General features: G+C 63.2%; 60 protein-coding genes (2 of these 60 running past the window's edge). 33 read left to right on the top strand and 27 right to left on the bottom strand.

Annotation, left to right across the window (positions count from 1 at the left end; all coding sequences use genetic code 11):
- Together ACR0AO_RS17455 and ACR0AO_RS17460 are read left to right on the top strand one after the other, a co-directional pair.
- On the top strand, positions 1-592 hold the 3' end of the coding sequence (locus ACR0AO_RS17455; protein WP_480606181.1) for an efflux RND transporter periplasmic adaptor subunit. Its footprint begins 863 nt before the window's first position; 592 of the gene's 1,455 nt are visible here — the last part of the coding sequence; its start codon lies off the left edge, out of view; the stop codon is at positions 590-592.
- 5 nt (positions 593-597) lie between these two features.
- Positions 598-3,999 (top strand): efflux RND transporter permease subunit, encoded by a 3,402-nt coding sequence (locus ACR0AO_RS17460; protein WP_480606183.1) that lies wholly within the window; start codon positions 598-600, stop codon positions 3,997-3,999.
- A gap of 10 nt (positions 4,000-4,009) precedes the next feature.
- Here the strand turns inward: ACR0AO_RS17460 and ACR0AO_RS17465 are convergent, their stop codons facing one another.
- Complete coding sequence (locus ACR0AO_RS17465) at positions 4,010-4,429, bottom strand: NUDIX hydrolase (RefSeq protein ID WP_480606186.1); 420 nt, start codon at positions 4,427-4,429, stop codon at positions 4,010-4,012.
- 3 nt (positions 4,430-4,432) lie between these two features.
- Positions 4,433-5,233, bottom strand: a complete 801-nt coding sequence (locus ACR0AO_RS17470; RefSeq protein ID WP_480606189.1) for a protein-disulfide reductase DsbD domain-containing protein — start codon at positions 5,231-5,233, stop codon at positions 4,433-4,435.
- A 157-nt stretch (positions 5,234-5,390) separates the two neighbouring features.
- On the opposite strand from ACR0AO_RS17470, the gene ACR0AO_RS17475 reads away from it, so the two are divergent.
- Positions 5,391-5,945, top strand: coding sequence for a YqgE/AlgH family protein (locus ACR0AO_RS17475; RefSeq protein WP_480606192.1), 555 nt, complete (start codon positions 5,391-5,393; stop codon positions 5,943-5,945).
- Here ACR0AO_RS17475 and ACR0AO_RS17480 read toward each other — a convergent pair whose 3' ends face one another.
- On the bottom strand, positions 5,946-6,896 hold the full coding sequence (locus ACR0AO_RS17480; RefSeq protein ID WP_480606195.1) for an L-threonylcarbamoyladenylate synthase: 951 nt from the start codon (positions 6,894-6,896) through the stop codon (positions 5,946-5,948).
- 136 nt (positions 6,897-7,032) lie between these two features.
- On the opposite strand from ACR0AO_RS17480, the gene ACR0AO_RS17485 reads away from it, so the two are divergent.
- The 7 genes from ACR0AO_RS17485 (at position 7,033) to ACR0AO_RS17515 (ending at position 13,528) form a co-directional block, all read left to right on the top strand.
- Positions 7,033-8,736 carry an acyl-CoA dehydrogenase gene (locus tag ACR0AO_RS17485; RefSeq protein ID WP_480606198.1) on the top strand — a complete coding sequence of 568 codons (1,704 nt, stop codon included), beginning with the start codon at positions 7,033-7,035 and terminating at the stop codon, positions 8,734-8,736.
- Positions 8,736-9,782: an MBL fold metallo-hydrolase gene (locus ACR0AO_RS17490; RefSeq protein WP_480606201.1), complete on the top strand. Its 1,047-nt coding sequence runs from the start codon at positions 8,736-8,738 to the stop codon at positions 9,780-9,782. Before ACR0AO_RS17485 ends, ACR0AO_RS17490 begins: the two co-directional genes overlap by 1 nt.
- A gap of 3 nt (positions 9,783-9,785) precedes the next feature.
- On the top strand, positions 9,786-10,238 hold the full coding sequence (locus tag ACR0AO_RS17495) for a DUF6173 family protein (protein ID WP_480606204.1): 453 nt from the start codon (positions 9,786-9,788) through the stop codon (positions 10,236-10,238).
- Positions 10,239-10,299: 61 nt separating this feature from the next.
- Positions 10,300-12,138, top strand: coding sequence for a glycerophosphodiester phosphodiesterase family protein (locus tag ACR0AO_RS17500; RefSeq protein WP_480606206.1), 1,839 nt, complete (start codon positions 10,300-10,302; stop codon positions 12,136-12,138).
- On the top strand, positions 12,125-12,685 hold the full coding sequence (locus ACR0AO_RS17505) for a hypothetical protein (RefSeq protein WP_480606209.1): 561 nt from the start codon (positions 12,125-12,127) through the stop codon (positions 12,683-12,685). Before ACR0AO_RS17500 ends, ACR0AO_RS17505 begins: the two co-directional genes overlap by 14 nt.
- Before the next feature lie 63 nt (positions 12,686-12,748).
- A complete protein-coding gene (locus tag ACR0AO_RS17510; RefSeq protein ID WP_480606212.1) occupies positions 12,749-12,883 on the top strand; it encodes an aa3-type cytochrome c oxidase subunit IV in 135 nt (44 codons plus the stop codon).
- 15 nt (positions 12,884-12,898) lie between these two features.
- Complete coding sequence (locus ACR0AO_RS17515; protein WP_480606214.1) at positions 12,899-13,528, top strand: hypothetical protein; 630 nt, start codon at positions 12,899-12,901, stop codon at positions 13,526-13,528.
- 3 nt (positions 13,529-13,531) lie between these two features.
- Here the strand turns inward: ACR0AO_RS17515 and ACR0AO_RS17520 are convergent, their stop codons facing one another.
- Positions 13,532-13,864 (bottom strand): AzlD domain-containing protein, encoded by a 333-nt coding sequence (locus tag ACR0AO_RS17520; protein ID WP_480606217.1) that lies wholly within the window; start codon positions 13,862-13,864, stop codon positions 13,532-13,534.
- Positions 13,861-14,577 (bottom strand): AzlC family ABC transporter permease, encoded by a 717-nt coding sequence (locus tag ACR0AO_RS17525; RefSeq protein ID WP_480606219.1) that lies wholly within the window; start codon positions 14,575-14,577, stop codon positions 13,861-13,863. The genes ACR0AO_RS17520 and ACR0AO_RS17525 overlap by 4 nt, the downstream gene beginning before the upstream one ends.
- 49 nt (positions 14,578-14,626) lie before the next feature.
- Between ACR0AO_RS17525 and ACR0AO_RS17530 the strand changes: the two genes are divergently transcribed.
- From ACR0AO_RS17530 to ACR0AO_RS17550, 5 genes are read left to right on the top strand one after another with little or no spacing between them, the layout of a single operon-like run.
- Positions 14,627-15,517: a formate dehydrogenase accessory sulfurtransferase FdhD gene (locus tag ACR0AO_RS17530; RefSeq protein ID WP_480606460.1), complete on the top strand. Its 891-nt coding sequence runs from the start codon at positions 14,627-14,629 to the stop codon at positions 15,515-15,517.
- A gap of 4 nt (positions 15,518-15,521) precedes the next feature.
- Positions 15,522-16,163, top strand: a complete 642-nt coding sequence (mobA, locus tag ACR0AO_RS17535) for a molybdenum cofactor guanylyltransferase MobA (protein ID WP_480606222.1) — start codon at positions 15,522-15,524, stop codon at positions 16,161-16,163.
- The gene (mobB, locus tag ACR0AO_RS17540; protein WP_480606224.1) at positions 16,160-16,651 is read left to right on the top strand and encodes a molybdopterin-guanine dinucleotide biosynthesis protein B; all 492 of its coding nucleotides are present in this window, start codon (positions 16,160-16,162) and stop codon (positions 16,649-16,651) included. The genes mobA and mobB overlap by 4 nt, the downstream gene beginning before the upstream one ends.
- Positions 16,652-16,671: 20 nt before the next feature.
- Complete coding sequence (locus ACR0AO_RS17545; RefSeq protein ID WP_480606227.1) at positions 16,672-18,717, top strand: molybdenum cofactor synthesis domain-containing protein; 2,046 nt, start codon at positions 16,672-16,674, stop codon at positions 18,715-18,717.
- A complete protein-coding gene (locus ACR0AO_RS17550) occupies positions 18,714-19,316 on the top strand; it encodes a GNAT family N-acetyltransferase (protein WP_480606229.1) in 603 nt (200 codons plus the stop codon). Before ACR0AO_RS17545 ends, ACR0AO_RS17550 begins: the two co-directional genes overlap by 4 nt.
- A gap of 9 nt (positions 19,317-19,325) precedes the next feature.
- Here ACR0AO_RS17550 and ACR0AO_RS17555 read toward each other — a convergent pair whose 3' ends face one another.
- From ACR0AO_RS17555 to ACR0AO_RS17565, 3 genes are all read right to left on the bottom strand, one after another.
- Complete coding sequence (locus ACR0AO_RS17555) at positions 19,326-20,330, bottom strand: hypothetical protein (RefSeq protein WP_480606232.1); 1,005 nt, start codon at positions 20,328-20,330, stop codon at positions 19,326-19,328.
- A 13-nt stretch (positions 20,331-20,343) separates the two neighbouring features.
- The gene (gene greA / locus ACR0AO_RS17560; protein WP_480606235.1) at positions 20,344-20,814 is read right to left on the bottom strand and encodes a transcription elongation factor GreA; all 471 of its coding nucleotides are present in this window, start codon (positions 20,812-20,814) and stop codon (positions 20,344-20,346) included.
- 132 nt (positions 20,815-20,946) lie between these two features.
- The gene (locus tag ACR0AO_RS17565; protein WP_480606236.1) at positions 20,947-21,327 is read right to left on the bottom strand and encodes a VOC family protein; all 381 of its coding nucleotides are present in this window, start codon (positions 21,325-21,327) and stop codon (positions 20,947-20,949) included.
- A 90-nt stretch (positions 21,328-21,417) separates the two neighbouring features.
- On the opposite strand from ACR0AO_RS17565, the gene soxR reads away from it, so the two are divergent.
- The 4 genes from soxR (at position 21,418) to ACR0AO_RS17585 (ending at position 26,286) form a co-directional block, all read left to right on the top strand.
- Positions 21,418-21,873, top strand: coding sequence for a redox-sensitive transcriptional activator SoxR (soxR, locus tag ACR0AO_RS17570; protein ID WP_480606238.1), 456 nt, complete (start codon positions 21,418-21,420; stop codon positions 21,871-21,873).
- Positions 21,874-22,009: 136 nt separating this feature from the next.
- Positions 22,010-23,656: an electron transfer flavoprotein-ubiquinone oxidoreductase gene (locus ACR0AO_RS17575; RefSeq protein WP_480606240.1), complete on the top strand. Its 1,647-nt coding sequence runs from the start codon at positions 22,010-22,012 to the stop codon at positions 23,654-23,656.
- A gap of 151 nt (positions 23,657-23,807) precedes the next feature.
- Positions 23,808-25,475, top strand: coding sequence for a tetratricopeptide repeat protein (locus ACR0AO_RS17580; protein ID WP_480606463.1), 1,668 nt, complete (start codon positions 23,808-23,810; stop codon positions 25,473-25,475).
- Complete coding sequence (locus tag ACR0AO_RS17585) at positions 25,465-26,286, top strand: 4-(cytidine 5'-diphospho)-2-C-methyl-D-erythritol kinase (RefSeq protein ID WP_480606242.1); 822 nt, start codon at positions 25,465-25,467, stop codon at positions 26,284-26,286. Before ACR0AO_RS17580 ends, ACR0AO_RS17585 begins: the two co-directional genes overlap by 11 nt.
- On the opposite strand, the gene ACR0AO_RS17590 is transcribed toward ACR0AO_RS17585, so the two are convergent.
- The gene (locus tag ACR0AO_RS17590; protein WP_480606244.1) at positions 26,279-27,277 is read right to left on the bottom strand and encodes a polyprenyl synthetase family protein; all 999 of its coding nucleotides are present in this window, start codon (positions 27,275-27,277) and stop codon (positions 26,279-26,281) included. The genes ACR0AO_RS17585 and ACR0AO_RS17590 overlap by 8 nt on opposite strands.
- Before the next feature lie 56 nt (positions 27,278-27,333).
- On the opposite strand from ACR0AO_RS17590, the gene ACR0AO_RS17595 reads away from it, so the two are divergent.
- The 3 genes from ACR0AO_RS17595 to ACR0AO_RS17605 all read left to right on the top strand — a co-directional run bounded on the left by ACR0AO_RS17595 (position 27,334) and on the right by ACR0AO_RS17605 (position 28,600).
- Positions 27,334-27,549, top strand: a complete 216-nt coding sequence (locus ACR0AO_RS17595) for a putative signal transducing protein (protein WP_480606247.1) — start codon at positions 27,334-27,336, stop codon at positions 27,547-27,549.
- On the top strand, positions 27,546-28,319 hold the full coding sequence (locus tag ACR0AO_RS17600; RefSeq protein WP_480606250.1) for a tRNA1(Val) (adenine(37)-N6)-methyltransferase: 774 nt from the start codon (positions 27,546-27,548) through the stop codon (positions 28,317-28,319). The genes ACR0AO_RS17595 and ACR0AO_RS17600 overlap by 4 nt, the downstream gene beginning before the upstream one ends.
- Before the next feature lie 116 nt (positions 28,320-28,435).
- Positions 28,436-28,600 (top strand): YdcH family protein, encoded by a 165-nt coding sequence (locus ACR0AO_RS17605; RefSeq protein ID WP_480606251.1) that lies wholly within the window; start codon positions 28,436-28,438, stop codon positions 28,598-28,600.
- Here the strand turns inward: ACR0AO_RS17605 and yddG are convergent.
- The 11 genes from yddG to ACR0AO_RS17660 all read right to left on the bottom strand — a co-directional run bounded on the left by yddG (position 28,597) and on the right by ACR0AO_RS17660 (position 37,022).
- Positions 28,597-29,463, bottom strand: coding sequence for an aromatic amino acid exporter YddG (gene yddG, locus ACR0AO_RS17610; RefSeq protein WP_480606254.1), 867 nt, complete (start codon positions 29,461-29,463; stop codon positions 28,597-28,599). The two genes, ACR0AO_RS17605 and yddG, sit on opposite strands and share 4 nt — an antisense overlap.
- Positions 29,460-30,407 (bottom strand): transcriptional regulator GcvA, encoded by a 948-nt coding sequence (locus ACR0AO_RS17615; protein ID WP_480606256.1) that lies wholly within the window; start codon positions 30,405-30,407, stop codon positions 29,460-29,462. The genes yddG and ACR0AO_RS17615 overlap by 4 nt, the downstream gene beginning before the upstream one ends.
- Positions 30,408-30,708: 301 nt before the next feature.
- A complete protein-coding gene (phbB, locus tag ACR0AO_RS17620; RefSeq protein ID WP_480606258.1) occupies positions 30,709-31,431 on the bottom strand; it encodes an acetoacetyl-CoA reductase in 723 nt (240 codons plus the stop codon).
- A gap of 183 nt (positions 31,432-31,614) precedes the next feature.
- Complete coding sequence (locus ACR0AO_RS17625) at positions 31,615-32,790, bottom strand: acetyl-CoA C-acetyltransferase (RefSeq protein WP_480606261.1); 1,176 nt, start codon at positions 32,788-32,790, stop codon at positions 31,615-31,617.
- A gap of 197 nt (positions 32,791-32,987) precedes the next feature.
- Positions 32,988-33,827 (bottom strand): EAL domain-containing protein, encoded by an 840-nt coding sequence (locus ACR0AO_RS17630; protein WP_480606265.1) that lies wholly within the window; start codon positions 33,825-33,827, stop codon positions 32,988-32,990.
- Between the two features lie 97 nt (positions 33,828-33,924).
- Positions 33,925-34,104 carry a hypothetical protein gene (locus ACR0AO_RS17635; RefSeq protein ID WP_480606267.1) on the bottom strand — a complete coding sequence of 60 codons (180 nt, stop codon included), beginning with the start codon at positions 34,102-34,104 and terminating at the stop codon, positions 33,925-33,927.
- Positions 34,105-34,193: 89 nt separating this feature from the next.
- Entirely contained in the window at positions 34,194-35,168 is a 975-nt protein-coding gene (locus ACR0AO_RS17640) for a sterol desaturase family protein (protein ID WP_480606270.1), read from the bottom strand.
- The gene (locus ACR0AO_RS17645; protein WP_480606272.1) at positions 35,165-35,551 is read right to left on the bottom strand and encodes a hypothetical protein; all 387 of its coding nucleotides are present in this window, start codon (positions 35,549-35,551) and stop codon (positions 35,165-35,167) included. The genes ACR0AO_RS17640 and ACR0AO_RS17645 overlap by 4 nt, the downstream gene beginning before the upstream one ends.
- 59 nt (positions 35,552-35,610) lie before the next feature.
- On the bottom strand, positions 35,611-35,940 hold the full coding sequence (locus ACR0AO_RS17650; RefSeq protein ID WP_480606275.1) for a hypothetical protein: 330 nt from the start codon (positions 35,938-35,940) through the stop codon (positions 35,611-35,613).
- 88 nt (positions 35,941-36,028) lie between these two features.
- Complete coding sequence (locus tag ACR0AO_RS17655) at positions 36,029-36,391, bottom strand: hypothetical protein (RefSeq protein ID WP_480606278.1); 363 nt, start codon at positions 36,389-36,391, stop codon at positions 36,029-36,031.
- A 64-nt stretch (positions 36,392-36,455) separates the two neighbouring features.
- Positions 36,456-37,022, bottom strand: coding sequence for a TlpA disulfide reductase family protein (locus ACR0AO_RS17660; RefSeq protein WP_480606281.1), 567 nt, complete (start codon positions 37,020-37,022; stop codon positions 36,456-36,458).
- A gap of 21 nt (positions 37,023-37,043) precedes the next feature.
- Between ACR0AO_RS17660 and argH the strand changes: the two genes are divergently transcribed.
- The 5 genes from argH (at position 37,044) to ACR0AO_RS17685 (ending at position 42,754) form a co-directional block, all read left to right on the top strand.
- Positions 37,044-38,435 carry an argininosuccinate lyase gene (gene argH / locus ACR0AO_RS17665; RefSeq protein ID WP_480606284.1) on the top strand — a complete coding sequence of 464 codons (1,392 nt, stop codon included), beginning with the start codon at positions 37,044-37,046 and terminating at the stop codon, positions 38,433-38,435.
- Positions 38,432-38,614, top strand: a complete 183-nt coding sequence (locus ACR0AO_RS17670) for a hypothetical protein (RefSeq protein WP_480606287.1) — start codon at positions 38,432-38,434, stop codon at positions 38,612-38,614. The genes argH and ACR0AO_RS17670 overlap by 4 nt, the downstream gene beginning before the upstream one ends.
- Positions 38,615-38,705: 91 nt before the next feature.
- Positions 38,706-38,864: a hypothetical protein gene (locus ACR0AO_RS17675; protein ID WP_480606290.1), complete on the top strand. Its 159-nt coding sequence runs from the start codon at positions 38,706-38,708 to the stop codon at positions 38,862-38,864.
- A 56-nt stretch (positions 38,865-38,920) separates the two neighbouring features.
- A complete protein-coding gene (gene lysA / locus ACR0AO_RS17680) occupies positions 38,921-40,186 on the top strand; it encodes a diaminopimelate decarboxylase (RefSeq protein ID WP_480606293.1) in 1,266 nt (421 codons plus the stop codon).
- 36 nt (positions 40,187-40,222) lie between these two features.
- The gene (locus ACR0AO_RS17685) at positions 40,223-42,754 is read left to right on the top strand and encodes a TIGR02302 family protein (protein ID WP_480606296.1); all 2,532 of its coding nucleotides are present in this window, start codon (positions 40,223-40,225) and stop codon (positions 42,752-42,754) included.
- A gap of 10 nt (positions 42,755-42,764) precedes the next feature.
- Here the strand turns inward: ACR0AO_RS17685 and ACR0AO_RS17690 are convergent, their stop codons facing one another.
- Complete coding sequence (locus ACR0AO_RS17690) at positions 42,765-43,535, bottom strand: zinc-ribbon domain-containing protein (protein WP_480606299.1); 771 nt, start codon at positions 43,533-43,535, stop codon at positions 42,765-42,767.
- A 184-nt stretch (positions 43,536-43,719) separates the two neighbouring features.
- Between ACR0AO_RS17690 and ACR0AO_RS17695 the strand changes: the two genes are divergently transcribed.
- The 4 genes from ACR0AO_RS17695 to ACR0AO_RS17710 are packed head-to-tail and all read left to right on the top strand — an operon-like array spanning position 43,720 to position 46,625.
- Positions 43,720-44,397, top strand: a complete 678-nt coding sequence (locus ACR0AO_RS17695) for a cell division ATP-binding protein FtsE (protein WP_480606301.1) — start codon at positions 43,720-43,722, stop codon at positions 44,395-44,397.
- 20 nt (positions 44,398-44,417) lie between these two features.
- Complete coding sequence (locus tag ACR0AO_RS17700; RefSeq protein ID WP_480606466.1) at positions 44,418-45,293, top strand: cell division protein FtsX; 876 nt, start codon at positions 44,418-44,420, stop codon at positions 45,291-45,293.
- Positions 45,293-46,033: a lysophospholipid acyltransferase family protein gene (locus ACR0AO_RS17705; protein WP_480606304.1), complete on the top strand. Its 741-nt coding sequence runs from the start codon at positions 45,293-45,295 to the stop codon at positions 46,031-46,033. Before ACR0AO_RS17700 ends, ACR0AO_RS17705 begins: the two co-directional genes overlap by 1 nt.
- Positions 46,020-46,625: a pyridoxamine 5'-phosphate oxidase family protein gene (locus ACR0AO_RS17710; RefSeq protein ID WP_480606307.1), complete on the top strand. Its 606-nt coding sequence runs from the start codon at positions 46,020-46,022 to the stop codon at positions 46,623-46,625. The genes ACR0AO_RS17705 and ACR0AO_RS17710 overlap by 14 nt, the downstream gene beginning before the upstream one ends.
- Before the next feature lie 26 nt (positions 46,626-46,651).
- On the opposite strand, the gene ACR0AO_RS17715 is transcribed toward ACR0AO_RS17710, so the two are convergent.
- Genes ACR0AO_RS17715 through cobD form a run of 3 tightly spaced genes read right to left on the bottom strand, consistent with a single transcriptional unit; the run spans position 46,652 to position 49,742 of the window.
- Entirely contained in the window at positions 46,652-47,821 is a 1,170-nt protein-coding gene (locus tag ACR0AO_RS17715) for a lytic murein transglycosylase (protein ID WP_480606310.1), read from the bottom strand.
- A 26-nt stretch (positions 47,822-47,847) separates the two neighbouring features.
- Entirely contained in the window at positions 47,848-48,768 is a 921-nt protein-coding gene (cbiB, locus tag ACR0AO_RS17720; RefSeq protein WP_480606313.1) for an adenosylcobinamide-phosphate synthase CbiB, read from the bottom strand.
- A complete protein-coding gene (gene cobD, locus ACR0AO_RS17725; RefSeq protein WP_480606316.1) occupies positions 48,765-49,742 on the bottom strand; it encodes a threonine-phosphate decarboxylase CobD in 978 nt (325 codons plus the stop codon). The genes cbiB and cobD overlap by 4 nt, the downstream gene beginning before the upstream one ends.
- Positions 49,743-49,938: 196 nt before the next feature.
- Between cobD and ACR0AO_RS17730 the strand changes: the two genes are divergently transcribed.
- The gene (locus ACR0AO_RS17730; protein ID WP_480606319.1) at positions 49,939-50,301 is read left to right on the top strand and encodes a response regulator transcription factor; all 363 of its coding nucleotides are present in this window, start codon (positions 49,939-49,941) and stop codon (positions 50,299-50,301) included.
- Here ACR0AO_RS17730 and ACR0AO_RS17735 read toward each other — a convergent pair.
- A complete protein-coding gene (locus tag ACR0AO_RS17735; RefSeq protein WP_480606322.1) occupies positions 50,283-51,272 on the bottom strand; it encodes a glutathione S-transferase family protein in 990 nt (329 codons plus the stop codon). The genes ACR0AO_RS17730 and ACR0AO_RS17735 overlap by 19 nt on opposite strands.
- A 214-nt stretch (positions 51,273-51,486) precedes the next feature.
- Here ACR0AO_RS17735 and ACR0AO_RS17740 point away from each other — a divergent pair, with 214 nt between their 5' ends.
- A complete protein-coding gene (locus ACR0AO_RS17740; protein ID WP_480606325.1) occupies positions 51,487-51,840 on the top strand; it encodes a hypothetical protein in 354 nt (117 codons plus the stop codon).
- Positions 51,841-51,843: 3 nt separating this feature from the next.
- Here the strand turns inward: ACR0AO_RS17740 and ACR0AO_RS17745 are convergent, their stop codons facing one another.
- Together ACR0AO_RS17745 and ACR0AO_RS17750 are read right to left on the bottom strand one after the other, a co-directional pair.
- The gene (locus tag ACR0AO_RS17745) at positions 51,844-52,374 is read right to left on the bottom strand and encodes a L,D-transpeptidase family protein (protein WP_480606326.1); all 531 of its coding nucleotides are present in this window, start codon (positions 52,372-52,374) and stop codon (positions 51,844-51,846) included.
- A gap of 2 nt (positions 52,375-52,376) precedes the next feature.
- Positions 52,377-53,516, bottom strand: partial view of a MalY/PatB family protein gene (locus ACR0AO_RS17750; protein ID WP_480606329.1) — the 3' portion only. Its footprint extends 33 nt past the window's final position; 1,140 of the gene's 1,173 nt are visible here — the last part of the coding sequence; its start codon lies off the right edge, out of view — the gene reads right to left on this strand; the stop codon is at positions 52,377-52,379.

A 53,516-nucleotide genomic window follows, 5' to 3' on the forward strand; every position in this document is an offset into this window, starting at 1 on the left:
CAACGCCCCCGTGACGGTCTCTTTGGAAGTGACCGGAACCGATCTGACGTCCGCGGGGTGGATCAGCCGCGACAGCGGCTCGGCCGGCGAGGGGCAAACAGGGCGCCTGATCTTTGCTCGCCTCGGTGCGGCTCCGGGCTTCAAGCCCGGGGATTTCGTGACGGTCTCGGTTCAGGAAAAACCGGTCGATCAGGTGGCCCGCCTGCCGGCCTCGGCGCTTGACGCGTCGGGCACCGTATTGGTTCTTGGCACCGACGAACGCCTTGAAGCGCTACCGGTGCAGCTCGTGCGCCGTCAGGGAGACGAGGTTCTCCTGCGCGGCGAGGGGCTGGAAGGGCGCGAGGTCGTCATCGGCAGAACGCCTCTGCTGGGAACCGGGGTGCGCGTGCGCCCTCTGCGGACCGAGGCCAGCACGGCACTCGATCCCGGTATGGTCGAGCTGACGGATGAGCGCCGCGCGTTTCTGGTCGCTGCGGTCCAGGCCAATGACGGCCTCACACCCGACGACAAGGCGCGCGTTCTGAGCCAGTTGGCAGAGGCCCGCGTGCCCGCGCAGCTGGTGCATCGCATCGAAGCCCGGTTTGGGGGGTAGGCGCGATGATCCGCGAAATCCCAAGCGCGGCCGGCGGACTTCTGAGCTATTTCACACGCCACCGCACGATTGCGAATCTGCTGTTGCTCGTCATGCTGGTGATGGGGGCGGCGGCGATCCCGAACATGCGGGCGCAGTTTTTCCCCGATGTCGTCACCGAGCGGGTCGATGTCACTGTCGAATGGGAAGGGGCCGGGCCCGAGGATGTCGACAATGCCATCGTGCAGGTACTGGAACCCGCCTTACTGGCGGTTGACGGGGTGCAAAGCTCGGAATCCAGATCGCGCGAGGGGGATGCGAGAATCCGGCTGGAATTCGAACCGGGTTGGGACATGTCCCGTGCCGTTGACGAGGTTCAGGCGGTCATCGACGGCGTGACCAACCTGCCGGAAGAGGCTGAAGAGCCCGGCGTCCGGCGCGGGGGATGGCGCGACAGGGTCACCGATGTCGTCATCACCGGGCCGGTCGAGACCGAACAGCTTGCCCTGTTCACCGACGAACTGATCACCCGGCTTTTCAATGCAGGCGTGACGCGGACCACGATCCGGGGGATCGCCGCGCCGCGTATCGTGGTCGAGGTGCCGACCGCGCAGCTGATCGCCAATGATGTCAGCATGGCCGGGATCGCTTCGGCCATCGCCGCCGAAGTCGATGCGAACCCCGCCGGAGACGTGAGCGGGGCCAACGCGCGCATCCGAACCGGCGTCGAAAAACGCACGCCCGAAGAGATCCGCGGCATTGCGCTGCGCACCTTTGCGGATGGCTCCACTCTGACGATCGAGGATGTCGCCACCGTGCGGGTCGAGGGCGTGACCCGCAACCGCAGCTACTATGTGGGCGAAAACCCCGCCATGTCGATCCGCGTGGACCGCTCCGATCGTGGCGATGCCATCGCGATTCAGCGCACCGTCGAAGATGTCGTGGCACAGTTGCAGGCCAGTCTTCCGGATGGGGTCACGGTCGAGCTGATACGGACCCGCGCGCAGGCGATCACCGACCGCCTCAATATCCTTGTCGACAACGGTCTCATGGGGCTGGCCCTGGTCGTGTGTTTGCTGTTTCTGTTCCTTAACGCCCGCATCGCGTTCTGGGTGGCGGCCGGCATTCCGGTCGCGATGTTCGCGGCAATTTCGTTCATGTATATTGCCGGAATTTCGCTGAACATGGTGTCGCTGTTCGGGCTGATCATTACATTGGGCATCGTGGTGGATGACGCCATCGTAGTGGGTGAACACGCCGATTTTCGGGCGCGCCGGCTGGGCGAAGACCCGGTCGTCGCCTCCGAACGCGCGGCCGCGCGCATGGCGATGCCGGTCTTTGCCGCGACAATCACCACCGTTATCGCTTTCTTTGGCCTGACCGCCATCGGCGGCCGGTTCGGCGAACTGATCTATGACATTCCCTTTACGGTGATTGCGGTGCTGCTGGCATCGTTGGTGGAATGTTTCCTGATTTTGCCGAACCACCTGTCCCATGCCATCGCCCATTCCGCGAAAGAGCACTGGTATGACCTGCCGAACCGTGTCGTCAACCGGGGTTTCCGGTGGATGCGTGACCACCTGTTCCGCCCTCTGATCGCATGGGTCATCTGGGCGCGGTATGTGGTACTCGCAAGCGTGGTTGCCATCCTTGCTAGCCAGCTTGCGCTGTTCATTCAGGGAGACGTGAACTGGCGCTTTTTCAATGCCCCCGAACGGGGATCGGTTACCGGCAATTTCATCATGGTCGAAGGCGCCACCCGCGCCGACACGCTGGCGATGATGCACGAATTGCAACGCGCGACCGAAGAGCTTGGAAAAATCTATGAAGAGCGGCACGGGCGAAACCCCATCGACTATGTACTGGCGGAAATCGGCGGTAACGCGGGGTGGGGCCTGTCCGCCGCCGAAGGCAAGGACATCGATCTGTTGGGCGGGATTTCGATCGAACTGATCGACGCCGACTTGCGCCCTTATTCCAGCTTCGAGTTCGTCGGAGAGCTGCAGGACTTCGTGAACCGCCACCCCATGACCGAATTCCTGAGTTTCCGGGGCTACCGTTCGGGTCCTGGTGGCGATGCGATCGACGTGCAGTTTTCGGGGGCGGAAGTGAGCGCGCTCAAGGCCGCTTCCGAGGACTTGCAGACGGCGCTGATAAAATACCCCGAAGTTTCGGCGCTCGAGGACAACCTCGCCTATGACAAGGAAGAATTCATTCTGGATCTGACCCCCCAGGGACAGGCGTTGGGCTTTACCATCGAAACCCTTGGGCGCGCACTGCGCAACCGCCTGAACGGGATCGAGGCGGCAACCTTCCCGGACGGACCACGCAGCTCCGAGATACGGGTGGAACTGCCCCGGGATGAACTGTCGGCCGACTTCCTCGAACGCACGCTCATGCGCACGCCGGAGGGGGTCTATGTGCCGTTGGCCGATGTGGTTTCGGTGCAACGCAGGGTTGGGTTTTCGACGGTCCGCCGCGAAAACGGGCTGCGCGTCATTTCGGTGATTGGCGATATCGCCGAAGACGATCCGGCCCGCGCAGTGGAAATCACCGCAGCCCTGGAAAATGAAATCCTGCCGAAAATCGCCAGTGAGCGTCAGGTCGAATGGCGCATGGCCGGGCTGAGCGAGCAGGAGGACGAGTTCCTCAACGAGGCGCGCACGGGCCTGATCCTGTGCCTGACGGGGATTTATCTTGTGCTGGCGTGGGTCTTCGCAAGCTGGACCCGGCCTTTGGTGGTGATGGCGATCATTCCGTTCGGGCTGGTGGGAACCATCTGGGGCCACTACATCTGGGACGTTCCGCTCAGCATGTTCACGGTCGTCGGATTGCTTGGCATGACCGGCATCGTCATCAACGACTCGATCGTTCTGGTGACAACGATTGACGAATATCAGCAGGAACGCGGGCTGATCCCGTCGATCATCGACGGCGCGGCGGATCGTCTGCGCCCTGTCATGCTGACCACGATGACGACGGTCCTGGGCCTTGCGCCACTGCTGTACGAAAAATCACAACAGGCCCAATTCCTCAAACCCACGGTGATCACGCTGGTCTATGGTTTGGGCTTTGGCATGATACTGGTCCTGATCGTCGTTCCGGCGCTTCTGGCGATACAGCGCGATTTCGCCCGACCGCTAACGGCCCTGCGCCGGGCTCTTCGTGGTCCCGACCCGCTGGTGCGTGCCACTGTGGCCGGAACCGGGGCTCTCATGCTTGTTTGGCTGGGCGCTACAATGGTGTGGCCGCTGGTTTATGGCGGTCTGCCCGGATTGCTGCTCCGGCTTGCTCCGGCCCTGGAAACGGCCACCGTCGCGCAGGCGGGATTAGGATTGTTCCTGATCGGCGCGCTGGTCATTCTCGTGGCTGTAGTGCTGATTTCGGCGCTGTTTTATCCACGACTGGCCGCGCGGACAAAAGTCTGAGGCGCGTGGGCTAATTCCGCGCCAGCGCAGTGAGCAAAAGATCGGGAACGCGAGCGCTCATCGGCAGGGCATTGCGACGAATCTCTTCGATGCGAAACCAGGCGGCGTCCAGTGCGTCGTCCCCGGCGACGGGTGATCCGCTGACATACCGGCAGGCGACCCCGACCAGCAGATAGTGGCTGGTGACATCGCCGCTGTCGTCATGCCGCAGCAGATCGAGATTGTCGAGATACGAGGTCGGCTCCGCGACGACCCCGGTCTCCTCCAGCAACTCGCGCGCGGCGGCCTGCATCGCGGTTTCGCCCCATTCCACATGGCCGCCCGGAAACCCCCACAATCCCGCGTCGGGTTGCTTGCTGCGCTGCACCAGAAGAACATGATCGTCACGAATGACGACCGCCAGCGCGCCGATGGAAGGGGTTCGGTTCATACGCTACCCGGCGGTACAGCCCTGAATATCGACTGCATGATTGGACCCAAGCACGGTGATCCGGACTTCCGACCGGTCCAGCGCAAAGGCGCTGCCGGAATTGCTGATCAGTTCCGAACTGGCGATCAGCCTGTTTCCCTGCCGGTTCGTTCGGGTTTCCGACGCCCAAAGGGACGGGTCGCCCGGCTCGATAATTGCGATTTCCTCACCACCGGCCGAAGGCATCGCGATATTCGCCTCGATCTGCATTCCGTTCTGTGTCGGTTTCAGGCGGCAACTGGCGGATTGAACACCGGCCTCGCGCTCGGAATACGGGCGCTGCGCCATCGCCGCGGCAATTGCCGGATTGCGCCCGGCCTCGCCGGTAAGCGTATGATCGAAGCCGAGGTTGCCGGGGACGCAGACCTCCCTGCAAACACCGAAATCCATCTCGCCCTTCAGGCGAACCGGACGGCCCGGTCTGGCTGGCGTGATCTCGATTGGCAGTACCAGCTGATCCTTGTAGCCGATCGACCGCAGCCCATTCTGATCGAACACATGCGGTGTCGGCCATGTAATCGAGATTTCGCCGATATTGTCGGAGCCCCGCCAGTCGAACTGAGGCGGAATGCCCGCGTCGCCGGGTGCGCGCCAATAGGTCTTCCAGCCCTCCGCAAGCGTCAGCCGGATGGCGCCCAGATAGGTGCCTTTCCCGGTGGCGCCACCGTCGAGGATTTCAAGCCGCACGACATCATCAAGCCCGCCGGAAAACACGGGCGAGGCAAACGACAGGCAGGCGGTCAGGGCGCAGGATGCCAGTTTCATCAGTTTCGACATAAGGACTACATGCGCCCTGAATCGGGAAATGCCAAGTCACGTTCCGGTCATGATTGTGAAATCTTAGAAAATTCGGGGTCCATGCCTTGCAAATCCGGGGGGAGCGGGGCCATTGTCTAGAAGTAAGCAGTGAGAGATTGTTCGGATGGATTTGACGGGGAAACTGTTGATCGCGATGCCCGGAATGGGAGATCCGCGCTTCGACCATTCGGTGGTCTATCTGTGCAGCCACGGCGATGACGGGGCGATGGGGCTTATCGTCAACAAACCCGCCGACCTGCGCATCAAAGCGCTTCTGTCGCAGCTGAACATTCCTTGCGAAGTCCCTGTGGTGGGCGAACGTCTGGTGCGGTTTGGCGGACCTGTGGAAACCTCTCGCGGTTTTGTGCTGCACAGTTCGGATTACGAAGCGAACCTGCACTCGATGCCGGTCAAGGCAGGTTTCAGCATGACCGCCACCTTGGACATTCTCGAAGACATCGCCTCTGGAAGAGGGCCGGAGGAGGCGATGCTGATGCTGGGATATTCCGGCTGGGGGCCGGGCCAGCTGGAAGATGAGATTTCGATGAACGGCTGGCTCACGACCGATGCCTCGCCCGAATTGGTGTTTCAGACTGCCGATGAGGAAAAGTGGGAAGCGGCCCTCGCCACGCTTGGCGTGGACCCCCTGACGCTATCGGCCAGTGCGGGCCACGCCTGATCAGGTCTGTCTGGGCGCGGCGGCGCGGCGCAGGCGGTCGTTGATCGCGGCGCCCAGCCCGGATTCGGGAATTGCCGTAACCGCGATCGGACGGCTTGTCGCGTTCAGCCGATGCAGGGCCGAAAACAGATTGGCCGCCGCCTCGGCCAGGTTGCCGGTTTCCGACAGATTCAGATCGCAATCGACAGGTCCGAACCCCAGCAGGATTTCCTCGCCCCGCCGGTTGCGCGCATTCAGGCGTACCGGTGCGTCCGGCGCATAGTGTGACAAAAGCTGGCCCGGCGCCGTAAGCGCATCACCGGCTTCATAGTGATGCAGCGGTGCGCCGAGAACCGCTTCAACCCGTTCCGCCGCGATGCCGCCGGGTCGCAATAGTGATGGCTCTCCGGCCAGACCGACGATGGTTGATTCCAGCCCCACGCCGCAGGGTCCGTCATCCAGAACCGCAGCAATCCGGCCATCCAGACCGGCGCAGACGTGCCCGGCGGTGGTCGGGCTGATCCGCCCCGAAGGGTTGGCCGAGGGTGCCGCGACCGGGCCATCGAAGGCCGCCAACAACGCATGCGCTGTCGCATGGGCGGGAACCCGAACCGCCAGCGTGCCCAGCCCGGCGGTCACCAGCGAGGAAATTCCGTGCCCCGGACGCAACGGCAGGACCAGCGTCAGGGGGCCGGGCCAGAACGCATCGGCCAGCCGCTGTGCGCCCTCGCTCCAATCCACATAGCGCCGCGCCGCTTCGACCGATGCCACATGCGCAATCAGCGGGTTGAAACTGGGCCGTCCCTTGGCGGCATAGATTGCCGCGACCGCCTCTCCGTTGCGCGCGTCGCCGCCCAGCCCATAGACCGTTTCCGTGGGAAACGCGACCAGCCGCCCGTCGCGCAGCAGTTCGGCAGCGCGGCTCAGCCCCGCAGGATCGGCGGTCAGATATTCGGTGACGCAGGGGTTCATGGGCAATGACGCGGCGTTTTAGTTGCTTGCAAGATCACGATAGATAGGTAATCGATCAAGCTCCGATCCTTACTGACGCGGGCGGCAGAATCCAAGCCCGCGCTTGTGAAAGCCGAGAAAAGTTCCGAGGAAAGCCATGCCGTATCGCGCCCCGACCACCGACTATGCATTTCTGTTCGAACACGTGGTCGGTTTCGATCAGGTGGCCACGAGCGAATTGTTTGCCGAGGCCAGCCCGGATGTGGTCGGTGCCATTCTGACCGAAGCCGGGAAAATGTGCGAAGAGGTCATGTCGCCCCTGCAGCGCCCCGGCGATCTGGAACCCGCCCGGCTGGAAAACGGCGTGCTGCGCACCTCGCCGGGTTATGCCGACGGATGGCGGGCGATTGCCGAAGGCGGCTGGATCGGGATGAGCAGCGACCCGGAGTTCGGCGGTATGGGACTGCCCACGACGGTGGCGACCGCCGTCAACGAGATGATGAGCGCGGCCTGCCTGTCGCTGCAACTCGCCCCGCTGATGAGCCAGGGCCAGATCGAGGCGCTGGAACATCACGCGAGTGGTGAGCTGAAGGCGCTTTACCTGCCCAAGCTGATCTCGGGTGAATGGTCGGGGACGATGAACCTGACCGAGGCACAGGCCGGATCGGACGTGGGCGCACTGTCATCCAAAGCCGAACCCAATGGCGACGGAACCTATGCCATAAGCGGGCAAAAGATCTTTATTTCCTGGGGCGACAACGACTTTTGCGAAAACGTGTGCCATCTGGTCCTGGCGCGCCTGCCGGATGGGGTGCCGGGCACCAAGGGGATATCACTGTTTCTGGTGCCCAAATTCATTCCGGACGAAAACGGAAACCCCGGCGTCGCGAACAGCCTCAAGGTAGTGTCGCTGGAACACAAGCTGGGCCTGCACGGCTCGCCCACCTGCGTGATGCAGTATGACGGGGCTACGGGCTGGCTCGTCGGTGCCGAACATGGCGGCATGGCGGCAATGTTCACGATGATGAACAACGCGCGTTTGGGTGTCGGCGGGCAGGGCGTCGGTGCGGCCGAAGGGGCCTATCAGCATGCGTTGGCCTATGCGCAAGAGCGCAGACAGGGCAAGACACCCTCGGGCACGATCATCGACCACGCGGATGTGCGCCGTATGCTGATGGAGATGCGGGCGGACATATTCGCCGCGCGCGCGATCCTTTTGGACACTGCGGTCGCACTGGACATGGCCAAGGCCAGCGGTGACGCCGAATGGACGGCGCGCGCGGCGCTGCTGACGCCGATCGCCAAGGTTTTTGGCACCGAAACCGGCATCCGGGTCGCCGAAACCGGGGTGCAGGTGCATGGCGGCATGGGGTTCATCGAAGAAACCGGTGCCGCGCAGTATTACCGTGATGTGCGCGTGACCGCGATTTATGAAGGCACCAATGGCATTCAGGCGATGGACCTCGTCGGACGCAAGATGATGGACGGCGGTGAGGCGGCCTCGCGCCTGCTCGACGAGATCGAGGCACAGGCCGAAGCGGCCCGCGCGACCTTGCCGGACCTGGCGGGGCCTGTGTGGGAGGCGACCGAGTCGCTGCGCGAAGCAACCGAATGGCTGGTGGGGCAGGAAGACATGACCGAACGCTTTGCCGGGGCACTGCCGTACCTGCGCGCCTTTGCGCGGGTGTTGGGCGGGCACTATCACCTGTCGGCGGCGCTGGCCGATCCCGATGGCCCGCGCGCCAGGCTGGCCCGGTTTTATATCAACGCATTGCTGCCCGAGCATGCGGGCTTGCTGGCGCAGGCGCAGAACGGGGCGACCGACCTCTATGCGCTCAGCGCTGACGAGTTGGTGGCCTGATGGACGGGACGCAGTCGATTGCCATGCGGTATCCCTGGACAGAACCACCCCGGACCGGAGAAGCCATCGAAGTGGCTCAGGGCGTTCTTTGGATGCGCCTGCCACTGCCGATGAAGCTGGATCACGTCAACGTCTATGCGCTGGATGACGGTGACGGCTGGACGATCATCGATACCGGGTTTTCCTCGCGAAAATCACGCAACATCTGGGAACAGGTGATGGCCGGGCCGCTGGGCGGCAGGCCGGTCCGGCGTGTCGTGGTCACGCATCATCATCCCGATCACATCGGCAATGCGGGCTGGTTTCAATCCGTTCACGGGGCGGAACTCGTCACCACGCGAACGGCCTGGCTGTTCGCGCGGATGCTGACGCTGGATGTGCAGGAAAACTGGCCCGCTGAAACGCTGGACTATTACCGCAGCGCGGGCATGGTGCCGGAGATTCTGGAAAAGCGGATGTCCGAGCGACCGTTCAATTTCGCCGACATGGTTCACTCGATGCCGCTCGGCTTCACGCGCATACGGCAGGGCGATGTGCTCCGCATGGGCGGGCGCGACTGGGATGTGCACATGGGCAACGGCCACGCCCCCGAGCATGCCACATTCTGGAGCCGGAACGACAACCTGGTAATTACCGGCGATCAGATCCTCAGTTCGATCAGCCCCAACATCGGCGTCTATGCCACTGAACCACTGGCCGATCCGGTGGCGGAATGGCTGGAAGCCTGCGAACGGCTGGAACCTCTGGCCCGGCCCGAGCACCTTACGCTGGGCGGACACAAGCTGCCGTTCACCGGTCTGCCCACGCGAATGCGGCAATTGATCGACAATCATCACGGTGCGCTGGAACGCCTTTTGGATCATCTGGACGCGCCGAAACCGGCCGCTGACTGTTTTGCACCGCTGTTCAAGCGAAACATCGGCGAAGGCGAATATGGCCTGGCACTGGTCGAAGCGGTTGCGCATGTGAACCATCTCTACCACATTGGGGCTGTGACCCGGACGCGACGCGCCGACGGGGCCTGGCTGTACCAACGCAACGGGTGAGAGATGGACGACAAGATCGAAACTTCCGCCGAGGCCGCCGAAGCCGCGGCCATACCGCGTTGCTACGAGGTACACACGGACCCGGCCGAGGGTAACGGCCCCAAGGATCTGCCCAAGCCGCTGCAGGCGCCGGTCGAAACCAAAAGCCCGGCGCAATGGGCCTATGAACGGCTGATCCTGTATATCCAGAACTTCGAAAAGCAGCTCGACAACAGCCAGGAGGTGGCGATGGGCTATACCGGCGGCGATGCGGGCGTGCTGCGGATCGAAGGGATGGGCTATTTCGATCCCGACATCGTGACGTTCTATGGCTCGGACGCCACCGGGGCCAAGACCCAGCTTGTCCAGCATGTCAGCCAATTGAACGTGATGCTGCGGGCGCTGCCCAAGACGGTCGAGGACGAACCGGCCCAACGCATCGGATTCCGTCTGGCGGCCGATCTCGAAGGCGACTGACCTTACTTGCATTTCGGGCGGGCACGGCATTGAATGACTGCATTGTTCAGGAGTTCAACGCGTGACGCATTTTGCAACAGTAACAAACGCCTACCGGGCGGCCTGGTCCCGTAAGCGGATATTCGTACCGCTTTATCTGATTTTACGCCTGATGGTGCTGGCGGTGATTGCTCCGGCGCTGGCGGTTGTTGTCAATCTGGCGGTTTTGTTGTCCGATCAGTCGGCGCTGACGGATCAGGACATCGCGATGTTCATTCTGACGCCGGTGGGGTTTCTGGTCACGCTGGCTCTCCTCAGCCTGTTGCTGGTGGCCGAGGTTCTCGGCTTTGCAGTCATGGCCGCCTGCCTGCGCATGGGCAAGGCCGACCTGTGGAGCGCGGGCCGTTCGGCACTGGCGCTGGTGATTGCGCGCCTGCCGCGTCTGCTGGAATTTGCGCTGCGATTCGTGCTGCGTGTGTTGCTGTTCGTCCTGCCGTTTGCCGCGCTTGGTGCGCTGATCGCGTGGTGGACGCTTACCGAGTACGACATCAACTATTACCTGACCTTTCACCCGCCCGCGTTCTGGGCCGCCGTGGCGCTGATCGGTGCGGTTCTGCTGGTCATGACGTGGTTACTAATCTGGCGTTTGTCCGCATGGGCGCTTTCCCTGCATCTGGTTCTGTTCGAGCGGATTGCCCCCAAGGCCGCATTCGCAGAAAGTGCGCGCAGGATGGCCGGGCATCAGGGTCGCCTGAAAATCAAGCTCGTATTGTGGCTTGCCGTACGGGTTGCCATCGCGGCGCTGATCGGCGCGGTGGCAAGCGGCGTTCTGGGTCTGATCCCGCTGAATCAGGGTACGAACTTGCGCCTTGCTCTGTCGATATCTCTGGCGGTCGCGGGGCTTTGGTCCCTGGCCGGTCTGGTTTTGGCGGCGATTGTCCTGGGGGCTCTGGCTGCGGTGCTGGACGGGTTTTATCAGGGTGAGGTCAAGCTGCAGGCACCCGTCGCAAGTGGAAGTATCCGGGCAGGGTTGATCGGGCTGGTCGCCCTTTCCGGTATCGCGGTTCTGTCGGGTTTCTGGCTGAGCAACAACCTGCTGGAGAAAGTTCAGGCAACCGACTCGGTTGACGTCATCGGTCACCGCGGCGCTGCGGCGCTGCGGCCGGAAAACACCATGGCATCGGTATTGAAGGCCATCGATGACGGCGCCGACTGGGTCGAGATCGACGTGCAGGAGACAGCGGACGGTATCGTCGTGGTGGCACATGACAGCGATTTCATGAAACTGGCGCAGACCAATCTGAAAGTGTGGGACGCCACCATGTCTGATCTGGATGACATCGACATCGGCAGTTGGTTTGATCCGGAATTCGCCGATGAGCGCACCCCCACCCTGCGCGATGTTCTGGCGGCGGCGCGCGGGAAATCCAAGGTCATCATCGAACTGAAATACTATGGCCACGACGAGGACCTGGAAAACCGGGTTGTTGGGATTGTCGAGGATCTGGGGATGGAAAACGACGTGGCCACCATGTCGCTGAAATACCCTGCCGTGCAGAAGATGCGCGCGCTGCGCCCCGATTGGCGTACCGGAGTTCTGGCGGCGACCGCCGTGGGCAACATTGCGGGGCTGGACGCTGATTTCATCGCCGTGAATGCGAACATGGCGTCGCCTGGGCTGATCCGGTCGGTCCATGACGCGGGCAAGGATTTTTATGTCTGGACGGTCAATGATCCGATTCAGATGTCGCAAATGGCGTCGATGGGGGTTGATGGCCTGATCACCGACAAACCGGCCCTGGCCCGGCAGGTGCTGAAAACCCGCGCAGAGCTTGGTCCGGCGGAACGGCTGATGCTCTGGCTCGCGGGCGAACTGGGGATGGAGATTGATGCAAAGCAGATGCGCGATGACAGCCCTTAAACTTTTCGCGGTGCTGTGCTGTCTGGCGGCGCCGGCAAGCGCGCAGGACCTGATCCGGACCGTCGAACTGCCGTCTCATCGCGCTTTGATGCTGACGCGGGCCTCTGCGGAATTGCGCCCCTTCGAAACGGACGGGTGCTCGGGCGGCATGTCGTCGGTCTGGGGGTTTGCGGCGGATGTCTTTCCGGACTTCGCCAGAACATATCAGGCGGCGCCGCCATGGGAAGATTGCTGCGTCACGCATGACAAGGCCTATCATGATGCAGGCGGGGCCGATCAGGCCAGTGCCAGCTTTGAGGCCCGGCTGGCGGCAGATGCCGAGTTGAAAGCCTGCGTGTTGCAGAATGGCGAAGACAGGGCGGAGGAAATTGCCGCTCGTCTGAATGCCGAGCCCGAGCAGGTGCGCCTGGCCTATGACGCCATTGCCCAGGCCATGTACCTGGCCGTTCGCTTCGGTGGCGGCCCCTGCACCGGCACTCCATGGCGTTGGGGGTACGGCTATCCCGGCTGTACTCCGTTCGACACTTTGGCCCCTGCGCGCGATTGACGTCGTGACACAGGCGAAAGAATCCACTATCCAGCGTTAAACACGCGAATAGGAATTGAAAACATGGCTGAATACAAACAAGGCGAAATGGACATCAAGGTTCAGAACGAAACCTTCAACGGCTTCGTCAAGTTCATGATCTGGACGGTCGCGGTCATTCTCTTCGTCCTGCTTTTCCTGGCGGTTTTCGCCTCCTGATCGGGCAAATATCTCATGCGTCGGATCGTGACGGCATGCGCTTTGTTGCTTTTGGCGGCGGCGTGTTCCAGACAAAGCGCGCCGCAGGCGGATTACGAGACCATTGCAGCCGTTCGTTATCGCGCTCCTGGGCCGGCAAAGCTGACATTGTACACCATGGTGAACAACCGTACCGGTTCGGGCGGGCATGCATCACTGATGATCAACGCCTCCGAAAGGGTGATTTTTGACCCTGCAGGTTCGTTTCGCGCCGACAGCGTGCCCGAGCGGGACGATGTGCTTTACGGCATCACGCCTGCCGTGGAAAAAGCCTATCGCGGATCGCATGCGCGCTCGACCTTTCATGTGATCGTTCAGGAACTGGAAGTGACACAGGAACAGGCCGAAGCGGCCTATCTGTTGGCCAAACAAATGGGGCCGGTGCCGGGGGCCTTCTGCGCCAATTACACGGGACGTCTGCTCAGGCAGGTGCCCGGGTTCGAAGACATCAGACCGGTGCTGCAGCCGGTGAGGCTGGCCGATCAGTTCGGCGATTTGCCGGGCGCGGTGACCGAGCGCTACTATGAGTATGACGACGAGGATCTGCAAAAAGGCATCGCGGCCAACAACGCAAAGCTCAACGAGCAGGCCACTTCCCAGTACTGACGCTCAGCCCAGCAGATAGAGCAAGCCATACAATGTCGTCGCGCCCGCAAAGATCGCGGCCAGCACATTCTTGGTCAGCAATCCGACAATGATCGCCATGGTGGCGGCGCTCATCCGGGGCAGGTCGGGTTGGCCATCGGTGGCCGATGGCCAGACCACCAGCGGAGCAATGAGCGCGGGCAGGATTGCCACGGCGGTATAGCGCAGATGCCGCAACAGCCATTCCGGCATCGGCCGGTTTCCGACCAGCCCGATAAAGACGAACCGCAAGGCAAAGCTGCCCACCGCGAGGCCGACGATCACGATCCACATGGTGGTGGCGTCGATCTGGGTCATGACCGGACCTTTCGATGCTTCAGCGCCAATTCGGCCTGAGCCCCCGCCATCATCCCGGCGCAACCGGCAATCAGCAGGCCGAGGTTGAACGGCACCCAGACCGTGAGCAGAGAAACGGTGATCGCGACGAGGGCGGCGATGACGTGGGGCAGGGTGCGCAGCATGGGGCCGATCATCGACAGGAAGGTGATCGGAAGGGCGAAATCCAGCGCCCAGCTTTCCGGAATCTGCGTGCCCAGAACCGCGCCGAGATAGGTGCACAGATACCAAAGCGGCGCAATTGGCGAAATTGTACCGAAGAAATAGGCCATCCTGTCCCGAACGGACAGGTCAGGCTCGCGCTCGAACCGGACGATGCTACAGGCATAGGACTGATCGACGACGAAATACGCCGCGCAGGCGCGCTGCCACAGCGGCGCTGCCCCGAGATAGGGGGTCAGAGAGGCCGAGTACATCGCCACCCGCAGGTTCACCGCCAACGCCGAGGCAAGCACGATCACGGTCGGCGCATTGTCCTGTAGCAGCTGCAGCGCGGCGAACTGCGCCGCGCCGGCAAACACCGTCGCGGTAAAGGTCATGGTCTGGACGATGTTCAGCCCGGCCTCGGTTGCGAACACGCCGAACAGGGTGCCGAACGGGATTGCCACGAAGACAAAGGGAAATCCGTCGCGAAAACCCTTCCAGTAGTAGGATTTGGATGTGGTGAATGCCATGCCTAGATCCTATGGTGACCGCGACAGCAGTAGCGGGCTTGGGAAAGGGATGCAATTGGCCACAGAAACGGACCTGTCGGACTACATAATCGCGCCCGACCCGAGTGCGGCACGGCTGACGCGCGCCGTCGATGGCGTCGATCAGAATGGTAAGGCCAGCCGCATCTCGGTGGTTGAGGAACGTCCCCTGACGATCTTTCTCAACTCACAAGAAATCGTCACCGCGATGACCATCGGGGATTATCCCGAGTACCTGGCGCTGGGCTTTCTGCGCAATCAGGGGATGCTGCGCCCGGATGACGAAATCGTGCGCGTCGACTATGACGACGATCTGGAAACAGTCGTGGTGCGCACTGCGCTTGAGACCTCGTATGAGGACAAGCTGAAGAAGAAAACGCGTACCAGCGGCTGTGCCGTGGGCACGGTATTCGGCGACATGATGGAGGGGCTGGAGGGCGTGACGCTGCCGCAGGTGACGGTGCGGACCTCGTGGCTTTATGATCTGGCGGCAAAAATCAACCGAACACCGTCACTCTATCTGGAAGCCGGTGCGATTCACGGCACGGTCCTGTGCCGTGAAAATCGCCCGCTGGTCTATATGGAGGATGTGGGCCGCCACAACGCGGTTGACAAGATCGCGGGCTGGATGCTGTCCGAGAACGCGGCGGCGGCGGACAAGATCCTTTACACCACCGGGCGGCTGACGTCCGAAATGGTGATCAAGACCGCGATGATGGGCATCCCGGTGCTGGCATCGCGATCGGGATTCACCGCATGGGGCGTCGAGATCGCGCGCGAGGTCGGCCTGACCCTGATCGGTCGTATGCGCGGGCAACGGTTTGTCTGTCTGTCGGGTGAGGATCGGCTGGTGCGCGACGTGGACCCGGCAACGGTGCCGGTCGAGGACAGGAAACATCGGCGGAAGAGTGCGGATGGATAAGCCAATGAAAGAACCTATGGGTGTCATTTTGGCTGGCGGTCTTGCCACCCGGATGGGCGGTGGCGACAAGGGGCGGCTGTTGCTGGGTGGCAAACCGTTGCTGTCTCGTGTCATCGACCGGCTGGGGCCGCAGGTGGGGGCAATGGCGCTAAACGCCAACGGCGATGCGGGGCGGTTTGCCGATCTGGGCCTGCCGGTGATTGCCGATTCCATCGAAGGGTTCGCCGGGCCCTTGGCCGGAGTTCTGGCGGGGCTGGACTGGGCCGCCGAACAAGGTGCCGACTGCATCGTCACTGCCGCTGCCGACACGCCATTCTTTCCGCGTGATCTGGTGACGCGGCTGATGGCCGCTGCCCATGGGCAGGCGCACCCATTGGTGTTGGCAACCACGCCACGTACGGGGGCAGAGTTGAAATCGGGTGGCAGGGGCAAGGTGAACCGTCATCCGACCTTTGGCCTGTGGCCCGTCGCCTTGCGCGACGATCTGCGCGCGGAGCTGAACGAGGGCTTGCGCAAGGTGGTGCTGTGGACCGACAAACATGACGGGCGCGAGGCGTTGTTTCCGGTAGACGGCTTCGATCCGTTCTTCAACGTCAACACGCCTGACGATCTGGCGCGGGCGGAAAAACTGCTGGAGCAGGCATGAGGATCTATGGCGTCACCGGCTGGAAGAATGCGGGCAAGACCGGGTTGATGGAGCGGCTGGTGGCCGAGATCACCGGGCGCGGTTTCAGTGTCTCGACCGTCAAGCACGCGCATCATTCCTTTGACGTGGACCATCCGGGCCGCGACAGCTGGCGCCACCGGCAGGCGGGGGCGGCCGAGGTGCTGTTGGCCTCGCAATACCGGGTGGCCCATATGCAGGAACTGCGCGGTGCGCCCGAGCCACGGCTGTCGGACCTGCTGACCCGTCTGTCGCCCGTCGATCTGGTGCTGATCGAGGGTTACAAGCGCGAGGGCCATCCCAAGATCGAAGCCTATCGCGCCGAGCCGGGCAATGATCTGATCGCGCCGGGGGATGCGAGTATCCGGGCGGTGGCAAGCGACACGCCGCTGGATCTGGACCGTCCGGTGTTCGATCTGAACGACACGGGCGCCATCGCCGATTTCATCCTTGCCGAGGTCGGTTTGTGACCCCGTTCCGGACCTTCGCAATGGTGGACTGGTCCGGAGGCAATGACACCGGACCGCGCCCGCGAAGGGATGCGATCTGGGCATGCGTGGTGCGGGATGGATGCGCCGAAGACCCGATCTATCTGCGCAACCGGCAACTGGCCGAGGACTGGCTGGCGGACCTGATGACGGCGGAGATCACGGCCGGCCGCGATCTGTTTCTGGGGTTCGATTTTCCCTTTGGCTATCCGCGCGGGTTCGCGCGTGCGCTCACCGGAACCGATGATCCGCTGGTCTTGTGGGACTGGTTCGAAGCGCGGATATGGGACAGCCCGGCAGCCAACAACCGCTTTGATCTGGCTGGCGAGATCAACCGTGAATTCGGGGCCAGAGGCCCGTTCTGGATGAACGGGCTGCGGCGCGATATCGACGGGCTGCCGCGCCGCAAGGATGACTATTACAACCCGTTCCCCGAGCGCCGTCAGGTGGAAACCCTTGCCAGGGGCAGTTTCACCTGCTGGCAGATGGGCGGCGCGGGCGCGGTGGGCGGACAGGTGATGATGGGGTTGCCGGTTCTGGCACGCCTGCGCCGGAGGTTCGGGGGGCAGGTCGCTGTCTGGCCCTTTGAGCGGCTGGACAGGGCGGTGGCCTTTGTCGAGGTCTGGCCGTCGCTGACACTGGGCGCGGAACCGACAGGCCGTATCAGGGACGCCTGGCAGGTCGAACAAGTCGCATTGAATCTGGCGGGTCTTTCGCGGCAAGACTTGGCGCAACTTTTGAATGTCAGCGCTGCAGAGGAAGGGTGGATCATGGGTGTGACACAGAACAAGCCGGATATCGCGCCGCCCCCCCTGAAGAACGACTGTTTCGCCTTGCCCGCAGGCGTCAGCTGGACGCCGGTGGACGACGCGCTGGCGATGTTGCGCGACCGGATGCATCCGGTGACCGGCATCGAACACGTGCCGGTGGCGGGGGCGCTGGGCCGGGTGCTGGCCGAAGACGTTGCTGCGCGCCGTTCTAACCCGCCGCTGCCGAATTCGGCGGTGGATGGCTATGGCTTTGCCGGAGGTTATCCCGAAGGCGCGCATGTGGTGCCGCTGGCCGAGGGCCGGGCAGCGGCCGGGGTGCCGTTCGACGGGGTTCTGCCGCAAGGCAAGGCGCTGCGTATCCTGACCGGGGCGGCACTGCCCGAAGGTGTCGATACGGTCATCCTCGAAGAGGACGTGACCGTGCAGGATGGCCATGTCGCCTTTCACGGGCCGTTGAAACAGGGGGCCAACACGCGAAACGCGGGCGAGGATGTGGCGGCGGGGGATATCGCCCTGCACCGGGGTCGCAGACTGACCCCGGCGGATCTGGCGCTGTTGTCGGCGGTCGGCGTGGCCGGGATACCGGTGCATCTGCCGCTGCGTGTGGCGGTCGTGTCGACCGGTGACGAACTGGTCGAAGCCGGGGATGACGCAGGGCCGGGCCAGATCTTCGATGCCAACCGGCCGATGCTTTTGGCGATGGCCCAGCGGTTCGGGTTCGAAACGGTGGATATCGGTCGGGTGCCCGACGACCGTGCCACGCTGAGGGCCAGGCTGGACGAGGCGGCGGGACAGGCGGATGTGATCCTGACCAGCGGCGGCGCCTCTGCCGGGGACGAGGACCACATGTCGGCGCTGTTGCGCGAGGCGGGCGCGATGCAGGAATGGCGCATCGCGCTGAAACCGGGCCGACCGCTGGCTTTGGGCATCTGGAACGGAACGCCGATATTCGGCCTGCCCGGCAATCCGGTGGCGGCGATGGTGTGCACGCTGATCTTTGCGCGGCCCGCGATGGGGCTGCTGTCGGGCGAGGACTGGCAGCGGCCGCAGGGATTCGACCTGCCCGCCGCGTTCGAGAAGCGCAAGAAGCCGGGCCGGCGGGAATACCTGCGCGCACGGGTGCGCGATGGCCGGGTCGAAGTGTTCCGCTCGGAAGGCTCGGGCCGGATCAGCGGGCTGAGCTGGGCCGACGGGCTGGTCGAGATCGGGGATGGCGAGCGGCACATCCGCCCCGGCGATCCGGTTCGCTTCATCCCCTATGGCAGCTTCGGGCTGTGAAGGTCGAGATTTCCAAAGGCTTCGATGAGTCCGAGCGCCCGATTGCGGCGGCATTGTTCTGGCAGGCGTTCTCTCGCAAGCTGACCCGGATCATGGGACGCGGCACGCGGGCGCAGGCCTTTTTCGCCGCGACCCTGAGCCCCGATTTTGCGCTTGTGGCGCGTGATGACGCGGGGAACGTGCTGGGCCTTGCCGGATACAAGACGGACAAGGGGGCGTTCGCCGGCGGCGGCCTGAGCGATCTTGCGCGGGTTTATGGCCGGTTCGGCGCCGTCTGGCGCGGGCTTTTGCTGAGCCTGCTGGAACGGGATCTGCAACCCGGAGTTTTCCAGATGGACGGAATTTGTGTCGCCGCGGCGGCGCGCAGGCAGGGCGTGGGAACGGCGCTGCTGAAGGCGATCATGGCCGAAGCCGCAGCATCGGGAATGCGTGAAGTGCACCTGGACGTCATTGACACGAACCCGCGTGCCCGCGCGCTTTACGAGCGGGTGGGATTCGTGGCCATGGGGGACACCGGGACGGGGATGTTTCGACCCATTCTGGGTTTCAGAAAGTCAACCCGCATGAGGTGGTCCGTCGGCAAAGGCAACGCGGTCTGAGCGTGCCGTTCAGTCGAAGGTGCCGGCCACCCGCCCCAGCAGCATGAACGCGCGCGCGGTGCGGGTATCGCTCAGGGCCGCGATTTCGGCGTCGGTGGCCTCGGTCTCGAAATCGATGAACATGTGATCGAAGCGGCGAAGGAAATGGTGCGCCGCATCCCGAAAGATCGGGTCCTGTTTCATGCGCCCCGAGGTCAGCGCCAGCGAGGAACGGTCCCGAACCCCGCCCAGTGCCGCGACCGCGCGGCCGCGGGTACCCTGCGCGAACTGACGCCAGATTTCGGGGCGCGCCATGTCGGGTTTGAGATCATCCATATAGATGCCCTCCTGACTGAGCAGGGTCAGTACATCCTGCGCGGCCTGCACAAGCTGCGCGGCCTTGCGGTCTTTCAGCGCGCGGCGCAGGGCGGCAAAGCCCTGGGTATCCTCGGCGGTTTCCGGGAAATTCAGGGCGCGGATAAAATCTTCGGTCGCGAGCGGGGGCGCAATCTCTTCGGCGGAGGTGCCAAGCTCCAGCGAGGTCTGGCCGTTGGCTGGTTTCTTCCGGGCGGGTACCGCCGGCTTGACCATAACCGCCGGCCGCGATGTCGAGAAAGTCGCAAGGGCCGATTCCGCCTTTTTTGCCGACGCGGCGATTTCATCGAGTTTCTGGGTAACGGCAGGTTCCTGAATGATCGCGGCGCGCTGCTGTTGCAGGACATAGGCATTACGGATCGCGTCGATCGCGGTTTGCAGGCGCTGGCTTTCCTCGCGCATGACGCGGCTGGCCCGCATGGCGGTGGCCGCCACCCAGATCATCGCCACCGGCATAAACACCGCCAGCATGACGACCAGCGGTCCGCTGGAGGCCGCGTCGCGCGGCACGGCGATAAAGACCACCGCAAAAGCCAGCCACATCAGGCTGAGGATGATAGCCGCGATTTCAATGCCGGTGATGGCCTGCCTGTGCGGCCGGTCGTAGATGCCAAGCGAAGTCGGGCGGTCCGATTCGTTGTCCGTTGGGGTGCCCGACATGGCCGTGCCCCCGTCAGGAATACTGGATGGTCAGAATTTCATAGGACCGCAGGCCGCCCGGCGTGCGCACCTCGACACTGTCGCCTTCGTCCTTGCCGATCAGGGCGCGGGCGATAGGGGATTTGATGTTCAGAAGACCGCCTTCGATATTGGCCTCGTGTTCGCCCACGATCTGCCAGGTCTTTTCCTCGTCCGTGTCCTCGTCCACCAGCGTGACACGCGCGCCGAACTTGATTGCGCCGGACAGTTTTGCCGGGTTGATGACATCGGCCAGTGACAGGACGCCTTCCAGTTCCTTGATGCGGCCCTCGATGAACGACTGCTTTTCACGCGCCGAGTGATATTCGGCGTTTTCGGACAGGTCGCCATGCTCGCGCGCTTCGGCAATGGCCTTGATGATGGCGGGGCGCTCTTCGGACTTGAGCTTTTTCAATTCGGTCTCAAGCGCGGCATAGCCCGCAGGCGTCATCGGAATTTTTTCCATCGTTACTGTTCCACGCATAAATTGCGTCGCCCCGCCGCGCGATGCGCCGGGGCGACTGATTGATTTAGGAATACCTGACCCAAATGAGGCGTGAATTGCAAGAGGTCAACGCCTGCTGACGCGGAATACAGCCTAGTCGTAGGCGACCACCTCGAATTCGATACCGTTGTCATCGTCGAAATAAAACCGCCGCCCCGGTTCATAGTCGGCGTGGTTGTGCGGTTTGAACCCGGCGGCGCGGACTTTTTGTTCGGTCGCGTCGAGGTCTTCGACAACGACACCGACGTGATTAAGGCCGCCGACGGTGTTGTAGCTGCTTTCGGTCGTCGGTCTGGGGTTTTCGGGGGCATAAAGCGCAAGGTAGGTATGTGCATTGCCGACGTGAACGGTATAGCCCCCGGCAATCGCAGAGCCTTCCCAGCGGGTTTTCCAGCCGAACACATCCTGCATCCAGGCGGCGGTCGATTTTGGGTCGCTGACGGTGAAATTCGTATGTTCCAATGATGCAGGCATGATCGCTCCTTCTTGAATTCGGGTCTTGATACGACTCACCGTAATTTCTAAACCTAACTTTAGGTCAAGAGTTTTGTTCGGGAAAAGCGAATGGCGGTATCAGAGGGGCTTTCCATAGGGGCGCTGGCGCGGCGCACCGGTCTGGCGGTTTCGGCGATCCGGTACTACGAGGCGCAGGGGCTGATCTCGCCCTGGCGCAACACCGGCGGGCAGCGGCGCTATCAGCGCGCCGATATCCGGCGGTTGAGTTTCGTGATGATCGCGCAGCAATTCGGCCTGTCGTTGCCGGAAATCCGCGAGGTTCTGGCCGATCTGCCCGGCAACCGGACTCCGACACCACAAGACTGGAAACGGATCAGCAAGGGATTGCGCGCGCATCTGGACAGCCGAATCGATACACTGATCCGATTGCGTGACAATCTGGACGGCTGCATTGGCTGCGGCTGTCTGAGTCTGCCGAAATGCAGGCTGTACAACCCCGATGACCGGGCAAAATCACGCGGCAGCGGTCCCAGATACCTCATGGGCGACGCGCCAGAGGCATGAACTGCCGCATTGCAGCGAATTTACGCCGTGTTTCGATTGACCAGGGACTTTCACAACGGGTAATCACGCGTGAAACAAAATTGCGCAGATCACGCGTTGAGAGCGCCAATTCGGAAAGTTAGCGAAGGAGCCCACGATGGCCGAAATTGAACGCGAAGCGATGGAATATGACGTGGTGATCGTGGGCGCGGGCCCTGCGGGCCTGTCGGCGGCCATTCGTCTCAAGCAACTGGATGCCGACCTGAACGTTGTCGTTCTTGAAAAGGGTTCGGAAGTGGGCGCGCATATCCTGTCAGGTGCGGTTCTTGATCCCTGCGGTCTGGACGCTCTGATCCCCGACTGGAAAGAGAAAGGCGCACCACTGAACGTGCCGGTCGAGGAAGACAACTTCTATATGCTGGGTGAGGCGGGCAAGATCCGCATTCCCAACTTCCCGATGCCGCCGCTGATGAACAACCACGGCAATTATATCGTTTCGATGGGCAATGTCTGCCGCTGGATGGCGGAACAGGCCGAAGAGATGGGCGTTGAAATCTTCCCCGGCATGGCGTGTTCGGAACTGGTTTATGGCGACAATGGCGAAGTCAAGGGTGTTGTCGCCGGCGTCTTCGGCCTTGAGCCCGATGGGTCCTACGGCCCCGGCACCGAGCCGGGGATGGAACTGCACGGCAAATATGTCTTCCTGTCGGAAGGCGTGCGCGGTTCGCTGTCCAAGGAAGTGATTGCCAAATACGACCTGTCCGCCGGCAAAGAGCCGCAGAAATACGGCATTGGCATGAAAGAGATCTGGGAGATCGACCCGGCCAAGCACAAGGAAGGCACGGTCACGCACACCATGGGCTGGCCGCTGGGCGGCAATGCCGGGGGTGGCTCGTTCATCTATCACCTGGAGAACAATCAGGTCTACGTGGGCTTCGTGGTTCACCTGAACTACAAGAATCCGCACCTGTACCCCTACATGGAATTCCAGCGCTTCAAGCACCACCCGATGGTTGCCGAACTGCTGAAGGGCGGCAAGCGCGTCGCATACGGCGCCCGTGCGATCACCGAGGGTGGCCTTCAGTCGATGCCGAAACTGGTGGCGCCCGGCGTGGCGCTGCTGGGCTGTTCTGCGGGCATGGTCAACGTGCCGCGCATCAAGGGCAACCACAACGCGATGCTGTCGGGCAAGGCCGCGGCTGAGGCCGCCTATGACGCCATCAAGGCCGAGCGTTCGGGTGATGAGCTTACAGCGTACGAGGTTGATGTCCGCGAAGGCCCCATCGGCAGCGACCTGAAAAAGGTGCGCAACGTCAAGCCGATGTGGTCCAAGTGGGGCATGATCCCCTCGCTGGTTCTGGGCGGTCTGGACATGTGGACCAACACGCTGGGCTTTTCCCTTTTCGGTACGCTGGGCCATGGCAAGAACGACGCCCAATCGACCGAAGAGGCCAGCAAACACAAGCCGATCGACTATCCCAAGCCTGATGGCACGCTGTCGTTTGACCGTCTGACCAACGTCTCGTTCGCGATGACCAACCACGAGGAAAGCCAGCCCTGTCATCTGCGGCTGACCGACCCGGACATTCCGGTCAAGGTCAACCTGCCGAAATTCGCCGAACCGGCGCAGCGCTATTGCCCGGCAGGCGTTTACGAGATGGTCGAGGAGGACGGCGAACCGCGGTTCGTGATCAACTTCCAGAACTGCGTCCACTGCAAGACCTGCGACATCAAGGACCCGAGCCAGAACATCACCTGGACCACGCCGCAGGGCGGGGATGGCCCCAACTATCCCAATATGTAAGCAAGAAACCGGGCAATGGCGGGGACGTGAAAGCTCTGCCATTGCCTCTTCATCGCCGAAGCCCTAGCTTGTTCTCCGAAAAACGAGAAAAGGCAGGAAATCGGTGCTCTCCCTGGTACGACATGCGGCAGGTGCCGCGCTTGCGGTTGCGATGGCTTTCCCGACGGCGGTTTCGGCCGAATCCGGGGCGGGGGCCTATTTAGCGGGGCGTCAGGCCGTGTATCGCAGCGACTATGCGGAAGCGGCGCGGTTCTATATTCGGGCGCTTGCATCCGACCCTGCCAATCCCGCCCTTATGGAAAACGTGGTGCTGGCGCAGCTGTCCTTGGGCGAGTTGAAGCGCGCAAATGTCGTGGCACGCGAGATGGAGGCGCTGGGACTGCGCAGCCAGGTCGCCCATATGGTGGTCGTTGCCAATCTGATCGCCGAGGAGCGGTACAAGGACATTCTGGCTCGCGACCCCGAAACCCTGGGTATCGGTCCGCTGGTCGACGGTCTGGTGAAGGCTTGGGCCTATATGGGCGACGGGGCCGTTTCCAAGGCGCTGGAGCAGTTCGACAAGGTGTCCAATGAAAACGGACTGCGAGATTTTGCGCGCTATCACAAGGCTTTGGCACTGGCCTCTGTCGGCGATTATGAAGGCGCGGAAGAGATTTTTGCCGCCGATGACGGCCGGGTCGCGCGCGCATCCCGCCGCGCGGTGCTGTCGCGCGCCGAAATCCTGTCACAGCTGGACCGGAACGAACAGGCCCTGGCAAATCTGAACGAGGTGTTCGGAGGCCGCGCCGATCCGGCGCTACAAGCCGTGTCGGACAAACTTGCGGCCGGTGAAAAGCTGCCATTCACCCATGCGCGATCCGCGCTTGATGGCTTGGCCGAGGTTTTCTTTTCCATCGGAACGGCGCTCAATAACGAGGCGGCGAACGACTATGTTCTGGTCTATTCCCGCACCGCCAGTTTCCTGCGCCCCGACCATATCGACGCGCTGCTGCTGAGCGCCGAACTACTGGACGGGCTGGGCCAGTACGAGCTGTCGGTGGCGACCTACAAGATGGTCCCGCCGGACGGGCCGGATTATCACGCCGCCGAACTGGGCCGGGCCGAAGCCCTGCGCCGCTCGGCCAAACCGGATGCGGCCATCGAGGTGCTGGAGAAGCTGGCGCAGGACCATCCGCAACTGCCGGTCGTTCACAGTGCGCTGGGCGATCTGTTTCGGCAGCAGGAAAAATACGCCGAGGCCGTGGCGGCCTATGATTTGGCGCTGGATCTGCTTGAAGAGGGATCGGGCGGGCAGTGGTTTCTGCGCTATGCACGTGGAATTTGCTACGAACGCCTCAAGCAGTGGGACGCGGCAGAGGCCGATTTCCGCACCGCGCTGGAACTCAGCCCGGATCAGCCGCAGGTGCTGAACTATCTGGGCTACTCGCTGGTTGAGCGTCAGGAAAAGCTGGACGAGGCGCTTGAGATGATCCAGCGCGCGGTGAAGGCGCGACCCGACAGCGGCTATATCGTGGACAGCCTGGGCTGGGTCCTGTTCCGCCTGGGGCGCTATGACGAGGCGGTCGGGCATATGGAACGCGCGGTTGAGCTGATGCCCATCGACCCGGTGGTGAACGATCATCTGGGCGATGTGTACTGGGCCGTGGGCCGCGCCCGCGAGGCCGAGTTCCAGTGGAAGCGCGCGCTGTCCTTTATCGATCTGGAAGACACCGATGGCGAGGCCGATCCCGACCGTATCCGCCGCAAGTTGGAAATCGGGCTGGATGCGGTGCTGCAGGAAGAGGGTGCGACTCCGCTGAAGGTGGCCAATGACGGTTGAGGCCTTTGCGCCCGCCAAGATCAACCTGACCCTGCATGTGACCGGCCAGCGCGACGATGGCTACCACCTGCTGGATTCGCTGGTTGTCTTTGCCGATCTGGGCGATCGTCTGGATTTCACTCCCGGAACGGGTCTGTCGATGGATGTTACCGGCGAACATGCCGGCGGCGTGCCGGTCGATGGCCGCAATCTGGTCTGGCAGGCGGCCGAGGCGATGGGGTGGAGCGGGCATATCAATCTGCGCAAAACCCTGCCGCACGGAGCCGGGATCGGTGGCGGGTCTTCGGATGCTGCTGCAACACTATGGACGCTGGCGGGGCAGGGTTTCGAAATCCCAAAGGATTTGCCGCTGTCTCTGGGTGCGGATGTGCCTGTCTGCATGGCCGCCCGTGCCGCGCGGATGCAGGGCATTGGCGAACGTGTGACGCCGGTGGATCTGCCGCATCTGCCCGCGCTGCTGGTCAATCCCGGTGTGGCGGTGCCGACAGGGGCGGTGTTCAAGGCGCTGGGCGCACGCGAAAATCCTGCGATGGCAGAGGATATTCCGCCATTAATCGACCCCGCCGATTGCGCCGCCTGGCTGAAAGATCAGCGCAATGACCTGGAAATTCCGGCCATGGGTGTCGCGCGTGAGATCGAGCGAGTCCTCGACGATCTGAGGGCGACGTCCAATGCCCTGATGGCGCGGATGTCCGGTTCAGGCTCAACCTGTTTTGCGCTGTATCCCACCATGAAGGCCGCGCATTTCGCCGCCTACGAGATTGGCGCGGCCCATCCCGAATGGTGGTGCCGCGCGGTGCAGCTCAATTGAGGCGTGAAACCACGTAATCGGCCAGATCGCGCAGCAGGGTGCGGATCTCGTGATCCGGCAGCACATCCAGCGCAGCTTTGGCCTTGGCCGCCCAGCGATTGGCATCGGCGCGGGTTTCCTCCAGCGTCTGGTACTTGCGCATCAGCTCCAGCGCCTGCTCCAGATCGCCTTCTTGCTGGCGGCCCTTTTCGATCGTGCGCTGCCAGAAGGCGCGCTCGTCCGCTGTTGCCTGCGCCACAGCCTTGATCACCGGCAGCGTCAGCTTGCGTTCGCGAAAATCGTCGCCCACGTTCTTGCCGGTGGCCTTGCTGTCACCCTGATAGTCCAGCAGATCGTCCGCGATCTGAAAGGCGATCCCCAGGGCGTCGCCATAATCGTAAAGCGCCTGCACCTGGGCCCCGGTTGCGCCCGCGATGACGCCGCCCACCTCGGTTGCCGCCGAAAACAGCGCCGCCGTCTTGCCGCGCACCACCTGCAGATAGACGCTTTCGTCGGTGCGCAGATCGGTCGCCGCCGTCATCTGCAGCACCTCGCCCTCGGCAATGGTGGCCGAGGCGTTGGCGAGGATGTCGAGCACCCGCAGCGACCCGGTTTCGACCATCAACTGAAAGCTGCGCGAAAACAGATAGTCACCCACCAGCACGCTGGACTTGTTGTCCCACAGCAGGTTGGCGGTGGGCCTCCCGCGCCGCTGGGCGCTTTCGTCCACCACATCGTCATGCAACAGGGTGGCGGTGTGGATGAACTCGACCGTGGCGGCCAGCCGGATGTGATGCTCGCCCGGATAGCCGAACAGCCGCGCGGCGGCCAACGTCAGCATCGGTCGCAGCCGTTTGCCACCCGCTTCGACCAGATGCGCGGTGACCTCGGGGATGCGGGGCGCATGTTTCGAAACCATGCGAACGCGGATCAGGTCGTTCACGGCCTCCATCTCTGCAGCCAGAAGTTCGGCCAGCCTTTCATGCGGTTTCGAGATTGTCCCGATGTCCATCACACTCCTGATACAAGGCTCGACTTTCGTCCCACCTTGCCCTTACATCCGTCCCTATGAAAGAACTTCTGCGCAGCACCGATCCAACCGTCATGGCCTTTGCATCCGCTCTTCTTAGGGGCGAGGATATAGACTGCTTTGAGATGGACGTAAACATGAGCGTTCTCGAAGGCGGGATCGGAATCTTTCCGCGGCGGCTGATGGTGCGCGTCGACGATTTCGACCGCGCGGTGCGGGTGATGAAAGACAACGAAATTCCGCTGGGCCGATGACCGGGTTTGCGGAACAGGATCTGACCTGCGACAACTTTCTGGGCGGCCGGATTCGCTTGTGGCAGCCACGCAGGGGATATCGCGCCGGTGTCGATCCGGTCTATCTGGCCGCCTCCGTTCCGGCGCGGGCGGGCCAATCGATTCTGGAGCTTGGATGCGGTGCGGGGGCGGCGATCCTGTGCCTTGCCGCGCGGGTGGACGGGCTGGTCCTGACCGGTGTGGAGCTGCAAACGGCCTATGCGGCGCTGGCACGTCGCAACGGCGCGGAAAACGATGCCGGTCTGGAGGTCGTCGAGGCCGATATTTCCGCGTTGCCCGCCGAATTGCGTCAGCGCCAGTTCGATCAAGTCATCGCCAATCCGCCCTATTTCCGCGCCGGTGCGCACAGCCCCTCGCAGGATTCGGGCCGCCGCGTCGCGCTGGGCGGGCAGACCCCGCTGGAAACCTGGATATCGGTTGCGGCCAAGCGGCTTGCGCCACGCGGATATCTGCACATGATCCAGCGTGCCGACCGTTTGCCGGAAATGCTGGCCGCCTGTATGGGCCGGTTGGGGTCGGTCGAGGTGCTGCCTCTGTCGGCGCGTGCCGGCAGGGCGCCCGAGTTGCTGATTCTGCGGGCCAGAAAGGGTGGGCAGGCGGCGTTCAGACTGCACGCGCCGGTGATTCTCCACATCGGCGAGAAGCACCTGCGCGACGAAGACCATTGCCGCCCGGAAATCGCTGCGGTTCAGCGGGACGCGGCGCCGATGCCCTGGCCCGCGAACCGATAGGCGGCCAATGGCCGAATTTGAAGAATTTGTGACAGATTCCGTGCTGAACCCGCGTGACAGTCCGAAACCGATATGCTCAACTCGTACTGTACAAATCACTGAGAAGGAGGATCGCCATGAGCGTGAGCGCACATCTGACCGAACTGAAACGGAAGCATGCTAACCTCAGTCTCGAAGTAGAAGAAGCCCAGCGCTCCCCAGGTATCGATGATCTCCATATTGCTCAACTCAAGAAGCAAAAACTCAAACTGAAAGAAGAGATCGAACGGCTTTCGAGCTAAGGTTTGAGGCTGGCGCGTGCCGCGATGGCGGCACCGCCGGTGATGAACAGGGCCGCAATTGCCAGACCCCAGGTCGGGGCGGCGATACCGGCCAGAACCAGCACAACGGTAGACAGCAACGGCGCGGCGTATGAGCTGGTGCCGAGAATCTGAATGTCGCCGTGCTTGACCCCTATATCCCAGACATAAAAGGCCAGTCCCACTGGCCCTAGTCCCAGCGCCACGGTCGCGGCCCAGGCCAGTGTTGTCGGTGGCCAGACCGTTTCTTCGACCGCAAAATGAAGCGCCCACGACGCGATCGCCGTCAAAACGCAGAACACGGCGACCGAGCTTGTCGGCACTTTGCCCAGCCGCCGCGACAATACGGAATAGCCCGTCCAGGTTAGTGCGCAGAGCAGTGCCAACGCATAGCCGGGAAGGTATTGCGCCTGAAACCCGGCGCTGCCGCCGCCGGTGATGATCAGGGCGGCGCCGGAAAAGCCCAGAACGGCACCGATCAGATGCCCGGCACGCAGGCGCTCTCCGGGCAGCAACCCGGAAAACAGGACGATGAGAAGCGGCCAGAGATAGGCGATCAGGCCGGCCTCGGCCGCTGGGGCCATGCGGAGGGCGGAAAAATACAGCGCGTGATACCCGAACAGGCCCAGAGCGCCGAACAGGAACACCGAGGGGCGCACATCCTTCAGTTGCGCCAATCCACCCGTCCGCACCGTCCAGATCAGGCCCAGAGTGCCGCCAATGCTGAAGCAGACCGCGTTCAAAAGAAGCGGTGGCGTCGGGGCCGAGCCGACGGTGAACAGCGCCAGCAGCGACCAGAGCAGGACGGCGGCAAATCCGATGGCGGTGGCGCGGTTTCGGGTCATTTTTGCGGGATGTCCTCGACCGGGATGATTTCGAAATCGTCCGAGATATGCGCGGTCTTTTCGATCTCGGCAAGAAACCAGTCGCGAAAGGCGGCGATCTGCGGCCGGGTTTCTGCGCCTTTCAGGCACAGAAACCGAAACCGTGCCCTGGTCTCGATGGCGATCCTGAATGGCGCGACCAGCCGCCCCTCGATCAAGTCCTTGATGATCATCGGACGCCGCCCCAGCGCCACACCCAGACCCGCGACCGCCGCGTCGATGGCGTGATCCGCATGTGAAAAATGTGCGCCATGCGTCGGGACGAAATCGATACCCACGGCGCGAAACCAAGTGGGCCAGTCGCACGGCGGTCGCAGAAATTCGGTGGATTCGTCGTGGATCAACGGCGCCTGAGTCAAGCTTTGCGGCGTCGGAAAGCGTTCTGCCAGTTCCGGGGTCATGACCGGCGTCAGCCATTCCTTCCTCACCGGCACCGAATACAGATCGTCATCCTGTCCATAGCCAAAGCGGATCGCGACATCGACCTCATCCCTTTGCAGATCCATGTTGCGCAAGGTGGCCGAGAACCGCAGGTCGATCTCGGGGTGGGCGCGGGCAAAGTCATAAAGCCGTGGCGCAAGCCACTTCGCAGTCAGCGCCGGGCCCGCGGTAACGGTGAGCGTTGTGTTATCCGAAAGCCGCCGGGCGGACGACCACGCGGCTTGCAGGCCGGCAAACCCGTCTGCCGCGCCTGGGGCAAGGGCTTTGCCCGCGTCGGTCAGTTCCACGGCGCGGTTGAGGCGGCGGAAAAGTGGCCGTCCCAGATGTTCTTCCAGCGACTTTATCTGAAAGGACAGCGCCGCCGGGGTGACGTTCAGCTCTTCCGCCGCGCGGGCGAACGACATATGGCGCGCGGCGGCGTCAAAGGCGCGCAGGGCGGTCAGCGGAGGCAGGCGGTCACTCATGGTCAGTTAAGTAAAACTAAACTGAATGATTGAAAAGTCTCGTTTGTGGTCATGTAAAAAAGAAACCATGCTGTCGTCAGATCAAATCAAACTGATGCAGAGGGAAGCTGATATGTTTGAAGCACCGACCAATGCCGCAACGCGATGCGCCTTTCGGCGCGCGCATGACGAGCGGGGCAAAGCCCTCAGGCAGGTGATTTTGTGGATACTGGGTTCCCGCTGAGCGCAGCGCGCGCGTTCTTACGGGATGAAAGAAGGGCCGGTCCCATCGGACCGGCCCTGTTTTGTGACCGGCGTGGGATCAGACGAAGAACTGAGCGCCGTTGGCCGAGATGGTCGAGCCGTTGATGAACTGCGAATCGTCCGACGCCAGGAAGGCGACGCAACGGGCGATTTCCTCGGGTTCGCCCAGGCGGCCTGCGGGGATCTGGCCGATGATCGATTCGCGCACCTTCTCGGGCACCGCCATCACCATTTCAGTGGCGATATAGCCGGGGCAGATGGCGTTGGCGGTGATGCCCGCGCGCGCGCCTTCCTGCGCCAGCGATTTGACGATGCCCAGATCGCCCGCCTTTGTCGCGGCATAATTCACCTGCGCGAACTGCCCTTTCTGGCCGTTGATCGAACTGATCACGATGATGCGGCCAAACTTGCGCTCGCGCATGCCCGGCCAGACCGGATGTACGGTGTTGAACACGCCGGTGAGGTTGGTGTCGATCACCTGATGCCACTGTTCCGGCGTCATCTTGTGGAACGGCGCGTCGCGGGTGATGCCCGCGTTTGCCACCACGATGTCGATGGGGCCGACCTCGGCCTCGACCTTGGCGATGCCCGCAGCGGATTCCTCATAGTCGGCGACGTTCCATTTATAGGTCGCGATACCGGTTTCCCCGGTGAATTTCGCCGCAGCTTCGTCATTGCCCGCATATGTGGCGGCGACGTTATAGCCTTCGGCCTTGAGGGCTTTGGAAATTGCCGCGCCGATGCCGCGGGATCCGCCGGTGACGAGTGCTGTACGTGCCATTGAGGAGTCCTCCGATTTGAATTGTCTTGGTAATCTTGCTACAAACTATGCCGCAGATGCGCAATATTGTTTCGCGAAGAAATTCAGGGCTTTCGTGCAAATATTGTCGCAGGTGCAGAAAAAACATGGTGTCAAAGAAAAGGCGCCCGAAAGCGCCTTTGACTATCTTTGATTGCGGACCTCTCAGTCGCGCTCCACACACAGGGCGACGCCCATGCCACCACCGATGCACAGGGTCGCCAGACCTTTTTTCGCATCGCGGCGCTTCATTTCGAACAGCAGCGTGTTCAGAACACGGCAGCCGGAGGCACCGATCGGGTGACCGATGGCAATCGCGCCGCCGTTCACGTTCACGATGGCCGGGTCCCAGCCCATGTCCTTGTTCACCGCGCAGGCCTGCGCGGCAAAGGCTTCGTTGGCCTCGACCAGGTCCAGATCGTCAACCGACCAGCCCGCCTTTTCCAGCGCCTTGCGCGAGGCATAGATCGGGCCGACGCCCATGATCGACGGGTCAAGACCGGCGGTCGCATAGGATGCGATGCGGGCCAGAGGCTCAATCCCGCGCTTTTCGGCGTTTTCGGCGCTCATCAGCAGGGTTGCGGCGGCACCATCGTTCAGTCCGCTCGCGTTGGCGGCCGTGACCGAGCCGTCCTTGGTGAAGGCCGGGCGCAGTTTGGCCATGGCTTCCATGGTGGCGCCGTGGCGGATGTATTCGTCCTTGTCCATCACGATGTCGCCCTTGCGGGTCTTGATGGTAAAGGGGACGATTTCGTCAACGAATTTGCCCGCGTTCTGTGCGGCTTCGGCCTTGTTCTGTGAGGCGACGGCGAATTCGTCCTGCATGTCGCGGCTGATCTGCCATTTCTCGGCCACGTTCTCGGCCGTCTGGCCCATGTGATAGCCGTTGAAGGCATCCCACAAACCGTCACGGATCATCGTGTCGATATATTTCATGTCGCCCATCTTGTGACCGGCGCGCAGGGCGGCGGCGTGGGGCGACAGGGTCATGTTTTCCTGGCCACCGGCGGCCACGATCTCGGCATCGCCCAGCTGAATGTGCTGAGCGCCCAGTGCCACGGCGCGCAGACCCGAGCCGCAGACCTGGTTGATGCCCCAGGCCGCGCTTTCCTGCGGCAGACCGGCGTTTATATGCGCCTGACGCGCGGGGTTCTGGCCTTGGGCAGCGGTCAGGACCTGACCCATGATGGTTTCGCTGACTTCGCCTTTTTCGATGCCTGCGCGTTCGACGACCGCTTCGAGAACGGCTGCGCCCAGATCATGTGCGGGGGTATTCGCAAATGAGCCGCCAAAACTGCCGACACCGGTCCGTGCGGCGGATGCGATTACTACGTTGGTCATACAGTCAATCCTTTACCGTCATAGTCTTTCGGGAAATGTGACGGCGCAGGTCATCGGGAGCGCATCCCTCGACATGCAGAGCGCCTCGCTATCCCCCGCTCTAACACCCATTGCCATAACGTAATGCTGCAGTTGCAGCAACGGTCAGCTTGTCTCACCTGATCCGTCCGGGCGGTGCGCCGCTTTTCGGGCGCGGGCTAAGCGCTGGCCCGGTCTTGCTTTTTTGCTTTCCAGGGCGGTGCGATCGAGGGCGCGCCGAACAGGAACCCCTGCAGGCAGTCGACGCCGTAGTTAAGCAGAAACTCGGCCTCCTCGCGGGTTTCGACCGATTCGGCGGTGACGAGAATATCGAACTCGCGGGCGACGGCGACCAGGGCGCGGATCAGCGCCTGATTGTCGGGATTCCGATCAACGCCGCGCACGAACTGGCCGTCGATCTTGGCCGCGTCGAACAGGAAATCGCGGAAATGGCGAAAGCTGAAGCTGCTGGACCCATAGTCATCCAGCGCAAAAGCGATGCCGCGGGCCTGCAACCGATCCATGAAGTCGATGACCAGTTCGGGCACCTGCATTGCCGACTTTTCCGTGATCTCCAAAATCAGGCGTTCGCCCAGTGTCGGGTTTTTGGCCAGAAACCTGTCCAGCACCGCCGACCAGCGGGAATACCCGATAGAGCGGGCCGACATGTTGATCGACAGGCGGATATCGGGGTTGTGCGCCATCTGACGCAGGCCGATTTCCAGTGCGATGCAATCCAGTTCTCGGCCGATTTCGGTGTCTTCGACGTGCGACATGAACTCCCGCGCGGGGATGATCCGGCCGGTTTCATCCAGAACCCTTATGAACGCTTCATAAAATGCGGGCGCATACGGAGGGGATGCCTGCACGACGGGCTGAAAAGCGAGCATGCACTGCTTGTGCCTGACCGCCTCGGTCGCCATCCGGAGTGCGGAACGATCCCGACCGGTTACCGCCGCACTCAGCGGGTTGTCCGCCCCTTCCGATATTGCTGCCTGTTTGATTTTGCGCCTTCGCATCCCGCCAACCGATTCCTGCCGCCATACGGAATCAGTTTGGTGGCCGAAGGGTGAAGCTTCGGTTAACTGCGGTATTTTGAGAAAATGCCCCGGAGTTTCAGCGCGCCGACAGCCGGGCCAGAACCGCGCCGGTCAGCGCTCCGACCGTGCCCGCGCCCATCAGGCCGTACCCGGCCACGATCACCACGGCGGGAAGTGCCGCGCTCAGGGCAGCAATCATCGCCAGAACCAGTCCGATCAGACCGATTGCGACCGAATAAACCGTGGTGCTGCTCATACTGGCCTCCGACAAAAAACCCTGAAACGGATTGCCTGCATATGGGGGCAAAGATCGGAATTTCAAGCGCACCGGCGAACCGTCGCCTGTCACGAGGCCGGTTTGCCGCCTGAAACAGCCCCGGCACGGCCGGTTCGTTCAAAGCCCGGCGTGCCCCTCAGCTCGGGGTGGAGGGTCAGATGTCTGGCCTTGATCCGGTCCGAAGTGTCGCGGCTGCCATCATGGCTGTAACCCGGTGGGCCAAAGGCATAGGCCAGGCGCTGCCGGGCCGTCAGCCCCGGCTGTGCGATGTCCCGGAAAATGGCCACCCATTCGTGAAAGGCCACGCGCAGCGGATTGAACGTGGCAATGTTATGGACCAGTCCGTAATCGACCTTGTCATTCGCCTGCTCGGGCACGAAGGTTCCGAACATCCGGTCCCAGACGATGAAAACCCCGGCATAGTTGCAATCCAGATAGCGCGCATTGCGCCCATGATGCGCCCGATGATGGCTGGGCGTGTTCATCACCGCCTCGAACCAGCGGGGCATCCGGCCGATGGCCTCGGTGTGAATCCAGAACTGATAGATCAGGTTCAACCCTCCGGCAAACAGCACCATGGCCGGGTGAAAGCCCAACAGGATCAGCGGCGCGCGCACCACCATCATGAAGGTGAACGTATAGGTCCAGGTCTGTCGCAGGGCGGTGGTCAGGTTGTAGTGCTGGCTGGAATGATGGTTCACGTGGCTGGCCCAGACCCAGCGGATGCGGTGACCGAACCGGTGCACCCAATAGTACCGCAGGTCGTCGAGAACAAAGCACAATACCACCACCGGAATGGAAGTGCCCAGATCCAGCGGCGTCAGCCGCCACAGCCACATGAAGAAGGCCCAGGCGACAAAGCCCAGCAGCAGGCCCGAGGCCACGTTGCCCGCCCCCATGATCAGCGAGGTCACCGCATCGCGGGTTTCATACCGTCCGCCCCGGCCCCTCAGGGCGATCCACAGGAATTCAGCCAGAATCGCGGCGATGAAGAACGGCACCGCCCACTGGACGACATCGGGATAGGTGATCTGGTCGCTCATGGCCGCCTCAGCAGGTTTCGCCAGTGCGGACGCTCGGTTTCGTCCAGCCGGACGAGGGCATGCGGCGCTCCGAAATCGTGGAAAAAGATCTGCAGCCCCTGCGGATGATCCAGCCAGTCATAGTCGGACAGGTGCCGGCCCACGGTGTCGGCGCCAAACGACCACAGCAGGCCCGCGCCCATGTCGGTCCGCACCAGCGCGGCATGGCCGCAATGGCTGAGCGTTGCGTCGATTACGTGATCTTCGGGAAAGTGGCGGGCCCATTCGGCACGCACGCTTTCCGGGGTCAGGATACGCAGTCCTGACCGTCCGTTCAGGTGCAAAAGCAGGGCAATCCCGGCAATGCCGCCGACAACCAAGAGCAGCAGAATTTCCAGCGGCATCGGACCCTCCTGCCGCCAATCTGCAAAGACGGCAGGACGCTGTCAAAGGTGGCGTCGCGTCAGCCCGGCTGCATCTGGCCCAGAACCTCGTGCCGGACCACCCGTTCGACAAAGGGCACCAGCCCCTCGGGGCCGGATTGCCGGTCTTTCAGGTGGATACAGATATCCGGGCGCCGCGACGCGATGATGCCGACCAGCGCACCGCGAACCGTGTCGTCCAGCCCCGCGCCCATGATGGCGCAGGCGATGCGCGGCTCGGTCTCCAGCTGGCGCTTCACTTCTTCCTGATCATGCGCGCCCAGCCACTCGATCGGCAGATGTTCGAGTTTCTGCGCCACATCTCCGATCACGTTCGGCAGGCGCCCAATCAGCAGAACCACAGGTTTCATTGCGGCCTCCTTTCCCCGGCTGCGCATGAGAACCGGCTCGTAACGAGCCGGGTTCAGTGTAGCATAAAATGGAAAAGACGACGTGGTTCTAATTGGAAATCGTGAAAGTCGCCGATTCACCTTTTCCCTTGTCGCGGGTGAACGTGACCTGATTGCCTTCAATCGCAACCTTCTGGCAGTCTTCCGGCAAGGCCTTGTCACCAACAACGACATTGCGGCACCAGTACCTTCTGTTCCAGGCCCATGCGCCGACCACCTTGGCTTTGTTCCGGCCGACGCCCGAGATTTTTCCGTCCGCTGATATTACGAACCAAGTCTCTCCACTGACCAGTTTCTTGCCGGCCACAGACTCCAGGAACTGCTGCTTTTTGCGGATGTCCTTTGCTTCGGCGCCAGTTGCCGCCATCAGGAACACGCCGACCACAGCCGCCAGTAAGGCAGTCAATTTCATAGCTAATCCCCCCTAATCAAAGGATGAAACAGTAGCATGATTCGGCGATTGTGTCTCTGTCTGGTCAGCTTTCCGCGCTGAGCAGGGTTGAAATGATGGCTTTGGCGCTGTCGGAATTCCACTCGGCATCTCCGATCAGGCGGGCGATTTCGCGGCCCTCAGGGTCGATGATTACGGTAATCGGCAGACCGATTACGCCCATCTCGCGCGCTACGGCCTGTTTCGGGTCCTGATGGCGTGGCAGGTTGGTGATACCGTTTTCTTCGAAAAACTTCTTGATCCCGGCGGGTGTGTTGCGCCCGGTCGCCAGGGTCAGAACCTGAAACTTGTCGCCGCCGAATTCTGCCTGCAATTCGGCGATCTGCGGCATTTCCTTGCGGCAGGGCGCGCACCAGGTGGCCCAGAAGTTCAGCAACACGTACTTGCCCCGGTAATCTGCAAGCGATCCGGTACCCTTGTCATCCTCGAGCTCGAACTCGACCACTTCGACGGGTTTCGGCTCGGAATGCAGGATCAGCCGCTTCAGGCTGCCGTCCCTAAGCGATTCGAGGGTTGCGACATCCGCGCCCATCGCGGTGTTTGCACCCAACGCGAGGGCCATATAAAGGGGGATCAGACGAAACAGGCGCATATCAACTCCGGGTTTTCCAACATGACCGATCAATCCTCGAACCAGATGTGGGGCGGCCGCTTTGCCGCCGGGCCAGACGCGATCATGGAGGCAATAAATGCTTCGATCGGGTTCGACAAGCGGATGGCGGCGCAAGACATTGCAGGCTCGCGGGCCCATGCCGCCATGCTGGCCGCCACGGGTGTCATAACTGATAGCGATGCCGAGGCCATTCGGAAAGGGCTGCTCACAGTCTTGTCAGAGATCGAGCGGGGAGAGTTCCAATTTTCGACCGCACTGGAGGACATTCACATGAATGTCGAGGCGCGGCTGAAGGAGATCATCGGAGAACCGGCGGGCCGCCTGCACACGGGCCGTTCGCGCAATGACCAGGTGGCGACGGATTTCAAACTCTGGGTGCGCGACCAGCTGGATGCGGCGGAAAGCGGTCTCGTTGCGCTCTTGCGCGCGCTCCTCGGCCAGGCCGAGGCGGGGGCCGATTGGGTCATGCCCGGCTTTACCCATCTGCAGACCGCGCAGCCGGTGACCTGGGGCCACCATATGATGGCCTATGTCGAGATGTTCGGCCGCGATCTGTCCCGCGTCCGCGACGCCCGCGCCCGGATGAACGAATCGCCGCTGGGTGCTGCGGCGCTGGCGGGGACGTCCTTTCCGATTGACCGCCATATGACAGCCGAGGCGCTGGGCTTTGACCGTCCCGCCGCCAACTCGCTGGACGCCGTCAGCGACCGTGATTTCGCGCTGGAATTCCTTTCGACGGCCTCGATCAGCGCCGTGCATCTGTCGCGCTTTGCCGAAGAGCTGGTGATCTGGTCCTCGGCCCAGTTCCGGTTCGTGACGCTCAGCGACCGGTTCTCGACCGGCTCGTCGATCATGCCGCAGAAAAAGAACCCCGATGCCGCCGAACTGATCCGCGCCAAGGTGGGGCGGATCTTTGGGGCCAACACCGCGCTGATGATGGTGATGAAGGGTCTGCCGCTGGCCTATTCCAAGGACATGCAGGAAGACAAGGAGCAGGTGTTTGACGCCGCCGACAACTGGATGCTGGCGCTGGCGGCGATGGAGGGCATGGTCCGCGACATGACCGCCAACCGCGAAAGTCTGGCCGCCGCAGCCGGCTCGGGCTTCTCCACCGCCACCGATCTGGCCGACTGGCTGGTGCGGGTGCCGGGCCTGCCATTCCGCGACGCCCACCACGTTACCGGTGCGCTGGTGGCGCTGGCCGAGAAGAAGGGCTGTGACCTGCCGGACCTGTCGCTGGACGAGATGCAGTCGGCCCATGCCGGGATCACCGCAGATGTCTATTCTGTCCTTGGCGTGGAAAATTCTGTAAACTCGCGCCAGTCCTATGGCGGCACCGCCCCGTCGCAGGTGCGGCAACAGATCGAGCGGTGGAAGGCGACTCTCGGATGACCCTGATTCGAACCATTTCGATTCTCGTAGTGGCCTTGCTGCTGGCCGGGTGTGGTGCGGATGGCGAACCGATACAGCCGACAGTGAGCGCAGGCGTCGGCGTTTCGAGCAGCGGTATCCACACCGCCGGCGCCGTTGGCCTGCAAAAGGGGCCGGTCGGCGTCTTTTTCGGATTCTGAACGGCCTGACGGTTGATCCATCACCAGCGGTCACCATTTTGAGATCGCAGCAGCCTGTCCGGCTGTGATTTTGAAAGCTGAAGGCGCTCGAATGAAAATTGCCGTTCTGATCCTGCCCATCCTTGTTCTGGCGGCCTGCGAGACAGGTACGTCGTCGGCGCCGGCAGAGCCACGATGGCAGTCCGAACCAGCGGAGCCCGGCATCCGGGTTTCGGGTTATGCCCGTGTCGGGGTTTCCAGCAGGTTTTGAGGCAGCCACGCGGAATCATTTGATCCGTATGCCTCTTTTGGTCTAAGCGCGGGCGCATGGATCACTTCATCTATCGCGACGGCGCGCTTTTCGCCGAAGACGTTCCGATAACCGAGATCGCCGCTTCGGTGGGGACCCCGTTCTATGTCTATTCGACGGCCACGCTGCTGCGGCATTTCCGGCTGTTCGACGAGGCGCTGGAAGGCACCGATCACCTTGTCTGCTATGCGATGAAGGCGGCCAGCAACCAGGCCATCCTAAGGACGTTGGCGCAGGCCGGGGCGGGGATGGACGTGGTTTCGGTCGGTGAATACCTGCGCGCCAAAGCCGCAGGCGTGCCGGGAGAGCGGATCGTGTTCTCGGGTGTCGGCAAGACGGCGGATGAGATTCGCACCGCTCTGACCGGCGGCATCCGGCAGTTCAACGTCGAATCCGAGCCCGAGATGGAAGTGATCAACGCCATCGCACTGGAATTGGGCACCGTCGCCCCCATCACCGTGCGGGTGAACCCGGATGTGGATGCCAAGACCCATGCCAAGATTGCGACCGGCAAGTCCGAGAACAAGTTCGGCATCCCCATCGCCCGCGCCTCGCAGGTCTATGCCCATGCCGCCAGGCTGCCGGGATTGGAAGTGATCGGCATCGACGTCCATATCGGCTCGCAACTGACCGAGCTGGAACCGTTCGCACTGGCCTACCGGAAAGTCGCCGAACTGACCGGACAGCTCCGCGCCGAAGGGCATGACATCCGCCGCCTCGATCTGGGCGGGGGGCTGGGCATTCCCTATACCCGCTCGAACGAGGCGCCGCCGCTGCCGGTCGAATATGGGGAATTGATCAAGAAAACCCTTGGTCATCTGGGCTGCGAGATCGAGATCGAGCCGGGCCGCCTGATCGCAGGCAATGCCGGGCTGATGGTCAGCAAGGTGATCTATGTGAAATCAGGCGAGGGGCGCGATTTCCTGATCGTGGACGGTGCGATGAACGACCTGATCCGCCCGGCGATGTACGAGGCATATCACGATATCGTCCCGGTGACGGAACCCGAGCCGGGACAGGAGGCGCGCAGTTATGACATCGTCGGGCCGGTCTGCGAAACCGGCGACACTTTTGCCAAGCAGCGCGACATGCCCCCGCTATCCGCCGGCGACCTGATCGCGTTTCGCAGCGCCGGGGCCTATGGCGCGGTGATGGCCAGCGAATACAACACCCGCCCGATGATTCCCGAAGTTCTGGTCAATGGGGATCAATTCGCGGTTATTCGCAAACGTCCGACCTTTGACGAAATCATAATCCGCGATACCATACCCGAGTGGCTCTGACGCGATGACCGCGCGGGCCCCGGCAGGAGGCCCGCTGTGAACGTCAAGACACCACTTCCGGTTCCCAGACTCACCCTGTGGCTGACGCGCGCGGGTCTGTTGGCCGAACAGGTGCTGCGGTCGTTCTGGCCCGCAATTTCCATCCTGATGGCGACGCTCGCATTGCTGATGCTGGGCCTGCACGACCTTGTCCCGACCGAGGCGGTATGGGCCGTCGGCGCAATTGCCGGTCTTGGCCTGCTGGTGACGCTGGGCCTGGGCATCAGGCGGTTTCACTGGCCGCGATACGCCGATGTGCTGGCGCGACTGGACGAAACCCTGCCGGGTCGCCCGATTCAGGCGCTTCTGGATGATCAGGCCATCGGGACGATGGACCGGGCCTCAGTCGCCCTGTGGCAGGCGCATCAGCATAGGATGGCGGCGCGCGCATCGCGGGCACGCCCCGCCAGGCCCGACCTCAATCTGGCGGCGCGCGATCCGTTTGGCCTGAGGTATTCCGCACTGATGACGCTGGTGGTCGCCGTGCTGTTCGGATCGCTGTGGCGGATCGGCTCGGTTGCCGAAATGGCGCCCGGCGCGGCCACGGCGGCGCAGGGGCCGACCTGGGAGGGCTGGATCGAGCCGCCGCGCTATACCGGGCGGCCGACGCTGTACCTGGCCGATCTGCCCATTGACCCGATCGAGGTGCCCGGGGGCAGCCGTGTGACATTGCGGTTTTACGGGCAGGTGGGCGCGCTGTCCCTGACCGAGACCGTTTCGCAAGCGGGAACGCAGGATGCGACCGCGACCGAACAGGAGTTCCGGTCGGACAGGTCCGGTGTCCTCAGGATCGACGGGCCGGGCGGGCGGGCATGGACGCTCGACGTCGTGCCGGACCAGCCGCCATGGATCAAGGTGACGGGCGCGGCCGAGGCGGAACCCGGCGGCCAGATGATCCTGCCCTTTGCCGCCAGGGATGACTATGGCATCACCGGCGGCGAGGCCGTCATCGAACTTGACCTGGCCGCGGTTGACCGCCGGCACGGGCTGGCTGCCGATCCCGATACCCGCGACAGGATCACGGTGCAACTGCCCCTGCCGATCGCCGGGGACCGCAGCGATTTCGAAGAGGACCTGATCGAGGATTTCTCGCAGCATCCATGGGCGCATCTGCCGGTCAGGATCACTCTGTCGGCGCTGGATGCCCCCGAGCAGCGAACCGATGCCGCGCCCTATGCCACCGATCTGCCCGCCCGGCGCTTTTTCGACCCGCTGGCGGCCGCGGTGATCGAACAGCGGCGCGATCTGCTGTGGGCAAAGTCGAACGCTGTGCGGGTGGCGCAACTGTTGCGCGCGGTCTCGCACCGGCCCGAGGATGTTTTCCGCTCGGAAACCGCCTATCTGCGGCTGCGTGTGATTCTGCGGCGGCTGGAAACCTTTACCGAATTCGGCCTGAAGCCCGAACAGCAGGCCGAAATCGCGCAGGCGCTGTGGGATCTGGCGATCCTCATCGAGGAAGGCACCCTGAGCGATGCGCTGGAACGGCTGCGCCGGGCGCAGGAACGCCTGACCGAAGCGATGAAGAACGGGGCTTCGGATGAAGAGATCGCGGAACTGATGCAGGAACTGCGCGAGGCCACCGACGACTATCTGCGACAGCTGCAGCGGCAGGCGCAGCAGGACGGCACGCAACAACCGCAAGGCCCCAACGGCGAATCCATGCAGATGACTCAGGATGATCTGCAGCGCATGATGGACCGCATTCAGGAACTGATGGAACAGGGCCGGATGGCCGAGGCGCAGCAGGCGCTGCAGGAGTTCCAGCAGATGATGGAGAACATGCGCGTCACCCAAAGCCAGGGCCAGAACGGTCAGTCCGAAGGCCAGCAGGCGATGGAAGGGCTGGCCGAGACCCTGCGCAACCAGCAGGGGCTGAGCGATCAGGCGTTCCGCGATTTGCAGGAACAGTTCAACCCCGGCGCCCGGTCCGGTGAAAGCCAGAACAACGAAGGCCGCTCGGGCGGCCAGGGCCGCGGCCAAAGCCACGAAGGCCAGGGCGGGCAGAACCCGGGCGACCAGCCCGGAGAGGGCCAGCAGGGCCAGGGTACGCTGGCGGACCGGCAGCAGGCGTTGCGTGACGAGCTTCGCCGGCAGCAGCAGAACTTGCCGGGGCAGGGCACGCCCGAAGGTGACGAGGCGCGGGATGCGCTTGGCCGTGCGGGGCGGGCGATGGAAGGCGCCGAAGAGGCGCTGCGCAACGACGATCTGGCGGATGCCATCGACCGCCAGTCCGAGGCCATCGACGCGCTGCGCGAGGGCATGCGGGCGCTGGGCGAAGCTCTGGCGCAACAGCAGGGCCAGCCGGGACAGGGCACTGAAGCGGGCGATATGCAGGCCCGCAGGCGCGACCCGCTGGGGCGCAATCAGGGAGCTGTCGGTTCGATCGAAACCGACGAAAACCTTTTGCGGGGCGATGATGTCTATCGCCGCGCCCGCGAGCTGCTGGATGAGATTCGCAGGCGCAGCGGCGAAACCGACCGTCCGAAAATCGAACTGGACTACCTCAAGCGGTTGCTGGAACGGTTCTGATCCCGGATCGTCAGGGCTGAATGGCGGCGGCCTTGGCCTCGAGCCAGACGCGCGCCTGATCGACCATGGTGACATAGGCCTGAAGCATCGGATCGGCCTGCGGAATCGAATGCGATATCTGCGCGGCGTTGCCGTATACCATCATCAGCCCGACGCCCAGAATGACGATCAGCGCGAAACCGCGCAAAAATCCGGTGGACCCGCGGCTGGTGCTGCTCCGCGAAGCCGCGCCGCTGGTTCTGCCGTTGTCTCTACCACGTAGCGAAGAGTTGATCTCGTCGACATCCGGCAGCGCATTGCTGCGCGGCATCGTGGATGCCGGTTTTTCGGGTTCGGGCTTTGGCGGCGCGTTGCTGACGGAGGCCGTCTCCAGCCCAAGCTCTGGCTGGCTTTCCAGTGAGTCGGCCTCTTTGGCGCGAAGCTCTGATTCCCGCGCGGCCTCCTCGCGCAGGATGTTGGCGACAGCGGGATCCAGGCTGCGCTCGCGCTTTGGCTCGGGGGCCGGTGCGGCGGCGGGTTCTGGTTCAGGCTCCGGGGTCTGTGCCGTTTCCGGCGCCGCCCGCATATTTTTCTGCAAGGCGATTTCCACCGGGGAAGGTGCCGACTCCTCTTGTTTTGCCGGTTCCGGCGGGCCACCCGGAATTTCAACCCTGGGATGATCCGGATGATTCTGAAACCAGATCTCGTCGCAATTCGAGCATTGCACATCGCGACCGTTTGTCGGGATAACTTCGTCCGGCACCTCATATTTGGCACTGCATTTCGGACATGTCAGACGCATACTGCCTCCAGGCCTTGCTCGCGGCGTGTGTGTGGTTTTTTGCTGAATGATAATCGTTTACAACCAGTAGGCAAAGGGCGTTTTCAAAATCATTCCACAACTGCGCCATATCCTGGGCAGGTGCGGGCATTGAAACCGACACCCGCCTGAGGCAAGAAGGCCAAAATACCAACGGGAGCGGGAATTGATCGAGCTGGACAATGTAAGCTGCGGCTACGGTGGACGCGAGTTGTTGTGCGATGTTTCCGTGCAACTGTCGCCGGGCTCGTTTCATTTTCTCACCGGACCGTCCGGGTCGGGAAAGACGACCTTTCTGAAACTCTGCTATGGCGCGCTGGTTCCGACGTCCGGCTCGCTCAGCGCCTTTGGCCAAAACATGCGGGGTTTGGACCGTGACCAGTTGGCAGTGCTGCGCCGGCGGATCGGCGTGGTCCATCAGGACTGCCGCTTTCTGGATCATCTGTCGGTGACCGAGAATGTCTCGCTTCCGCTGCTGGTGTCCGGCCGCGATCCCAAGGACGACGAAACCAACTTGCGCGAATTGCTGCAATGGGTCGGCCTGGGCGATCACGCCGACGCCCATCCGCAGGAACTGTCGGGGGGTGAGCGGCAGCGTGTGGCGCTGGCAAGGGCGGTGATCATGTCGCCCGACGTGGTGCTGGCGGACGAGCCGACCGGCAATGTCGACTGGGACATGTCGCAGCGGCTGTTGCATCTGCTGATCGAGTTGAACCGGATGGGAAAGACGGTGGTTGTCGCAACCCATGACATGAGCCTGATCCGGGCCGTCAAGAACCAGATACAGGCGCGGGTTCTGCGGATATCCCAACGGCGGCTGCAACTTGCGGGGGCGGATCTGTGAACAGGGAAGTGGTCCGCAATATGCTGCGCGGCGACAAGCGGGCGGACCGTGTCGTGCCGCCGACCGGCATCACCGCCCGGCTGACAGTGTTCGTGTCCGCCGCGATGGCTTTTCTTGCGGTGTTCGCGCTGGCGCTGTCGCTGGCGGCAGGGCGGCTGGCCGACCGGTGGGCCTCGGAACTGGCCAGCGCGGCCACGCTGCGCATCAGCGCCCCGGCGGAACAGCGCGCTGCCCAGACGGACGTGGCGCTGAAGGTGTTGCGGCAAACCCCAGGCATCGCCTCGGCGCGGGCGCTGTCGAGCGAAGAGCAGGCGGCGCTCCTGTCGCCGTGGTTCGGGCCGGATCTGCCGCTGGACAGCCTGCCCGTGCCGCAGCTGATCGAGATTCTGAAAGACGAGAATGGCTATGACGCGGCTGGCCTGCGCCTGCGGCTCAGCGCCGAGGTTCCCGGCGCGGTGCTGGACGATCACACCCGTTGGCGACAGCCTTTGGTCGATGCGGCGCAGGCGCTGCGGCGGCTGGCGCTGATTTCCGTTCTGCTGATCGGCGGGGCGACGGCGGCGATGATCACGCTGGCGGCCAACGCGGCGCTGTCGGCCAACGCCCAGGTGATCGAGGTGCTGCGCCTGATCGGCGCCCGCGACCGGTTCATCGCCGGCGCATTCGTGCGCCGCTTTTCGGTGCGCGCCCTGATCGGGTCTGCCGCCGGTGTTCTTTTCGGCATAGCGGGGGTGCTGCTTTTGCCGGACGCCTCGGACGCCGGAGGGTTCCTGACCGGGCTGGGCTTTCAGGGGGCGGGATGGTTATTCCCCTTGCTGATCCCGCCTTTGGGCGCGATTGTCGCCTTTGCCGCCACCTGGGCTGCGGCGCATCGCAGATTGAAGGAGCTATCATAGTGGCAATTGCGTTCCAATGGCTTCGCTCTTTGGTCTTCGTGATCGTGATCTATGGCTGGATGGGTGTTCTGGGCATCCTGTTTGCGCCCTATGCCCTGTTTTCGAAACGCGGCGCGCTGCGCGCCTGCAAGCTGTATGCGCGTTCGACGATCTGGCTGGCGCGCTGGATGCTGGGCCTGCGCGGCGAGGTGCGCGGGACGGTGCCGACCGGCGAGGTGATGATCGCCGCCAAGCATCAGTCCTTTTTCGATATCCTGCTGATATTCGACGCGGTTCCGCACGCCAAGTTCATCATGAAACGTGAATTGCTTTGGACGCCCGTGATCGGGCTTTACGCCAAGCGGCTGGGCTGCATTCCGGTGAACCGGGGCAAGAAGGGCGCCGCCATCGCCAGGATGGTCAAGGATGTGGCCAGGGAATTCGAAGAACCGGGGCAGCTGATCATCTACCCTCAGGGCACCCGCGTCGCGCCCGGCGCGCACAAGCCCTACAAGGTCGGTACGGCGGTGCTGTACGAAGGGCTGAACAACCCATGCGTGCCCGCCGCCACCAATGTCGGCGTGTTCTGGCCGCGCACCGGCATCCTGCGCAAACCCGGTCACGCAATCGTGGAATTCCTCGATCCGATCCAGCCCGGCGTCGAGCGCGGGGATTTCATGGCGCGGCTGGAACAGGATGTCGAAAGCCGGTCGAATGCGTTGATGCGGGAAGTGGGGTTCAATCCCGATGCGGTTCATTGAAGATATCGCGGCGCTTGAAGCGCTTTACGGCACCCCTGCCGCCCCTTCGCTGAGGAAGGTGGCGCGGCGCATGACGCCGCTTTATCGCAAGTGGATCATGGCCTCACGCCTGTGCGTGCTCAGCACGGTGGGGCCGGAAGGCACCGATGGCAGCCCGCGCGGGGATGACGGACCGGCGGTGCTGGAACTGGATCCGGGCACGCTGGCGATGCCCGACTGGCGCGGCAACAACCGGCTGGACAGTTTGCGCAATATCGTCGCCGACCCGCGCGTGTCGCTGATGTTTCTCGTCCCCGGTTCAAACACCGTGGTGCGGGTGAACGGCCAGGCCCGCGTGGCCGCCGACGAGGGGTTGCGCGCACGCTTCGAAAAAAAGGGCATCCTGCCTGCCACCGTCATCGTGATTGAAATCGACGAAATCTACATCCAATGCGCCCGCGCCCTGTTGCGGGCCGGAACTTGGCAGGGGCAGGACGAAAGCGCGGGCCTTCCCACCATGGGTCAGATCCTGGCAGAACTGACCGGCGGAGAAGAAGGCGGAGAAGCCTATGATTTGGCGTGGCCGGCGCGGGCCGCGCGCACCATGTGGTAACCGGTTTCGCTCGGGCGTCCACGCAACTACAGACCGTTCAGCAGCGCCGCTGTGGGCCAGGCATCCGCCGGCAGGCCAAGCCGCGCCTGTTCCGTCTGTACGGCGGCGCGGGTGCCGGCGCCTAGAATTCCGTCGATCTTGCCGACATCGTGACCGCGCGCCTGCAATTTGGCCTGCAGTTCCTTCATTTGCGGTCCCGACAGACCGGCCTGCGGATTGCCCGCGTCATAGATTGCGCCGCCTTCCAGACGGGTGGCGAAATAGGCGGCGGTCAAGACATAGACAAAGCTCTGGTTCCATTCGAAATAGACGTCGAAATTCGGATAGGCGAGGAAGGCCGGGCCGCGATGGCCCTGCGGCAGGATCAGCGACGCCCGCATTCCCCCGCCCGGCAACGCCCCGTTGCGCGCGCGAACGCCCATCTGTTGCCAGTCCGCCACCGGACGGCTGCGACCGGGGCCCGACAGCGACCAGTCCATTCGTGCGGGCACCGTCACCTCCTGCAGCCACGGCTCGCCCGCCTGCCAGCCCAGATGCGACAGCATCTTTGCCCCAGACATCAGCGCGTCGGGAGCCGAGGTCTTGAGCGACACCTTACCGTCGCCGTCGGCATCGACCCCATTGTCCAGAATGTCCTGCGGCAGCATCTGCACCATGCCGATCTCGCCCGCCCAGGCGCCGGTGGTGCGCTGCGGGTCGAAATCGCCCTGTTCATAAAGCTCGATGGCGGCAAAAATCTGTGGCCGGAACAGATCGGGGCGGCGGCAGTCATGGGCCAGCGTCACCAGCGCGTCGCGGGTGTTGAAATCACCCTGATAGCCGCCGTAATCGGTCTCGAAAGCCCAGAAGGCCAGCAGCACCCCGCGAGACACCCCGTATTCCGCCTCGATCCGATCAAAAACCGCATCGTATTTCCCCGACATCATCCGCCCCCGATCGATCCGGTTCTGCGAGATCAGGTGGCGCGAGAATTCGATGAAGGGTTTCTGAAACACCCCCTGCGCCCGGTCGGCTTTCAAAACCTTGCCGTCCTGCCGCACGCCCTGAAAAAATGCATCCACCGTGGTTGTGTCATGGCCTTTGGCTGCGGCCTCGCGTTTCAGGCCACCCACGAAATCGCTGAAACCGCCGCCGCACTGGGCATGGGCCGGGGCGGACAGCAGCAGGGCGGCGAAGGCGGCAGGGATCAGGCGCATCTTTCAGGTCAATCCATCTTGTCTGGTCAGAAAATCAGTGCCAGCACAAACCACAGCAGAACGAGGGCAAATACAAGGCCCCACACGCGCCACAACATATCGACGGCGCGTGTGATCTCGAATGCGCCGATGGTTCTGCGCGCCCCGCCATTGACCCAGGCCAGATCGCGAATCTGGCCGTGATAGCTGCGTGGCCCGGCAAGCGCCACATCCAGCGCGCGGGCCATCGCCGCCTCGGGCCAACCCGCGTTGGGCGAGATATGGCGGCGGGCATCGGCGGTAATATCGCGCCATTGGCCAAAGCGCCGGGACAGGGCCATGATCATCAGTCCGGTCAGCCGCGCCGGGATCAGGTTCAGCAGGTCGTCCAGCCGTGCCGAAGCCCAGCCGAATTCCAGGTATTTTTCATTGCGATACCCGATCATGCTGTCCGCCGTGTTGATAGCCTTGTAAACCAGCAGCCCCGGCAGGCCGCCGACCAGAAACCAGAAGGCTGGCGCGATCACCCCGTCGCTGAGGTTTTCCGACGCGCTTTCGATGGCCGAGCGGGCCACCTGCGCCTGATCCATCGCCGACGTGTCGCGCGACACGATCCGCGCCACCATCGCCCGCCCCTCGGGCAATGACCGGCGCAGGGCGTCCGCCACATCGGACACATGGGACACAAGCGACTTCTGCGCCAGCAGGATGGCGCAGACCACGATTTCGGCCACCGGCCCGAACGCGGCCAGTACCTTGCCCGCACCGATCGCCGCCACCACCAGAATCGCGGCGATCGCCACGCCCCTGAGCCGCCGGTTGCCGCCCCGGTTCAGCCGCCTGTCCAGAGCCGCGATCAGGTTGCCGGTCAGCACCGCCGGATGCCGGACCCGCGACCAGAGCCACCGGGGCTCTCCCAGCGCGGCATCCAGAGCCATCGCCACAGCCAGCAGCAACGCGGTGCTCACAGCGCCGCCTCCAGCCGGACCCAGCCCCGGGCGGGCGGCAGCCCCAGCCGCAGATAGGTTCGGGAATAGGGAAAGACCCGGCTCCAGATATGGGCGCGCGCCAGACGGTCCTGCCAGGCGGCGGCGTCATCGACCTCGTAGAGGCGGAACAGGGTGGTGCCGCCGACAATCGCCGCGCCTCTGGCGGTGACAAGCGCGTCCAGCCGGTCAGCCTCGCGCGTCAGCTTCGCGCGGGTTTCGTCGGCCCAGGCAGGATCCGCCAGGGCCTGCGCCCCGATCCGCAGCGCCGGACCCGAGACCGCCCAGGGGCCGGTCAGATCGTTCAGCCGGGCGATGATCTCGGGCCGGGCAATGGCAAAGCCGAGCCGAAGGCCGGCCAGTCCCCAGAACTTGCCGAAGCTTTTCAGAACTACCGTGCCGGGGCGTTCCGCCAGACGGACCAGCGATGCCTCGGGCGTCACGTCGCAAAAGCTCTCGTCGATGACGGTCAGCGGTGCGTCGGCATCGGCCTCGGTCCACAGGCGGCCGTCGGGGTTGTTGGGATGCACGATGACCCGCGCTTGCGCCGGCCCGCAGTCGCGCACCTGCCAGCTCTGCGCGGCAAAGGCGGCCGCATGCTCGTTATAGGTGGGGCGGGTGATCCGCACCGTGCCGCCGTCAGCCAGCGCGGGCAGGCGGGCAATCACCGCCGACGCGCCCGGCGTCGGCAGAATCGCCGCCCCCTCGGGTACCGCCCAGAATGCGCGCGCTGCCGCCACCAGCGCCTCGAACGCGCCGTGATCGGGCAGTTCCGCCCAATCCGAGGCCTGCAGCCCGGAAACCGGATAGGGCGCGGGGTTGATGCCCGTCGACAGGTCGATCCAGTCCGCCCGCGCTCCGCCATAGCGTTTCATCGCCCCGTCCAGCCCCCCTCCGTGGTCGCGCCGGGCGCGGGGGTCGACTGTATTCTGTTCCATGTCCTGCAGTTCGGCCATTGCGGGTCTCTGCCTGAAAAAGCTGCGATTTGCCCGCTTCAAGCGGATTCTTGCCGCTTGCACAAGCAAAACCGGCCGAAACAAGGACCGCTTCGGCCACGTTAACATTTTGTTAAGAAATTGGCCGGATCACGGAACAAGGGGGAAGGCACAGACTAACGCATGATGAACGTATTACGTGCCGAGGATGTCGCAAATGAAGGTTCTGATTGTTGAAAGCAACCCGGATCTGGGCCGGGTCTGGCAGCGTCACCTGCAGCGGCAGGGGGCCGAGGTCACGCTGGTGCCGACGCAGGAAGACGCCATTCTGGCGCTTTACGGCTGCGCCTTCGAGATCATCGTCCTGGATCTGGTGCTGGAAAAGGGCAGCGCGCTGGCGGTGGCCGATTTCGCCAGCTACCGCCGTCCCAACGCGCGGGTGATCTTTGTCACCAACACCACCTTCTTTTCGGACGGCTCGATCTTTGCCCACAGCCCCAATGCCTGCGCCTACGTGCAAAGCGGAACGCCGCCAGAGGATCTGGCGGCGATGGTCGAACATTACGCCGCGGGCCGCTGATCGCGCCGGTGCGGCTGCCAATAATCCAGCACCGGATTGATCGGGACGATGCGGTACGGATTGATGGAGTTGTGGCTGTAGTGATAGTGGCGCACGATATGTTCCATGTTCACCGTGCCGGCCACGCCCGGCCATTGATATAGTTCCCGAAGATAGGCCCAGAGGTTGGGGTAATCGATCACCCGCTTGCGGTTGCACTTGAAATGCAGGTGATAGACCGGATCGAACCGCACCAGCGTGGTGAACAGCCGCCAGTCGGCCTCGGTCACGCGCGTGCCCATCAGGTAACGGCTGGCTGACAGCCGTTCCTCCAGCCAGTCGAGGGTGTCGAACAGCGGATGCACGGCGGCGTCATAGGCCTCTTGCGTGGTGGCGAAACCGCATTTGTAGACGCCGTTGTTCAGCCTGCCATAGATGCGGGCATTCACCGCCTCGATCTCGTCGCGCATCGGTTCGGGCCAGTAATCGTCGGTGTTCCCCGTGAGGCCGTCGAAGGCCGAGTTGAACATGCGGATGATTTCCGAGCTTTCGTTGGACACGATCGTCTCGCGCTCGCTGTCCCACAGGATCGGCACCGTCACCCGCCCGGAATAGCCGGGATCGGCCCTGGTATAGATCTGGTGCGCGTGGGTGAGGCCATAGAGCCGGTCTCCGGTCGCTCCATGCGCGTCCGTCTCAAAGGTCCAGCCCTGATCCAGCATGTCCGGGTGCACCACCGACACACCGATATGATCTGTCAGCCCCTTGAGTTGGCGGAAGATCAGCGTCCGGTGCGCCCAGGGGCAGGCATTGCTGACATAGAGGTGATACCGGCCCGACGCGGCCTGAAACCCGCCGGTGCCGGAAAGCCCCGGCGATCCGTCGGCGGTGATCCAGTTGCGAAACTGCGCCGCCGAGCGCTTGAACGCTCCACCGGTCGATTCCGTGTCATACCACTTGTCCTGCCATTTGCCGTCCACAAGCAAACCCATGCGCTTGTCCTCCTTTCGGGATCTCCCTGAAAGAATAGGGCCGCGTCGCCTGCCTGCCCACCACCGGCTCCGCGCACCCGCCCTGCGTTTGCGCACAGCGCAGCGGGATTTTGTTGCAACAGGCCCGCCGCGCCGTCACCACGGCGGATATCTTTCATTGGAATTTTGCAAATCCAGGCGCACACTTAAGCTTACGTGAGGGGGAAAGACATTTATGACGACCTATATTTCCGACGACATGCGCAAGGAACTGGATGCCGCGCGCATTGCTATTTTAAAGAAAACAAGCCGTTTGCGGGTCGAAGCCGGAGAGGAGTATTTCCGCGTCCTGCGTCTTTGGGCGGATGGATTCGCGGTCGAGGCCGAGACCACGCCGCGTCTGCGCGGGCTCGTTGATCTCTACGATGGAACCAATCACCTCTATCAGTGCCTGATTGTTGCCGCAGAGGAAGAAGCCGGAGAGATGCGCTACGAATTCAAGCGCAACACGCTCGCCGCCGACAAGGCGCCGCTGGATTTCTATCGCGCGCCCGACGCGCCAATCGCTCTTCTGGGTAAGGAAGACTGAGGCTCAGGGCTTGATTTCGACTGTCGTGCCGACATCCGCCAGACTCCACAGTCGGGCGATCTCGGCGTTCGAAACCGCGATGCATCCTGCCGTCCAGTCGCCGGGCAGGGTCAATCCGACCACGCCGTTGGGCTGGCCGTGAATGAAGATATCGCCGCCCGGATCGGTCCCGTCCGCGCGCGCCCGTCTCAGGTCGTCGGGCTGCGGATAGTCGATGCCCAGCGACAGGTGAAAGGCGCTTTGCGGATTGCGCCGGTCGATGGTGAATATGCCCTCGGGCGTGCGGCCATCGCCTTCGACCCGTTTGTCGCCCCGGGGGCTGAACCCCAGCGCGATATCGGCCCGCATCACCACCGCGCCGTCCAGCGACGCGGTCAGGCGGCGGGCGGATTTCTCGATCAGGATGTGATCGACCCGCTCGGCCCCGGGTGCCATCGGCGGCGGCGCGGGGCGCGGGCCAAAGCGCGCCCACCCGATCCAGACAGCCCCGGCCACAAGACACAGAACCATAAGGGTGGACAGGCGGCGCAGCATGGCTATTGCAGATCGGCGAAGGTGTCCCGCAGCCGGGTACAGGCCTCCTCGACGCGCGCGCGCTGGGTCGCCAGGTTGAACCGCTCGAATGTTTCCCCCCCTGTGCCGAAACCGGGACCTGAAGAGGTGGCAATCCGCGCATCCTGCCGCACGCGGCGCACGAATTCGTCATGGTTCATGCCCGCCCCCGAGAAATCGACCCAGGCCAGAAAGGTCGCCTGCAACGGCATTGACCACAGGCCCGGGATTGCGGCGATGGTTTCGTCGAACAGCCTGCGGTTGCCGTCCAGATGCGCGACCTGCGCGTCGACCCATTCGGCCCCGGCGGGCGAATAGGCGGCGGTGATCATCGCCACGCCAAGGGCGCTTGGATAATAGTCCAGCGTTGCCAGCCGGTGCCGCATAGCCTTGCGCAGCTCGGGGTCGGGAATGATCATGTTCCCGGTCCGCTGTCCGGCGATGTTGAACGTTTTGGATGCCGCCGTCAGCGTCACCGTCCATGCCCGCGCCTCCGGTGCTGCCACATCCATCGGCACGAATTTGTGCCCCGGATAGACCAGATCGTGGTGGATTTCGTCCGAGACCAGGGTCAGCCCGTTGCGCTCGGCGAACGCCGCCACCGCGCGCAACTCGTCCGGTGTCCACACCCGCCCCGAAGGGTTCTGCGGCGAACACCACAACAGCAGCTTTTCCGACCCATCCAGCCGCGCCTGCGCATCGTCGAGATCAAGACCATAGCTGTCGCCTTCGCGCACCAGCGGGCACTCCACGACCCGGCGGCCCGATTTGTTCACCTTGTGGGCGAATTCGTGATAGACGGGGGTGAAAATCACCACCCCGTCGCCCGGTTCGCTCCACACATCCAGACACAGCGCAATCGCATTGCCCAGACCCTGCGAGGTCAGCACCCAGTCGGTGTCGATGTCCCAGCCGTGCCGGTTCTTCATCCACCACTGCACCGCCTGCAGGTATTCGGGATGCTCCCACGAATATCCGAACACGCCGTGCTCTGCCGCCTTTTGCACCGCTTCGATAACGCAGGGCGCGGTCTTGTAGTCGGAATCCGCTGTCCACATCGCCAGCCCGTCGTCGGGCGAGACGCCATAGAGTTTCTGCATCTTGTCCCATTTCGAACTGTGGGT

Source organism: Ruegeria sp. AF8 (genome assembly GCF_056541825.1).

What these genes read in the sequence shown, in the direction of transcription:
- ACR0AO_RS17460 (WP_480606183.1), top strand. Translation starts at nt 598, where the DNA reads ATGATCCGCGAAATCCCAAGCGCGGCCGGCGGACTTCTGAGCTATTTC.
- ACR0AO_RS17465 (WP_480606186.1), bottom strand. Translation starts at nt 4,429, where the DNA reads ATGAACCGAACCCCTTCCATCGGCGCGCTGGCGGTCGTCATTCGTGAC.
- ACR0AO_RS17470 (WP_480606189.1), bottom strand. Translation starts at nt 5,233, where the DNA reads ATGAAACTGGCATCCTGCGCCCTGACCGCCTGCCTGTCGTTTGCCTCG.
- ACR0AO_RS17475 (WP_480606192.1), top strand. Translation starts at nt 5,391, where the DNA reads ATGGATTTGACGGGGAAACTGTTGATCGCGATGCCCGGAATGGGAGAT.
- ACR0AO_RS17480 (WP_480606195.1), bottom strand. Translation starts at nt 6,896, where the DNA reads ATGAACCCCTGCGTCACCGAATATCTGACCGCCGATCCTGCGGGGCTG.
- ACR0AO_RS17485 (WP_480606198.1), top strand. Translation starts at nt 7,033, where the DNA reads ATGCCGTATCGCGCCCCGACCACCGACTATGCATTTCTGTTCGAACAC.
- ACR0AO_RS17490 (WP_480606201.1), top strand. Translation starts at nt 8,736, where the DNA reads ATGGACGGGACGCAGTCGATTGCCATGCGGTATCCCTGGACAGAACCA.
- ACR0AO_RS17495 (WP_480606204.1), top strand. Translation starts at nt 9,786, where the DNA reads ATGGACGACAAGATCGAAACTTCCGCCGAGGCCGCCGAAGCCGCGGCC.
- ACR0AO_RS17505 (WP_480606209.1), top strand. Translation starts at nt 12,125, where the DNA reads ATGACAGCCCTTAAACTTTTCGCGGTGCTGTGCTGTCTGGCGGCGCCG.
- ACR0AO_RS17510 (WP_480606212.1), top strand. Translation starts at nt 12,749, where the DNA reads ATGGCTGAATACAAACAAGGCGAAATGGACATCAAGGTTCAGAACGAA.
- ACR0AO_RS17515 (WP_480606214.1), top strand. Translation starts at nt 12,899, where the DNA reads ATGCGTCGGATCGTGACGGCATGCGCTTTGTTGCTTTTGGCGGCGGCG.
- ACR0AO_RS17520 (WP_480606217.1), bottom strand. Translation starts at nt 13,864, where the DNA reads ATGACCCAGATCGACGCCACCACCATGTGGATCGTGATCGTCGGCCTC.
- ACR0AO_RS17525 (WP_480606219.1), bottom strand. Translation starts at nt 14,577, where the DNA reads ATGGCATTCACCACATCCAAATCCTACTACTGGAAGGGTTTTCGCGAC.
- ACR0AO_RS17530 (WP_480606460.1), top strand. Translation starts at nt 14,627, where the DNA reads ATGCAATTGGCCACAGAAACGGACCTGTCGGACTACATAATCGCGCCC.
- mobA (WP_480606222.1), top strand. Translation starts at nt 15,522, where the DNA reads ATGAAAGAACCTATGGGTGTCATTTTGGCTGGCGGTCTTGCCACCCGG.
- mobB (WP_480606224.1), top strand. Translation starts at nt 16,160, where the DNA reads ATGAGGATCTATGGCGTCACCGGCTGGAAGAATGCGGGCAAGACCGGG.
- ACR0AO_RS17545 (WP_480606227.1), top strand. Translation starts at nt 16,672, where the DNA reads ATGGTGGACTGGTCCGGAGGCAATGACACCGGACCGCGCCCGCGAAGG.
- ACR0AO_RS17555 (WP_480606232.1), bottom strand. Translation starts at nt 20,330, where the DNA reads ATGTCGGGCACCCCAACGGACAACGAATCGGACCGCCCGACTTCGCTT.
- greA (WP_480606235.1), bottom strand. Translation starts at nt 20,814, where the DNA reads ATGGAAAAAATTCCGATGACGCCTGCGGGCTATGCCGCGCTTGAGACC.
- ACR0AO_RS17565 (WP_480606236.1), bottom strand. Translation starts at nt 21,327, where the DNA reads ATGCCTGCATCATTGGAACATACGAATTTCACCGTCAGCGACCCAAAA.
- soxR (WP_480606238.1), top strand. Translation starts at nt 21,418, where the DNA reads ATGGCGGTATCAGAGGGGCTTTCCATAGGGGCGCTGGCGCGGCGCACC.
- ACR0AO_RS17575 (WP_480606240.1), top strand. Translation starts at nt 22,010, where the DNA reads ATGGCCGAAATTGAACGCGAAGCGATGGAATATGACGTGGTGATCGTG.
- ACR0AO_RS17580 (WP_480606463.1), top strand. Translation starts at nt 23,808, where the DNA reads ATGGCTTTCCCGACGGCGGTTTCGGCCGAATCCGGGGCGGGGGCCTAT.
- ACR0AO_RS17585 (WP_480606242.1), top strand. Translation starts at nt 25,465, where the DNA reads ATGACGGTTGAGGCCTTTGCGCCCGCCAAGATCAACCTGACCCTGCAT.
- ACR0AO_RS17590 (WP_480606244.1), bottom strand. Translation starts at nt 27,277, where the DNA reads ATGGACATCGGGACAATCTCGAAACCGCATGAAAGGCTGGCCGAACTT.
- ACR0AO_RS17595 (WP_480606247.1), top strand. Translation starts at nt 27,334, where the DNA reads ATGAAAGAACTTCTGCGCAGCACCGATCCAACCGTCATGGCCTTTGCA.
- ACR0AO_RS17600 (WP_480606250.1), top strand. Translation starts at nt 27,546, where the DNA reads ATGACCGGGTTTGCGGAACAGGATCTGACCTGCGACAACTTTCTGGGC.
- ACR0AO_RS17605 (WP_480606251.1), top strand. Translation starts at nt 28,436, where the DNA reads ATGAGCGTGAGCGCACATCTGACCGAACTGAAACGGAAGCATGCTAAC.
- yddG (WP_480606254.1), bottom strand. Translation starts at nt 29,463, where the DNA reads ATGACCCGAAACCGCGCCACCGCCATCGGATTTGCCGCCGTCCTGCTC.
- ACR0AO_RS17615 (WP_480606256.1), bottom strand. Translation starts at nt 30,407, where the DNA reads ATGAGTGACCGCCTGCCTCCGCTGACCGCCCTGCGCGCCTTTGACGCC.
- phbB (WP_480606258.1), bottom strand. Translation starts at nt 31,431, where the DNA reads ATGGCACGTACAGCACTCGTCACCGGCGGATCCCGCGGCATCGGCGCG.
- ACR0AO_RS17625 (WP_480606261.1), bottom strand. Translation starts at nt 32,790, where the DNA reads ATGACCAACGTAGTAATCGCATCCGCCGCACGGACCGGTGTCGGCAGT.
- ACR0AO_RS17630 (WP_480606265.1), bottom strand. Translation starts at nt 33,827, where the DNA reads ATGCGAAGGCGCAAAATCAAACAGGCAGCAATATCGGAAGGGGCGGAC.
- ACR0AO_RS17635 (WP_480606267.1), bottom strand. Translation starts at nt 34,104, where the DNA reads ATGAGCAGCACCACGGTTTATTCGGTCGCAATCGGTCTGATCGGACTG.
- ACR0AO_RS17640 (WP_480606270.1), bottom strand. Translation starts at nt 35,168, where the DNA reads ATGAGCGACCAGATCACCTATCCCGATGTCGTCCAGTGGGCGGTGCCG.
- ACR0AO_RS17645 (WP_480606272.1), bottom strand. Translation starts at nt 35,551, where the DNA reads ATGCCGCTGGAAATTCTGCTGCTCTTGGTTGTCGGCGGCATTGCCGGG.
- ACR0AO_RS17650 (WP_480606275.1), bottom strand. Translation starts at nt 35,940, where the DNA reads ATGAAACCTGTGGTTCTGCTGATTGGGCGCCTGCCGAACGTGATCGGA.
- ACR0AO_RS17655 (WP_480606278.1), bottom strand. Translation starts at nt 36,391, where the DNA reads ATGAAATTGACTGCCTTACTGGCGGCTGTGGTCGGCGTGTTCCTGATG.
- ACR0AO_RS17660 (WP_480606281.1), bottom strand. Translation starts at nt 37,022, where the DNA reads ATGCGCCTGTTTCGTCTGATCCCCCTTTATATGGCCCTCGCGTTGGGT.
- argH (WP_480606284.1), top strand. Translation starts at nt 37,044, where the DNA reads ATGACCGATCAATCCTCGAACCAGATGTGGGGCGGCCGCTTTGCCGCC.
- ACR0AO_RS17670 (WP_480606287.1), top strand. Translation starts at nt 38,432, where the DNA reads ATGACCCTGATTCGAACCATTTCGATTCTCGTAGTGGCCTTGCTGCTG.
- ACR0AO_RS17675 (WP_480606290.1), top strand. Translation starts at nt 38,706, where the DNA reads ATGAAAATTGCCGTTCTGATCCTGCCCATCCTTGTTCTGGCGGCCTGC.
- lysA (WP_480606293.1), top strand. Translation starts at nt 38,921, where the DNA reads ATGGATCACTTCATCTATCGCGACGGCGCGCTTTTCGCCGAAGACGTT.
- ACR0AO_RS17690 (WP_480606299.1), bottom strand. Translation starts at nt 43,535, where the DNA reads ATGCGTCTGACATGTCCGAAATGCAGTGCCAAATATGAGGTGCCGGAC.
- ACR0AO_RS17700 (WP_480606466.1), top strand. Translation starts at nt 44,418, where the DNA reads ATGCTGCGCGGCGACAAGCGGGCGGACCGTGTCGTGCCGCCGACCGGC.
- ACR0AO_RS17710 (WP_480606307.1), top strand. Translation starts at nt 46,020, where the DNA reads ATGCGGTTCATTGAAGATATCGCGGCGCTTGAAGCGCTTTACGGCACC.
- ACR0AO_RS17715 (WP_480606310.1), bottom strand. Translation starts at nt 47,821, where the DNA reads ATGCGCCTGATCCCTGCCGCCTTCGCCGCCCTGCTGCTGTCCGCCCCG.
- cobD (WP_480606316.1), bottom strand. Translation starts at nt 49,742, where the DNA reads ATGGCCGAACTGCAGGACATGGAACAGAATACAGTCGACCCCCGCGCC.
- ACR0AO_RS17730 (WP_480606319.1), top strand. Translation starts at nt 49,939, where the DNA reads ATGAAGGTTCTGATTGTTGAAAGCAACCCGGATCTGGGCCGGGTCTGG.
- ACR0AO_RS17735 (WP_480606322.1), bottom strand. Translation starts at nt 51,272, where the DNA reads ATGGGTTTGCTTGTGGACGGCAAATGGCAGGACAAGTGGTATGACACG.
- ACR0AO_RS17740 (WP_480606325.1), top strand. Translation starts at nt 51,487, where the DNA reads ATGACGACCTATATTTCCGACGACATGCGCAAGGAACTGGATGCCGCG.
- ACR0AO_RS17745 (WP_480606326.1), bottom strand. Translation starts at nt 52,374, where the DNA reads ATGCTGCGCCGCCTGTCCACCCTTATGGTTCTGTGTCTTGTGGCCGGG.